The organism is Aliirhizobium wenxiniae, assembly GCF_014201355.1.
GTDB lineage: Bacteria > Pseudomonadota > Alphaproteobacteria > Rhizobiales > Rhizobiaceae > Neorhizobium > Neorhizobium wenxiniae.
In genome coordinates, this window is sequence record NZ_JACHEG010000001.1 from 561,034 (window position 1) to 616,639 (window position 55,606).

Consider the following 55,606-nt stretch of genomic DNA (forward strand, 5'->3'; position numbering starts at 1 on the left):
GTCGATCTTCAAGGGCAATCCGTCACTGGTTTATTTCGGCTATACGCATTGCCCCGAGGTCTGCCCGACGACGCTTTTTGAGGTCGCGGGATATCTGAACCAGCTTGGAGAGGAAGGTGCTCCGATCAAAAGCTACCTGTTCACGGTCGATCCGGAACGGGATACGCCCGAGATCATGAAAGGATATGTCACCGCATTTTCCGACCGGATCACAGGCGTGACCGGTACGCCCGAAGAGATGAAGCGGGTGATCGCAGGCTGGCGGGCATTTGCGGAAAAGGTGCCGAACAAGAGTGGCGGCTATTCCATGAGCCACACAATGGACCTTTTCCTGATCGGCGCCGATGGCCGACTGAAAGGCCTCATCCCCTATGGGGCGGACCAGGACGATGCGATCGAGAAAATCCGCAGCAGGCTTTTGTAGCAACTGCCGCGGAGTACGGAACCGGACGCCGGACATTATCCGGCGTCCCTTCGAGCATTAACCTGCTATGCGGAACGCGAACTGCGATAGACCGAAACGCCGAGTTCGCGGATCTTCTTGCGAAGCGTGTTACGGTTGAGACCAAGCAGATCCGCCGCCTTGATTTGATTGCCACGGGTTGCAGTCAGCGCAGCAAGGATCAGCGGATATTCCATTTCGGTCAGGACACGATCGTAAAGACCAGGCGGCGGCAGGTTGTCGCCGAACCCTGCGAAATAGGTCCGCATGTTTTCTTCCACCGCCTGGGCAATGGTCAGCGAGCCGCCGCGCGGACTTACCTTGTCGATCGGGCTGTCGGGCACGTCCGACCGCAATTCCGTATCGATGATCTCCCTCGTGATCACCTCTTGCGGATAAAGCGCCATCAGGCGGCGCACCAGGTTTTCCAGCTCGCGCACGTTGCCCGGCCAGGCATAGGCCTTCATCACGTCGAGCGCCTCGTTGTCGAAACGCTTGCCGTCGAGACCTTCCTTCTCCGCCATCTGCATGAAGTGGCGAACGAGGTCGGGAATATCCTCGGCACGATCGCGCAGCGGCGGCAGGCGCAGCGGCACGACGTTGAGGCGATAGTACAGGTCTTCGCGGAAAAGCCCCTGATTGATCAGGTGCTTCAGATCCTTATTGGTAGCCGCGACGATGCGCACGTCGGTGCGGATCGGAGTACGCCCGCCGACGGTCGTGTATTCGCCCTGCTGCAGCACGCGCAGAAGGCGCGTCTGTGCATCCATCGGCATGTCGCCGATTTCGTCGAGGAACAGCGTGCCGCCCTCGGCCTGTTCGAACCGGCCGGTCGAGCGGTTCTGCGCACCGGTAAAGGCGCCCTTCTCGTGACCGAACAGTTCCGATTCGATCAGATCGCGCGGAATGGCGGCCATGTTGATCGCCACGAACGGGCCGTTGCGGCGCTTGCCGTAATCGTGCAGCGCGCGGGCAACCAGTTCCTTGCCTGTACCGGACTCACCGGTGATCATCAGCGTCAGGTCCGTCTGCATCAGACGGGCGAGAACACGGTAGATTTCCTGCATCGCTGCAGAGCGACCGACCAGCGGCATGCCGTCCTGCATGTCGTCGTCGAGACGCGCGGGCTTGCGCTTGGGCTCAGCCAAGGCGCGGCCGATGATAGCGATCAGCTCGGTCAGGTCGAACGGCTTCGGCAGATAATCATAGGCACCCTTTTCCGATGCCCGGATCGCCGTCATGAACGTGTTCTGCGCGCTCATCACGAGCACGGGCAGATCGGGCCGCGCCTTCTTGATGCGCGGCAGAAGGTCGAAGGCGTTTTCGTCCGGCATGACGACGTCGGTCACGACGAGATCACCCTCTCCGGCCGAAACCCATCGCCACAGTGTGGCGGCATTCGACGTGATGCGTACCTCGTAACCGGCCCGGGTCAGGGCCTGGTTCAGGACGGTACGGATGGCCGCGTCGTCGTCGGCGACAAGGATCGTGGCAGTCATGTTTCGCTTCCTGTGGAGTTCAAGGCGCGGCCGTCACCGGCCTCTTCCTTGTGCATGGGCATCAGAACACGGAATATGGTCCGGCGCGCTTGGCTGTCGCATTCGACAATGCCGCCATGGCCGCCGATAATCTTGGCGACCAGCGCAAGGCCGAGGCCTGAACCGTTGGTCTTGGTGGTGATGAACGGATCGAAGAGATTGGGAACAAGGTCTGCCGGCACGCCGGGACCATTGTCGATAACGCAAAATTCCAGCGGCAGAGAAATCTTCTCACGCGTGCCAGCAACAGAAAGACGAATACCGGGACGATAGGCCGTCGTCAGCATGATCTCTGCGTCTGGCTGGCCGTCCACAGCCTCGGCCGCATTCTTGATCAGGTTGAGGAACACCTGCACCAACTGATCGCGATTGGCATAGACCGGCGGCAGCGACGGGTCGTACATTTCCGAAATCTTGATCTCGCGGGCAAAGCCGGCCTTGGCCACAGCCTTCACATGATCGAGCACGGAATGGATATTGAGCGGCACGCGGTCAACCGGGCGCTCGTCGGAAAACACCTCCATCCGGTCGACCAGCGATACGATCCGGTCGGTCTCGTCGCAGATCAGCCGCGTCAATGGACGGTCGTCATCCGGCACGACAGTTTCCAGCAGCTGCGCTGCACCACGGATGCCGGAGAGAGGGTTCTTGATCTCATGCGCCAGCATCGAGGCAAGCCCGGTCACGGAACGTGCGGCCGCCCGATGTGTCAACTGGCGATCGATCTTGTCAGCCATCGAGCGTTCCTGAAACACCACGACGACAGAGCCCGGTTCGCTAACGACCGGCGCAACGTAAAGATCGACCAGCTTTTCCTGGCCGAGTTTCGGCGAAGACAGGTCTACGCGATATTCATTCACCGGCGCTTTGCGCTCTCGCACCTGATCGATCAGCGCCAGAAGCGGGCTTCCGAATGGAATGAAACTCGAGATCTTGTATTTGGCCAGATGCGGTGCGCTTGCCCCGAAAAAGGCTTCTGCCTCCCAGTTGGCAAACGCAATCTTTCCCGCAGGATCAACCAGAATGACCGGATTCTGTACGGAATTGAGAACGGCCATTGCCAGCGCCTGCCCATGGGCAGCGTCCTGAACAGCGGATTTTGTCATGCAGCCTCCTTGCGGGCCGATAGTGATGCGCCGTTTTCGAAAACGGATGTAAGGCGGCGGATAACATCAGCAGGATCACGAGACATCATGATGGCGGCCTTGTCCTCTGCCGCGATGTCGCAATCCTGACGTTCGATATACCAGCCGAGATGTTTGCGGGCATGCCTGAGCCCGGCCTCGACGCCGTAGAACTCGAGCATCGCCTCATAATGTTCGATAACGATGGCGCAGATTTCATCGACCGCCGGTGCCGCATGGCCCGCAAGCCAGCCGACATGCCAGGGGCGCCCCTGCGCGCCGCGACCGACCATGACTGCATCCGCACCCGACCGACGAAGGATGTCCGTCGCATCTTCGGGCGTCTGCACGTCACCGTTGGCGATCAGCGGAATGGAGAGCACATCGCGCACGGCGTGAATGGCGTCCCAATCCGCCTTGCCTTCGTAGAACTGCATACGGGTACGTCCATGCACGGTGACAAGCTGAACACCCGCCTCCTGCGCCCTCTGCGCAATCAGTGGAGCGTTGAGACTGTCATGATCCCAACCCAGCCGCATCTTCACCGTGACCGGGACGGAAACGGCCTTCACCGTTGCCTCGATCATCGACAGCGCGTGATCCGGGTCCCGCATCAGGGCTGATCCGGAATAACCGCCGGTCACTTTCTTGGCGGGACATCCCATGTTGATATCGATGATGTCGGCGCCGTTATCGGCCGAGATCTTTGCCGCCTCTGCCATCCAATAGGCTTCGCGACCGGCCAATTGCACCATATGCGGCGTCATGCCGGCATTCTTCAGTCGCGCCCAGGATTCACCCTTGTTCATCGCAAGCTCGCGGCTCGCCACCATTTCGGTGACGACAAGGCCCGCTCCGAAGCGCCATGCAAGCTTACGGAAAGCAAGGTCGGTTACTCCCGACATCGGCGCGAGCACTGCCCTGTTGCGGATAGTGACCGATCCGATCTGAAATGGTCTGGCAAGGTCGCTGCAATGCAATTGATGATCTTTCAGGCAAGTCCGCATTATGCACTATTTTTATTCAGCTCTTGAGCGTTTGCCAAGAGCAATTCCGGAACTGCGTTATTTTTAAGCGACGTGCTGGAAATACGGCTTTTGAGGCTATAGTTCTCGCCCTGTCAATCCAAATCGATATTGAAGAAATCCACTACAGGACGGGAACAGCAACTCCATGACAATCGGCATCGTCATCGTCGCGGCAGGACGAGGGGAAAGAGTTGGCTCACCGGACGAGGGGCCGAAGCAATACCGTCCGATCGGCGGCCGGCCGGTTATCGCCCATACGCTCGACACCTTTCTTAGCTGGCAAAGACGTGGACCGATCGTGGTCGTCATACATCCGGACGACGAGGAACTGTATGCGGCCGCGACAGCCGGGCTTGCGGCGTCGGACATCACTCTCGCCTTCGGCGGAGATACAAGGCAACGCTCTGTTTATGAAGGCCTCAAGGCTCTCTCCGCCACCGAAGCAACCCATGTGATGATCCATGATGCAGCACGCCCCTTCGTCGATCACGCAATGCTCGATCGCATTGCTGAAGCATTCGACAACGGAGTCGATGCCGTCCTGCCGGCCGTCGCCGTCACCGACACATTGAAACGCAGCGGCAATGATGGCCTCGTACACGAAACGGTTCCGCGCTCAGGACTTTATGCCGCCCAGACGCCTCAAAGTTTCCTGCTCTCGGAAATCCGCTCTGCGCATGAAAAGGCTGCGGCGCTTCGCCGCGACGATTTTACCGATGACGCGGCAATCGCCGAATGGTCCGGACTGTCGGTTTCAATCGTCGAAGGCTCCGTCGATAATATCAAGCTTACCGTGAAACGAGACATGACCATGGCCGATGAAAGGCTCTCAGCAAACGCCCTCCTCCCCGACGTCCGAACAGGCAACGGCTATGACGTGCATCAGCTCGTACCGGGTGATGGCGTGACGCTTTGCGGCGTCTTCATTCCCCATGACCAGAAATTGTCCGGTCACTCGGATGCGGACGTAGCGCTGCACGCCCTGACCGACGCACTGCTCGCCACATGCGGCGCCGGCGATATCGGCGACCATTTCCCGCCCTCCGACATGCAGTGGAAAGGAGCACCTTCAAAGATCTTCCTCGACCACGCGGCAAAAATCGTGCGAGAAAAAGGCGGCACGATCATGAATGCCGACGTGTCGTTGATTGCCGAGGCACCGAAAGTCGGCCCTCACCGCGACAAGATGCGCGAGAACATGGCGGCAATTCTCGGTATTTCGCTCGACCGCTGCTCCGTAAAGGCAACGACCAACGAGAAGATCGGCTTTGTCGGCCGCCGCGAAGGAATAGCCGCCATCGCAACGGCCACCGTCGTTTATCGCGGATCGCAGGCATGAGCCTTTTTCCGATAGACATAGAAGATGACGCACGCCGGATCGTCTGGGCATTCGCCGAACGCGGATTGATGATCTCCACAGCCGAATCCTGTACCGGCGGCCTCATTGTCGGCGCGTTGACGGATATCAGCGGCTCCTCCGCCGTGGTCGACCGCGGCTTCATCACCTATACCAACGAAGCCAAGATGGATCTGCTGGGCGTCAATGCCGCGACGCTGAAGGCTTATGGCGCCGTATCGGAGCAGACTGCACTTCAGATGGTTCAGGGAGCCCTTTTCCGCTCGCGCGCCGATATTGCCATCGCCGTGACGGGTATCGCCGGACCTGGCGGCGGATCGGCGGAAAAACCTGTCGGCCTCGTACACATCGCGGCGCGCAGCCGCGCTGGTACGATCCTGCATCGGGAAATGCGCTACGGTGATATAGGCCGCAACGAAGTGCGCCTTGCAACCCTGCGCACGGCCTTTGAAATGCTGATCGAAGTGGCAGGCGTTTGAGCGGCTCTCAGGCTGCAGTGTAAATCTTGTCCGCGCGCGTCTCGAAAGCATCGGTGAACATGCGAAAAGCGCGATCGAACATCGAGCCCATCAGCGCGCCAAGAATCATGCTCTTGAACTCGTAGTCGATGTAGAAATGCACGACGCAGCCCTCACCGCCATCGGCCGGCGGCTCGAAACGCCAGCGGTTGTCGAGATACTTGAACGGTCCCTCGATATACTTGACGTCGATCGCCTGTTCGGCCGGATGGAGCAGCACCTGAGTTGTGAAGGTTTCCTTGATCGCCTTGTAGCCCACGGTCATGTCGGCCAGCAGCAGAGTCTTGCCGTCCCTCTCCTTGGAACTGCGGATGCTGAGCGCCTCGCAAAGCGGCAGGAATTCCGGATAGCGTTCGATATCCGCGACGAGGGCGTACATCTTTTCGGGGCTGTGCTTGACCGGGCGGCGAATTTCAAATTTTGGCATGACGTGGAGTTAAGCTGAGGCCTTTGGAAGATCAAGCCCCGACAAGGGAGAGAAGCTGCCGCATCTGCCTGCGGGAGGTCAGGATCAGTACGGGACAGTCAGGACTGAAACGCCGAACCCCGTCCACGATCCTTGGTGACGTTTGCCGCTCGAAATTCCAGATGAACGACAGGAACTCACGATCGGCCAACCTCTCCGGACATCCCGGCGCCATGTCAGGCCGCGTCCGCCCCGAATGGCGAATGCTTCGGGAGAAAACACCCCAGAGGCAAAGCCAGCGCGGCATCCGCACCCAGATGATTGCGCCGGCTCGTGGCATCCTCAACTCGAAACTAGATGAACCCGTGCCATCCATGATCCAGCGATCTCGGGACACCGCTTCCGAAATCAAGGCTCGCGTCGTCTCGCGATCCCGCTTCACCCAGCCCGGTAGCCAGTAAAAATCCCGATCCATCGAGATATAGGGCATCTGCAAATGATCGCTCAATCGCCGCGAAAGCGTCGACTTACCGCCTCCCGAACAGCCGATCACAAGCACGCGCTCGCAAGTGTGGAGCACTCCTGCTGCGTCCTCCAGATTGACAATATGCAACTGATTTCCCACCTGATATGTGTCCCTTGCAACGCACACCTTCGGTTTGACGATTTTCAAGTTAAAGAAATTTAATGTAGCTTGAGGGGAGTTGTAATATTCCCTCGTCGCAATCCTGCCTATATTGGTGCATTGCAACATTCTAAAATCTATCGATCCGAAAGACGCATACCCATGGACGATTTCGCACAGATGATAAAGCTGCTGGAATCAGCAAAGCAGCTTGCAGACATGAATGGCATGCCAGTGCTCGCCTATTTCATCGAAATGGCAAAAGGCGAAGCGCGAGGGCAAAAGGGCACGCTGCGTGAACGCAGGCATGGCCAGGACAAGCGCCCCAAGATCGAGGCCGCTGAATAACCAGTGAAAGAGGTTGCCGCCTTATTCGGCGGCAGCCAGTAGCTTCTTTTCACGCGCAGCCCGCAACCGGGCAAAGTCGTCACCAGCGTGATGCGACGAACGCGTGAGCGGGCTCGAAGCGACCATCAGGAAGCCCTTCGTATAGGCCACAGTCTCGTAAGACTTGAACTCTTCCGGCGTGACGAATTTCTCGACCTTGTGATGCTTGCGCGTCGGCTGCAGATACTGGCCGATGGTCAGGAAGTCGACATCTGCCGTTCTGAGGTCATCCATCAGCTGCAGCACTTCATTACGCTCTTCGCCCAGCCCGACCATGATGCCGGACTTGGTAAACATCGTCGGGTCGAGTTCCTTCACCCGCTGCAGAAGCCGGATCGAGTGGAAATACCGGGCGCCTGGGCGAACCGTGAGATAATTGCCGGGAACGGTTTCCATATTGTGGTTGAAGACGTCCGGCTTGGCGGCGACAACGCGCTCCAGCGCACCGGGCTTCTTCAAAAAGTCCGGCGTCAGGATTTCGATCGTCGTCAGCGGTGATGCGGCACGGATTGCCCAGATCACCTTTTCGAAATGTTCCGCACCACCATCGTCCAGATCGTCACGGTCGACGGAGGTAATGACGACGTGTTGCAGCCCCATTTCCTTTACGGCGCGTGCGACGCTTTCCGGTTCGGACATGTCGAGCGGGTTCGGCTTGCCTGTCGCGACATTGCAGAACGCGCAGGCGCGGGTACAGATTTCGCCCATAATCATGAAGGTAGCGTGCTTCTTGTCCCAGCACTCACCGATGTTGGGACAGCCCGCCTCTTCGCAGACCGTCACCAGCTTGTTTTCACGAACGATCGCGCGGGTTTCCTGGTAACCCTTCGACACCGGCGCCTTGACGCGGATCCAGTCCGGCTTGCGCATCACTTCGGTATCGGGCCGATGCGCCTTTTCCGGATGGCGGACGCGCTTCTCATCGGAGAGATTGGTCCTGTCGAGAATGGTGACCATGAAATCCTGCTTTCAGCTCCGCATTCATGTCGGAGCATGTTGTCCGTTCGGAAAGTCTCTATGCATGAACCGCGGCAAATGTTTGCGCGGCATGACGTGCCCGCCTGCTACATTAGCGCCTGACGATTTTGGCGACGAATAGCAAAAGGCTCGCGCCAAGGAAAGCCGTCACGAAATAGCCGAGCCGGCTGTCTTTTACCGGGATTTCGAATGTGTTCAGCACGGCAAGCGCGACCACCGATCCGACGATGCCGAGAATGATGTTCATGAAGATGCCGAAGCGTATGTCCATCATCTTGCCGGCAAGCCAACCAGCCAGCCCGCCGATGATGATCGCTCCGATCCAACCAACGCTTTCCATCATTCCTCCATGAAGGATTTGCACCTTAGTCCGGCGCTCCCCATCACAGATGGGAAGCGCCTGCTGTCCCTTTCAAGGGACATGGTTATCAAGCGTTCAGAACGCGACCATAGGCGTCGAGCACGCTTTCCTTCATCGATTCCGAAATGGTCGGATGCGGGAAGATCGTGTGCATCAGGTCTTCTTCGGTCGTCTCGAGGTTCATCGCGACGACAAAGCCCTGGATCAGTTCGGTGACTTCAGCACCGACCATGTGGGCGCCCAAGAGTTCGCCGGTCTTCTTGTCGAAGATCGTCTTGACCATGCCCTGGTCCTCGCCGAGCGCCACGGCCTTGCCGTTTGCGGCAAAGGAGAAGCGACCGACGCGGATGTCGCGACCCTGTTCCTTGGCCTTGGCTTCCGTTAGACCAACCGAGGCGACCTGCGGGTTGCAATAGGTGCAGCCCGGGATCTTGCTCTTGTCGGTCGGATGCACGTTCGGCAGGCCGGCGATCTTTTCGACGCAGACGACGGCTTCATGCTCGGCCTTGTGAGCGAGCAGCGGGCCACCGGCAACGTCGCCGATCGCGTAGATGCCAGGAACGTTGGTCTTGCCGTAACCGTCGATGACGATGAAGCCACGCTCGGTCTTCACGCCGGCAGCTTCAAGGCCGATGTTTTCGATATTGGCCTGAACGCCGACAGCCGAGATCATCCGGTCAGCGGTGATCTTCTCGGAAGAACCGTCCTTCTTTTCGATCGTCGCGGTGATCGAGTTTGCACCCTTCTCAACCTTGGCGACCTTGGCTTCAAGATGGATCTTGATGCCCTGCTTTTCGAACTGCTTCTTGGCGAAGGCGGAGATTTCCGCATCTTCGACCGGCATGACCTGGCTCATGATTTCGACGACGGTAACGTCGACGCCCATGGTGCGGTAGAAGGAGGCGAATTCGATGCCGATGGCGCCCGAGCCCATAACGAGCAGCGACTTCGGCAGCTCTTCCGGCTTCATCGCTTCGAAATAGGTCCAGATCAGCTTGCCATCCGGCTCGATGCCCGGCAGCGCGCGCGGACGCGCGCCGGTGGCGACGATGATGTGCTTGGCGGTGTAGGTGCCCTCGCCCAGCGTGTTCTTCGGAACCGGACCCTGCGGCTGGACGACCGGCTTGGTCGACTTGCCGACGACGATTTCGCCCGGCTTGGTGAGCTTGGCTTCGCCCCAGATAATGTCGACCTTGTTCTTCTTGAACAGGAAGCCGACGCCGTTGTTCATGCGAGCGGCAATGCCACGCGAACGGGCAACGATCGCCTTGACGTCGGGCTTGATCGAGCCTTCGAGCGTCAGGCCGTAATCCTTGGCATGGGTCGCGGTATGCAGCACGTCAGCGGTGCGAAGCAGCGCCTTGGTCGGGATGCAGCCCCAGTTGGAGCAAATGCCGGCAAGATGTTCGCGTTCGACGACCGCGACCTTCATGCCGAGCTGCGAGGCTCTGATCGCGGCGATATAACCACCAGGGCCGGAGCCGATTACAATAACGTCATAAGCGTTGGACATGAGCGCTTCCAATCCTCTTCTGTCGAGACCCCGGCGAACACCTTGGGTCTTCACGGGATGGAAGCGCCTGACGGTCAAACCGCCAGCTTGATCACTTCAGCTTCCGGTTCAGGTTGAACCAGCATCCCGTAGATTTCTTCCTTGAGCTGCCTGCGCTGCTTGCACATGTCGATGAGCATTGCATCGCCTGCGGGCTCGTTACGTCTCTCGGCCAGATGAACCCTCCGGCTCAGATCTTCATAACTCCGGCAAAGGCGGGCGAAATGCCCATCCGTTTCCTGGAGATGGCGCACAAGCGCCCTGAAATCCGGAAATTCTGCGACCAGTTCATGCAGCGTGCCAGACATGGAACAAATCCCTTTATTAGTGAGGAAGTGTCCACGCTAGGTCCGCCTAAAAATACCTCCGTTGATCCAAATCAAAGGCCAAGCATCATTCGAACGATCGGCTCCAGACCGCGACCAATTGCCCGAGTTTCCTCTGCATTCAGGTGCACGCCGTCAGCCGGACTGGTACGCGCAACCGAACCTGCATCGAAGAAACCGCAGCCGAGATCATCAGCAAGATCGCGATAGAGCGAGGCGAGCATCGACGATTCCTCGATCGCGCCCCGGAACATCGCCGAAAACACCGGATCAGCCGTTTCGCAGAGCGGTGGCGGCGATACGATGAGAATATCCGGCGCGTCATAGTCAAACGAATAATCGTGGTGGCGGATCAGCCCCACGAGCCTTTGCATGCCGGCGCGGGCCGCATGGGCGGTCCCGGCAATCGCCGGTTTCATATCGTTGGTGCCGAGCATGATGACGACGAGATCAAGCGGCTGATGGGTGTGAAGCACCGTTGGAAGGTTCTTCACGCCGTTGCGATCACAATCGGCCAGATGATCGTCATAGCCGGTGGTGCGACCGTTCAATCCTTCCGCGATCACGCTCACGCCAGACCCGAGGGCAGCCCCGAGGACGCTTGGCCAGCGATCCTCGAAAACGTGCCGTCCCGTTCCTTCGGGGGAGAACCCCCAGGTGAGACTGTCGCCGAAGCAGAGAACGGTCCTCATCCCGCCGTCCTTTTGCCGCTAGACCAGCATCGACATCGGGTTTTCGATGTAGCGCTTGAAGGCGGAAGCGAGTTCCGCACCGAGCGCGCCATCGATGACGCGGTGGTCGAAGGCGAAGGTCGCCGACATCACCGTACCAACTTCGATCTTGCCGCCACGAACGACCGGCTTCTCGACGCCGGCGCCGATCGACACGATCGAGGCCTGCGGCAGGTTGACGATCGAGGTGAACGAAGAGACGCCGAACATGCCGAGGTTGGACACGGAAGTCGTGCCGCCCTGGTATTCTTCCGGCTTCAGCTTCTTGTCGCGGGCACGCTTGGCCATGTCCTTCACCTCGTTGGAGATGACCGACAGAGCCTTGGTTTCAGCCTTGCGAACGATCGGCGTGATCAGGCCGTCCGGAATGGAAACGGCAACACCGACGTCGGAATGCTTGTGCAGCACGCGTGCCGTCGAGGTCCAGGAGGCGTTTGCCATCGGAACGTCGCGCAGCGCCAGAGCCATCGCCTTGATGATGAAGTCGTTGACGGAGAGTTTGAAGGCAGGAACCTCGCCCTTCTCTGTCTTCTTCACCGGCGCCGACTTGTTGATCTCTGCACGCAGAGCCATCAGCGCGTCGAGTTCGCAATCCATCGATACCGTGTAGGACGGAACCGTCTGGGTCGATTCCGTCAGGCGTGCAGCGATCGTCTTGCGCATGCCGTCATGCGGCAGAAGCTCGTAGGAGCCTTCAGCAAACAGCTTGAGCGTGCTTTCGTCCGACGGACCCTTTGCGACAGCAGGAGCCTGTGCGGCTGCCTGAGCAGCAGCGGGAGCAGCCTTGGCGCCGCCGGCTGCAGCCTTTTCGACGTCTGCCTTGACGACACGGCCATGCGGACCGGTGCCGGTGACGGCGGACAGATCGAGACCGGCTTCCTTGGCGAGACGACGGGCGAGCGGCGAGGAAAACACGCGCTTGCCATCGGCAACCGGAACAGGCGTCGATGGTGCCGGAGAAGCGTCGGTAACCGGCACTTTCGGAGCTTCCGAAGCGGTTTCAGCCTTTGCGGCTTCAGCCTTCGGCGCTTCCGCCTTCGGAGCGGAACCCGCACCGGCAGCAGCGGCGGCAAGATCTTCGCCTTCTTCGGCAATGATGGCGATCAGGGCGTTGACCTTGACCGCTTCAGTACCGGCAGGAACGACGATCTTGGCGATCGTGCCCTCGTCGACGGCTTCGACTTCCATCGTTGCCTTGTCGGTTTCGATCTCGGCGATCACGTCGCCGGACTTTACCTTATCGCCTTCCTTGACCAGCCATTTTGCGAGGTTGCCCTCTTCCATGGTCGGAGAAAGGGCTGGCATGGTGATGTTGATAGGCATCCTATCACCCTTCCCTTACTTGTAGCAGACGGTTTTGACCGCCTCGACGACTTCGCCGACAGTCGGCAGAGCCAGCTTTTCGAGGTTGGCGGCGTAGGGCATCGGAACGTCCTTGCCGGCAATCGTCAGAACCGGGGCATCGAGATAGTCGAAGGCCTGCTGCATGACGCGGGTGGCGATTTCGGTGCCGACCGAGTTCTGCGGGTAACCTTCCTCGACGGTGACGAGGCGACCGGTCTTCTTGACGGATTCGATAACGGTCGGCAGGTCCATCGGACGGATCGTGCGAAGATCGATCAGTTCGACATCGATGCCTTCCTTTTCGAGTTCGGCAACCGCCTTCACGGCATAGGTCATGCCGATACCGAAGGAGACGATCGTTGCGTCCTTGCCCTTGCGGTGGATGCGCGCCTTGCCGATCGGCAGAACGAAGTCATCCAGCTTCGGCACGTCGAAATGCTGACCGTAGAGGATTTCGTTTTCGAGGAAGACGACCGGGTTCGGATCGCGGATAGCAGCCTTCAAGAGACCCTTTGCGTCGGCAGCCGTGTACGGCATGACGACCTTGAGGCCTGGGATCTGGCTATACCACGAGGAAAAGTCCTGGCTGTGCTGTGCACCAACGCGGGCAGCAGCGCCGTTCGGACCGCGGAACACGATCGGAGCACCCATCTGGCCACCGGACATGTAAAGCGTCTTAGCAGCAGAGTTGATGATCTGGTCGATCGCCTGCATGGCGAAGTTGAACGTCATGAACTCGACGATCGGCTTCAGGCCGGACATGGCCGCACCGACACCGATACCGGCAAAGCCGTGTTCGGTGATCGGGGTATCGACAACGCGCTTGGCGCCGAATTCCTGCAGAAGGCCCTGGGTGATCTTGTAGGCGCCCTGATATTCGGCGACTTCTTCACCCATGACGAACACGTCGCCATCGCGGCGCATTTCTTCCGCCATCGCGTCGCGCAGAGCTTCGCGAACAGTGGTCGAAACCATCTCGGTGCCGGCCGGAATGTCCGGATCGGCAGCAACTTCGACCTTCGGCTGAGCCGGGACGGAAGCAGATTCGGGCTTCGCGTCTTCGGCAGCCGGAGCTTCAGCCTTCGGGGCTTCGGCAGCCGGAGCGGCAGAACCGATCGCATCGGCGCTTTCGCCTTCGGCGAGCAGGATCGCAATCTTGGTGTTGACCTTGACGTTTTCGGTGCCGGCTTCGACCAGCAGCTTGCCGATCACGCCTTCATCGACGGCTTCCACTTCCATGGTCGCCTTGTCGGTCTCGATCTCGGCAATGACATCGCCAGACTTGACGGTGTCGCCTTCCTTCTTGACCCATTTGGAAAGCGTGCCTTCCTCCATTGTCGGAGAAAGCGCAGGCATCAGGATATCGATAGGCATAGGTTCTTTCCTCCCCGCGCTTAGAGCAGGATATCGGTGTAGAGCTCGGATGCATCCGGCTCCGGATCGTTCTGGGCGAAGTCGGCGCTATCCGTGACGATGTCGCGGATATCCTTGTCGATCGCCTTCAGTTCGTCCTCAGACGCCCAGCCCTTTTCGAGCAGACGGTTGCGAACCTGTTCGATCGGATCCTGCTCCGAGCGCATCTTCTGCACTTCTTCCTTGGAGCGGTACTTTGCCGGGTCGGACATGGAGTGACCACGGTAACGATAGGTCAGCATTTCGAGAATGATCGGACCCTTGCCGGCGCGGCAATGGGCGAGCGCCTCGTCGGCGGCAGCCTTGACGGCGCGCACATCCATGCCGTCCACCTGGACGCCCGGAATGCCGAAGCCGACGCCGCGCATCGAATAGTTCGACTGTGCGGTTGCACGGGCAGTCGACGTACCCATGGCGTAACGGTTGTTCTCGACGATATAGATGATCGGCAGTTTCCACAGAGCAGCCATGTTGAAGCTCTCGTAGACCTGGCCCTGGTTGGCAGCACCGTCGCCGAAATAGGCAACCGAAACGCTGTCATTGTTGCGATAGGCGTTAGCGAAGGCGAGACCGGTGCCGAGCGAGACCTGCGCACCGACGATGCCGTGACCGCCGTAGAAATGCTTCTCCTTCGAGAACATGTGCATCGAGCCGCCCTTGCCCTTCGACAAGCCGCCGCGACGACCGGTAAGCTCGGCCATGACGCCACGCGGGCTCATGCCGCAAGCAAGCATGTGGCCGTGGTCGCGATAGGCGGTGATGACCTGATCACCCTCCTGCTGCGCCATCTGCATGCCGACGACGACAGCTTCCTGGCCGATATAGAGGTGGCAGAAACCGCCGATGAAGCCCATACCATAGAGCTGGCCGGCCTTCTCTTCGAAGCGACGGATCAGCAGCATCTCGCGATACGCATGCAGATCGTCGTCCTTGCCGAATTCCGGCGTATTCTTGCCGGTGAATTCCTTCGAGACTGTTTTGCTGGCAGATTTTGCCGCTGGCTTGCGGCCGGATGCAGACGCGGATTTGGTTTGCGCCATCGATCCCTCCCTATGTGCTGCATTGAAAGAACGGCATCAAGGCAAGCGAATGCACACCTCAACCCGCTCGGGTTTCTGCAACTAACATAGGGAAGAAAAGCCGCCCCAGCAATGACATATTTGCATGGCTCTCATTCCGCATAAGCCACTGAAATAAATCACGAAAAACAAGTTAACCGAAATTCGGTTAACTCAGAAATAATTGTTAAATATGACTATTTCGTCCGAGCGAGAGACATTTAGTTGATAACGCGCAATTTCATCGAGCATGTCTTTATCGAGTGAGCCATCACTCATCAGGTGAACCTGACGTTCCAATGCTTCGCGCTTGGCAGTGAGCGCCGCAAGCTCGCTGCTGCGTGCTATGCGCTGCTTTTCGAACTCCTCGGTCGCAATAAGACCGAGATCACCATGGATGGAATGATACCCGAAATAGGAAAGAAACGCGACTGTGATTGCAGGCAGGATGAAACGGCCAAACTTTCTTTGTTTGTGATGTCTTGTCCACATGCCTGTTCTAACGCCTTGAGCTTACACGGCGGGAGCGATTCATCGTCCCGGGGATACGAATGAAAATCGCAGAACTTGCTTAAGCATTCGTTTCGCTTGCCGCGGTGCAGCGCAGATATGAAAAAAGCCCGCGTCGTGGACGCGGGCTTTTCCAATGTCTTTCAGCTTTCGCAAGACCGGCCTTTTCGGCCGACCATTGCTTAGCCCTTCAGGATCGAGCGGCCGGCATAAACGGCCTGCGGGCCGAGCATTTCCTCGATACGGATCAGCTGGTTGTACTTGGCCAGACGGTCCGAACGCGACAGCGAACCGGTCTTGATCTGTCCGCAATTGGTAGCGACGGCGAGATCGGCAATCGTCGAATCTTCCGTTTCGCCCGAGCGGTGCGACATGACGGCGGTGTAGGCAGCCTTGTGAGCGGTCTCGACAGCGTCGAGCGTTTCCGTCAGCGAACCGATCTGGTTGACCTTCACCAGGATGGAGTTGGCAACGCCCATCTTGATGCCGTCGCGCAGACGTGCGGAGTTGGTGACGAACAGGTCGTCGCCGACCAGCTGAACCTTGGAACCGATCTTGTCGGTCAGGTACTTCCAGCCTTCCCAGTCGTCTTCAGCCATGCCGTCTTCGATCGAGATGATCGGGTACTTGCCGGCCAGCTCTGCGAGATAATCGGCCATGGCTTCCGGCTCGAGCGTACGGCCTTCGCCTTCCATCTCGTACTTGCCGTTCTTGAAGAACTCGGTCGAAGCGCAATCGAGGCCGAGGAACACATCGCCGCCCGGCTTGTAACCGGCCTTTTCGACGGACTTCATGATGAAGTCGAGAGCTTCCGGAGCGCTCTTCAGGCCCGGCGCAAAACCACCTTCATCACCAACGTTGGTGTTGTGACCCTGGGACGCCAGTTCCTTCTTCAGAACGTGGAAGATTTCCGCGCCGATCCGTACCGAATCCTTCAGCGTTTCAGCGCCGACAGGCATGATCATGAATTCCTGGAAGTCGATCGGGTTGTCGGCATGTGCGCCGCCATTGATGATGTTCATCATCGGAACCGGCAGGATGTGCGCGCCAGCGCCACCGACGTAACGGTAAAGCGGCAGGCCGGCCGATTCGGCGGCAGCCTTGGCAACGGCCAGCGACACGCCGAGGATGGCGTTTGCACCGAGACGCGACTTGTTCGGCGTGCCGTCGAGCGCGATCATCGTCTTGTCGATATGGATCTGGCTTTCGGCATCGAAGCCGCCGATGGCATCAAAGATTTCCGTGTTGACCGCTTCAACGGCCTTCTCGACACCCTTGCCGCCAAAGCGCTTGCCGCCATCGCGCAGCTCGACAGCTTCGTGGGCACCAGTCGATGCTCCCGACGGAACAGCGGCGCGGCCCATCGAGCCGTCTTCCAGATAGACGTCGACTTCGACGGTCGGGTTGCCACGGCTATCGAGGATCTCGCGAGCGATAATATCGGTAATAGCAGTCAAGGGTCTCTCCTCAGAGTTAAGTCCATGCGGTCATTGAAAATGTATCACGTTCAATGACACGCCAATTACAGTGCGCGCGCTTTCTGCGCTTTGACAACGCTCAAGCGTTTTTTTTGAAGTTCAGGCAGCCTTGGCCACAGCATCGAAAGCCATCAGCTTTTCCAGCAGCCGCGGCATGTCTTTCAGATGCACCATGTTCGGACCATCCGACGGAGCGTTGTCGGGATCCTCATGGGTTTCGATGAATACGCCGGCAACACCCACTGCGACGGCCGCACGCGCCAGCGTTTCGACGAATTCGCGCTGGCCACCGCTGGAGCCGCCCTGCCCGCCCGGCTGCTGCACCGAATGCGTGGCGTCAAAGATCACAGGCGAGCCGAGCGAGGCCATGATCGGCAGAGAACGCATGTCGGAGACGAGCGTGTTATAACCGAAGGAGGCGCCGCGTTCACACAGCATCACATTCGGATTGCCGCTTTCGGTGAATTTCGCCTGGACGTTTTTCATGTCCCAAGGGGCCAGGAACTGACCTTTCTTGACGTTGATCGCCCGGCCGGTCCTGGCGGCTGCGACCAGGAGATCGGTTTGGCGCGACAGGAATGCCGGGATTTGCAGGATATCGACGGTCGGCGCGACGAGCGAGCACTGCTCTTCCGTGTGAATGTCGGTCAGGACCGGAAAGCCGAATTCCTTCTTCAGGTCGGCGAAGATTTCCATCGCATTTTCAAGCCCGATACCGCGCTTGCCGGAAATCGACGTGCGGTTCGCCTTGTCGTAGGAAGACTTGTAGACCAGCCCGATGCCGAGTTTGCCGCAGAGTTCGCTGAGCGTACCGGCGATCATGAAGGCATGGTCGCGGCTTTCCATCTGGCAAGGTCCCGCAATCAGCGAAAGCCGGTCCGTATTGCAGAACACGACCTTCTTGTCGCCTTCACCGACTGACACTGCTGAATTGGGGGGAACTGCCATTTTCTTATTCCTCGAAGCCGAACAAAACGCCTTGGCCGGGCGACGGCGATACGAGAACGCGACCATCCCGGCGAATGAATGCGACGTCATTAGCAGCAAGGATGATCTCTGTCACGGCCAGATCAAGACTGCGAAAGATCACTGCCTCCGCCACCAACCCGGCAGCCACCCCCTCGACAGGAAGACCGAAGTCATGCGCAATCTGCTCGCGCCTGAGAACGCGCACTGCTCCCGTTTCAGTCTGGAACGCCAGTCCGCCTTCAACTTCGACACCCGGCGCTCGCAGCACATTGTCAAAAAAGGCAACCGAAGCATGCGGATCATCACTTGCCAAAACGACGTCCTTCAAACCGGCGACCGAATTGGCATGGACACGCAATTCAGCCATATCCTGCGGGAAAGATACCAGCCGCTGACAGGAGAAAGCAAAGAAATCGGCCGCGCTATCCATCGCGGCAAAAGCAAGCTGGAAACGAGCTTCGACCTCGTCACCGCCCGGGGACTTTACGGCTCTGCCGAATTCGAGAGGCTCACCGCCGGAAATTCCGGCCGCGACATAATGCCGATGATCGTTCGACGCGTCTTCGCTGGAGACCACGATGGCCGACAAGCCTTCACGTCCGCGGCGACCGCGATACTCCAGATCGCGCTCGACAAAGACATTGCCTTTCTTGGCATGGCCCCCTGCTTTGCGCCTATCCACAACAGCCAGTGGCTCCAGATAGGCACCGTCTTCAAAAAAAACACAGGCATTGGCCGTACCGAAGGGATGCGCGCCGTCAGGCGCGACAGTGAAACCCAAAGACGACAGCCGCTCACGTGCCTTGCCGAGATTCCCCACAGGCAAAACGAGATGATCGATATTCCTAGCAGTCACACATGTCCCCCAGACTTCTGATCCGCTGGGCCTAGATTGGGCAGACCGCCGGGGAGCGCAAGTAGATTCCGACTGAGAACGTCATTCGGCATCCAAGAAACTGATTATATTGTCACGAAAATTTAAGGACTTGCGGAACACATATGGAACATATAGTGTTCGTTCTGCATTTGTTTCAAATCTGAAGGTGCGCCTCACATGCTGACTCGCAAGCAACAGGAACTGCTTTTATTCATTCACGAACGGATGAAGGAGTCGGGCGTACCTCCGTCTTTCGATGAAATGAAGGACGCTCTCGACCTTGCGTCGAAGTCGGGCATCCATCGGCTCATCACGGCGCTTGAAGAGCGCGGTTTCATTCGCCGCCTCCCCAACAGGGCGCGCGCGCTTGAGGTCATCAAGCTTCCCGAAGCCTATGTTCCCACGCTGCAACCGAAACGCGGTTTTTCACCGAGCGTGATTGAGGGAAGCCTTGGCAAGAAGCCGGCAACGCCTGCTACCCCGCCTGTATCCGCCAATGACAGCGCGTCTGCAAGCGTGCCGGTCATGGGCCGCATCGCCGCCGGCGTACCGATCTCGGCAATCCAGAATAACACCCACGACATTTCGGTTCCTGTCGAGATGCTGGGATCCGGCGAGCATTATGCGCTTGAAGTCAAGGGCGACTCGATGATCGAAGCAGGAATTCTGGACGGCGACACCGTCATCATTCGTAACGGCAACACCGCCAATCCGGGCGATATCGTCGTTGCACTCGTGGATGATGAAGAGGCCACACTCAAGCGCTTCCGCCGCAAGGGTGGCTCGATTGCGCTGGAAGCGGCAAACCCGGCTTACGAGACACGAATTTTCCCGCCGGATCGGGTCAAGGTTCAAGGCAGGCTCGTCGGCCTCATTCGCCGTTATCACTGATACCGGAATAGTTGCCAAGATCAGTTGGCGCTTGTGATCGATTTTCCATTCCTGCCTGATCTGAGACAACAAACCCCTCCTCAAGACGGGCGCTCGATTTTGGTTTGGAAACCCATTCCGGCAGATGCGGGTCATAGAGATTGCGTCGCCAGTCATATTGGCGATGAATGCTCCATGGGCGAACCGCGCCAGCCATTGCTGTAGTGACGCCCCATTTTCCGGCTGCCGCCGCGGAAAGATCGATTTCGATTGACCCGGTTTTGCGCAAGCTGGCGCCGCTCAGCATCGGGGCACCAGACCGACAGGAATGGAAACGCGCACGCGGCGCGATAACAAGGCCGGCAACGTCGCAAGCCGCTCCGGCATAGCGGCCATCATCAACAACAACGACAAAGACACCTTCCGGTGACATGAATGAGCACCAGGCCTTGAGCTGACATGAAAATCTGACACTCCCTGCTTTCTTCATCAGCCGCTTCGCTTCGACCAGAACGGGTTCTGGAAGTCTTTCATCGGAAGAGGCTGGCATATTTTCTGGAATTTCACTTTCCAACATCTCCGGCATCGCCAGCACTGGAAGGCCTCGCGCATACGTCCACTGCCCATAGACGAATTCGGAGGGACGTTTCCTGTTGGCGGCAACACGTCCCGCATCTCGATAAGCAACGAGGTTCCCATCCTCAGCAATGAGAAGACTTGATTGGGCGTGTTGCACCCCCATCCAGAAAAGGACTGCAGCGGTAAAAAGGAAGGGCAGGCCCGAATAGCGAAGGCGTGTCCTGAGAAGCGTCAGCAGCAGGAAACCACAGACCCCAAACGGTAGAAACCAGGGATGCTGTTCTCCGACGACAATGTCCCCGCCCCATCCCGCGACATGCTTCGCGATCAAGATGACCCATTCGAGGCTCCAGGCCATGATCCCGATGAAGGGAGCTTCGAGGCCGAAGGGCATCAACAACATCGCAGCAAGGCCGGACGGCATGACGAGGAAGCTGATGATCGGCATGGCAGCCAGGTTCGCGGCAAGCCCGTAGGTCGCGACGCGATGGAAATGCTCGACGGAAAACATCGTCGTCGCAAGACTGCCGATCAGCGATGTCACGATAATGCCGGCGATAAAACGCCAGCCGACGGCAGCGCATGTCACCACAGGATGACCGATGGGAAATCGCTCCCGCTCTTCCGTTTGAGGACGTCGCGACCAGGCCGCATAACCGGCTACGAGCGCAACCGTGGCAGCAAACGACATCTGGAAACTTGGCCCCAGAATTTCCGACGGCGTCCAGATGAGGATGATCAGTGCAGACAAGGCTACATTTCGCAAACTTATCGAAGGCCGGTCCAAAAGCACGGCGACAAGTATCACCGCCATCATGATATAGGCGCGCTGGGCGGATACACCGAAGCCCGACACCAGATAATAGGCCGTAACCATCGCAAGTGCCCCACCAGCGGCAATCTTCTTGGTAGGCAGGGCCTGTGCGACGCCAAGGAAAAGAGCGAAGACGCTACGCAATCCCACGAAGAAAATCCCGGCGGCCAGCGCCATATTCAATCCGGAAATCGCAACAATATGAGCGAGACCTGAGACCCGTAGCGCCTCGACCGTATCTTCGGAAATTGCCCGCCTCTCATCGGTGACAATGGCGGCGGCGAATGCACCAGCATCACCCGGCGCAATCTCGCGAATACGATTACCGATCTGCCTGCGCAGATCGAAGAGCCAGCGTAAGGCGAGCTGCGGCCAGCCTGTCGCCACATCCGACCCTCCATTCCGCTGCGGAGCGCTATAGAAATACCCCACCGCACCGATGCCATCGAAATATGCCGAGAAAGCAAAGTCGTGCAGACCGGGCAAGGCCGGCCCGGAAGGCGGTGACAGCCTCGCGCGTCCGGAAATGGCAGCCCCGTTTTCAAACGGCTCATGCTGCGCCCTTGCCAGTAGCGAGACCCGGACGGGCGGCCGCCTCAGAATGGGGTTTGCTGTCTGCCGTACAGCCACAATATAACGCAGCCGCCCAGGACCGGCAGCCTCACTACGCTCGACGACGCCCATGACATCGGTTGTCACCGGTGAATCGAGAATGACCGTCGATTGCCGCCACGTTTCGATTTCTGCCAGCGCCATGCCACAGAAGCCCAGACACGCAAATGTGAGAAAGACACGCGCGCGACCATCTCTTGTTATCAACGCCAGAGGCGCCAGCACGGCAAGAGCAAGGAACGGCACCCATGCCGACGGCTCCACCGGGCTGAGGAACCACACCGCCGAACCGAAGCCAATGGCAACAGGCATGAACAGAAAGCCGTGGCCATGGCGGCGCTCCTCACCAAGCGAAATAGAAAGAAATGCTCCCACCTCCGCCAATGACGAACCAATGCGCTTTCCGTAAGAAACCGGCGCTATCTCTGCGGTATATCGATGGGATGTCGTTCCGACGGCCAAGCCATCAGGCGCCGATTGAAAATGCGTTGCCGACCCGGCAGCAGCAGAGCGCCGGCTCAACGTTTTGGTATCTATCTTCTCGAAACCTTCAGCCCGCATTGAACCAGCCTGCCCCGATCACAAAACACAACCTGAGCGTTCTTTTTAAGTGCGTCAACCTGACGCATATGGGCTTGCCACCAGAACCGATTTTCGGATTGCAACAAGGGGTTGGCCACAGGGTCAAATGTCGATGCTCAATATCGTATCGCGCTGCACAATTTGCCGTCAGAACAGCTTGGCATCTGCTAAAGGATCATATAGCTAAACGTGGAACGCTTAATGCTTATGGCGCTTTTGAGGCGTCATGCCGCCAACCGGTTGGAGGATCAGAATGACGGAAACAAGCGCAACTCTCGCTCTCGGTGACAAGAAGGTCGACCTGTCGGTCAAGTCCGGCACGATCGGTCCTGACGTGATCGACATCGGCGCGCTCTACAAACAGACCGGGGCCTTCACCTACGACCCCGGGTTTACCTCGACCGCTTCGTGTGAATCGAAAATCACCTATATCGACGGCGACGAAGGCGTGCTTCTTCATCGCGGCTATCCCATCGAGCAGCTTGCCGAACAGGGTGACTTCCTGGAAACCTGCTATCTGCTTCTTTACGGGGAACTGCCGACGGCAGCACAGAAGAAGGACTTCGATCATCGCGTAACGAACCACACGATGGTTCATGAGCAGATGAGCCGCTTCTTCACCGGCTTCCGCCGCGACGCGCATCCGATGGCCGTCATGTGTGGCTGTGTCGGCGCCCTTTCGGCCTTCTATCACGACTCGACCGATATCACCGATCCGCATCAGCGCATGGTCGCTTCGCTGCGCATGATCGCCAAGATGCCGACGATCGCCGCCATGGCCTACAAGTACCATATCGGCCAGCCGTTCGTATATCCGCAGAACAATCTCGACTATTCGTCGAACTTCCTGCGCATGTGCTTTGCTGTTCCTTGCGAAGAATACAAGGTGAACCCGGTTCTGGCCCGCGCCATGGATCGCATCTTCATCCTGCATGCCGACCACGAGCAGAACGCCTCGACCTCGACGGTTCGCCTTGCCGGTTCTTCCGGCGCCAACCCGTTTGCATGCATCGCCGCCGGCATTGCATGTCTGTGGGGTCCGGCTCACGGCGGCGCCAACGAAGCAGCGCTCAACATGCTTCAGGAAATCGGTTCGGTCGACAAGATCCCGGAATACATCGCCCGCGCCAAGGACAAGAACGATCCGTTCCGCCTGATGGGCTTCGGTCACCGCGTCTACAAGAACTACGACCCGCGCGCCAAGATCATGCAGAAGACCACGCATGAGGTTCTGGCCGAACTCGGTCACAAGGACGACCCGCTCCTGCAGGTTGCCATGGAACTCGAAAAGATCGCCCTCACGGACGAATACTTCATCGAGAAGAAGCTCTATCCGAATATCGACTTCTATTCGGGTATCACGCTGAAGGCGATGGGCTTCCCCACCACCATGTTCACCGTGCTCTTCGCGCTTGCCCGCACCGTCGGCTGGATCGCCCAGTGGGCAGAGATGATCGAAGATCCGCAGCAGCGTATCGGCCGCCCGCGCCAGCTCTACACGGGCGAAGCAAAGCGCGACTACGTGCCTGTTTCCAAGCGCTAAGCAGCACACGACCGAGACAAAAAACCGGCCAGAAATGGCCGGTTTTTTTATCACCTGATAAGGCTCGCCCCGGGCGGCTGCATCGAAGACAGCTGTAAAGATTACGGACGTTTCAGCAGATCAATAACTGCACTGGCCGCGGCCTCACCCGGCGGAACAGGAACCTGCAGCCGTTGCCAGGCGAGATCATAACCCTCCAGCATGGCCCTGCGCTGCGTCGTATCGTTGGACAGGCGCTCGACCCAACGGCAGAGGCTCGCCGGGCGAACCACCTCGTTGATATATTCCGGCACGATCGGATAGTCCGCGATCAGATTGGGCAACGCGCCCGTCCAGATCTTGATCTTGCCAGCGAGAAGCTTGATCAACCAGTCCGTCTTATAGGCAGAAACGACAGGCACGGTGGCAAGGCCGAGCTCCAGGATCACGGTGCCGGAAGCGGCCATCGCCGCATCGGCCTCGGCAAACGCCGTCCATTTCGCCTCGGCGCCCGAACTCACCTCGACGGAAACGGGTAGCTTGGCAGCTATCTCCCGAACCAACGCCTCACGGCGCGGAACGGTGGGCAACAGGAAACGGGTATTGCCGTTGCGCTCCGAAAACTCCCTGGCGGCTTCTCCGAAGACAGGCAGGAGGCTCTTGATCTCCGCCGTGCGTGAACCGGGCAGAAGCAGAATGGTCTTCTCCTGATCGGCGGCTTTCGTCGGGCGCGCCGCCCGGAGGCTGCGCACTTTGAGAAGATCCGGGTCGTTCGTCAGTCGATGACCGACAAAAATCGTCTCAGGCCCTTCAAGCCGTTTCATCGCCTCGGGTTCGAACGGCAGAACGGCGAGTACGCGATCCACATAAGCGAGCATCGCTTTGGCGCGATATTCCTTCCATGCCCACACGCTGGGGCAGACGTAATTCACGATCGGCAGTCGAGGCAGCGCCGCCCTAACCTTTCTTGCCACGCGATGGGTGAAGTCGGGACTGTCGATAATGATCAGCACATCCGGCTGCGCTGCGATAATCGCGCCTGCCGTCTGATTGATCCGCCTGATCAAGGCCGGCAAGCGCGACAGTACCTGCGTCAGCCCCATGATCGACAATTCGGAAAAGTCGAACAGGGAATGCAACCCCTGCGCCGCCAGCGCATCTCCGCCCACGCCCATCAGCTCGACCGGCCCGTCATGCACGGCCTTGAGGGCAGCGATCAGGTCTGCGCCAAGCAAATCGCCGGAGACCTCGCCTGCGATAACGGCAACCTTCAGGACACGTTTCATGAAAGCCCTCCGTTTTCAAGCGTCGGGTCGATCCCGCAAACGAAAATACCCGCCGCATCAGCCGCCGAGATCAGTGCCGCTTCCTCAAGCACAAGCGCCCTGCCGGCCTCTACGGCGATACCGGCCAGGCCTGCCCGCGCTGCATTTTCGACGGTTGACGGCCCGATCGTTGGAAGGTCGGCGCGCATGTCCTGCTGCGGCTTGCAAAGCTTGACCAGAACGCCACGCCGGCGCGCCGAAATTCTGCCGCCGATGCGCAGTTCCGCAACCCGCTGAAGCATGGCATCGGTGCCTTCGACGCCTTCCATGGCGACAACGCGGCCACCGACGGAAACGGCACCCTGCCCTATATCCAGATGACCGAGAGCAAGAGCGGCCTCGACCCCTCTGGAGATATCCCGCAAATCATCACCGGCCGGAGACACCCGTCCCAACGGTCCCAGGCGAGCAAGCAGGCCGGGCGCAATTTCGTGGGCGCCGATCACCGTGCAACCCATGCCCTCGATGAGCTTGATCACCATTTGCAGGACCGTGTCATCACCATGCGACATCAGCGTGCGCACGACGGACGGCATGCTGAGTATGGTCTTGAACGTCGGCCGGATATCGCGCCATTCAGGCCGGCGGGCAACGCCGCCGGACATGACGACGCGGCCGATATTCAAATCACGGAAGGACTTTTCAATCGCGGCAAGATTGCCGACGCCAACGGAGATGATTTCGAAACCATCGAAACGGTGATCGGCTTCATCCTTCAGAGCTACAATGAAGGGATCTTCCCCTTCGGCTCTGGCAGCCTGCGCCAGATAGAGCGGCAACAATCCACGGCCTGCGATAATAGCCAGGCGACCATCGGAATGACCTTCTCGCGCCATGCCGGACGTGCCGGGCATGGACCTCATCCCTTCCTGCGGAAGGGAGAGGAAATTGCACGATCACTGTCGGCCATGATGAAATCGATGATTTCCATCGCTTCCGCGCAATCGAGATAGGCATCGCGAACGGCAGCCGCATTCGCCCGAACATTGCCCTCACCTTCGAAGATATCCTTGTAGGCGCGGCGCACACGATGGATCGTCTGCTTGTCCATGCCGGCGCGCGTCATTCCGACCACGTTCAGCCCGCCAAGAACACCCGGGTTACCGTTCAGCATGCCATAGGGAATGACGTCATAGTTGACGGCCGAAAGACCGCCGATAAAGGCTTGGCGACCTATGCGCGAAAACTGATGAACAGCACAGCCGCCGCCCAGAATGGCGCGGTCCGCAACATGCACATGCCCTGCCAGCATCACATTGTTGGACATGATGATATCGCTGCCAAGCTGGCAGTCATGCGCAACATGGCTGTTAGCAAGGAACAGGCAGTTGTTACCGACAACTGTCTTGCCACCACCGCCAACCGTGCCGGTATTCATTGTGACGCCTTCGCGCATGACGCAGTTGGCGCCGACCGTCAGCGTGGAATTTTCTCCGGCCTCATGCAGGCTCTGAGATACGCCGCCGATAACAGCCATCGAGAAGACGCGGCAGCCCCTGCCGATCTCAGTCTTTCCGGTGACCACGACATGCGACGCCAGTTCAACATCGTCCTTGAGAACGACGCGAGGCCCGACATGGCTGAATGGTCCGACAACAACATTCTCACCGATGACCGCGCCATCCTCGACAACAGCCGTCGGATGAATGCGGGCGCTGGCTGCAATCGTGCTCATTCGCCTTCCTTACGGACGATCATCGCGCCGATATCCGCCTCTGCCACAAGTGCGCCCTCGACCTTGGCATCACAATGGAACTTCCAGATATTACCGCGCTGCTTCTGCTTCACGACATGGAATTCCACGCGATCACCCGGCACAACCGGCTTGCGGAAGCGGGCATTATCGATCGTCATGAAATAGACGAGATTGCCGCCCTCGCCTTCCTTACGCGCACAGATCGCACCGGCGGTCTGCGCCATAGCCTCGACCAGAAGCACTCCCGGCATAATCGGACGTTCAGGAAAATGTCCCTGAAATTGCGGCTCGTTCGCCGTCACGTTCTTGATACCGATAGCTGAATTGTCACCGTCGATGTCGATGATTTTGTCAACGAGCAGAAAAGGATAGCGATGAGGCAGAAGCTTCATGATTTCCTGAATGTCGGCCGCGCCGAGTTCCGGCTTGGTCTCATCAGTCATTGTTTTTATCTCCTCTGCGTTTTGCCCTATCATCCACCTGGCTCATCTTTTCAGCCATCTCGCGGAGAAAGTCTTTCATTGGTCGCGCCGGTATTCCACCATACCTGAGGCCGGGCGGAATATCTGCCACGACGCCACTCATTGCGGCGATCTGAACGCCATCTCCGATCGAGATATGACCATTTATGCCAGAAGCACCGCCGATCAAGACGCCGTTGCCGATCTTTGTCGAACCGGCGATTCCAGCCCCTGAAGCAATGCCGCAATGGCGTCCGATATGGACGTTATGGGCAATCTGGACCTGATTGTCGATTTTGGTGCCTTCACCGATGACGGTATCGTCCATGGCGCCGCGGTCGATCGTGGTGTTCGCACCGATCTCGACATTATCCTGGATGATCACGCGACCGATCTGCACGATTTTCAGCATGCCGCGCGGTCCGGGCGCAAAGCCAAATCCATCCTGACCGATACGAGCGCCATTATGGATGATGACATTATTGCCGATCAGCGCTGCAACCACGCTAGCGCCTGCAGCTATGCTGCAATTGCGCCCGATCTGCACGTCCGCGCCGACCACAGAACCCGCTCCGATACGAGTACCCGAACCGACATGGGCGCGCGCACCGACCACAGCCATCGGCTCAACCGTCACGCCTTCTTCCAGCCGCGCAGTCGGGTCGACATAGGCTGACGGCGACACCCCGTCGCCTTCCGATGTGACGGGGCTCGGGCGCATCGCAATCGGGTGCAGAAACGCACCGGCCATTGCAAAAGCCGAATGCGGAGTCTTCGTTTTCAGCACAGCGATATGCGAGGGAACAATGTTGGCAAGACCCGGATCGCACAGGATGGCCGAGGCCATGCATGTCTCGAGTTCCTGACGGTTCTTGCGCGACAGGATATAGCAGACCTGTCCCTCTTGAGCGCGTGCAACAGGCGCCACTGAACGGATCATGCGTTCGCCGGCAGTGTCGTCCAAAAGCTCTGCCCCAAGATGGACCGCAAGCTCACGAAGGCTCACGCCATGATGGGGCGGAAAGAAATTGTTTTGATCCATAAAGCTAAGCTCCAGAACAGATTTCCGGCCGCTTTCGCGGCCGGAAACGATCAGAACTGGTTCGCCATGCTGAAGCGGAATTCCTGGGTCTCGTCGAAATCTTCCTTGAGGACCGGGATCGCATAGTCCATCCGGATATTACCGAATGGCGAAGCCCACATAACGCCGACACCGACAGACGCACGCCACGACATGCCTGTACCTTCAATATCGGTGCCAGATGTCTTGACATCGTTACCGTAAAGCGTGCCGGCGTCTGCAAAGGCAGCCAGACGCAGACCGATATCCTCCGGAACAGCCGGCATCGGCATGGACGCATCGGCCGAAACCGTGAAGTAGGTCGTGCCGCCCAGTGCGTCGCCGTCGTCCTTCGTGCGCGGACCGATACCGTTATTGTCGAAGCCGCGAACCTGACGGCCACCCAGCGTGAATTGGTCGAAGACGTTCAGATTGTCGCCGGTAGCGAAAACATGACCCGCGCCGACGGCGATCGAACCGATAAGATCGGCCTCGGTCGACAGCGTATGGAAGTAACGAGCACGGCCGGAGATCTTGTAGAATTCCGAATCGCCGCCCAAGCCAGCGAACTCATGCGTGAAGGTCGCATAAATACCTTCGCGAGCCATGGTCTGGCTATCCAGCGTGTTGTAGGTCAGCGTCTGGGCGACCGACGACTGCGTATATTTGCCGTGGTCGACGAGATCCTGATAGATCGGAGACAGGTCAGCATAGTCGGAGCCACTGCTCTCGTACTCGATCTGCTTGTAGGTATAACGGAAAGTCGTCGCCAGATCTTCGGTGATCGGCGCAGTCACGCGCAGCGTGAAACCCGTTTCCGTATAATCGTAGTTATCATTCGATGACGTTTCACTGCGGAAGACGTCGAAACCAGCAGCCAGACGATAACCGAGGAAATACGGCTCTGTGAATGACAGCGTGTACGTACGCGAGTCGTTCAGTCCCCCGCCGGCAGCGATACGAACATACTGACCGCGACCGAGGAAGTTCTTTTCTTCAACCGAGGCTTCAAGAATGAACCCGTCGCCACCAGCGGAATAACCGGCGCCGATACCGAACGAGCCGGTCGACTGGTCTTCGACGTCCACGACGATAACGACGCGGTCTGCGGCACTGCCCTGCGTGGTCGAGATATTGACCGACGTAAAGTAGCCGAGAGCTTCGAGGCGGCGCTTTGCGCGCGAGATCATTTCCTGATTGAAGGCATCGCCTTCGCTGAAATCGAACTCGCGGCGAATGACGTAGTCACGGGTACGCGTATTACCGCGGATCTCGATACGCTCGACATAGGCGCGCTCGCCCTGATCGACCATGTAAGAAACGCCGATCGTATTCGTCTGAAGGTTACGGTCGCCGCGCGGGGTTACACGAGCGAAAGGATAGCCCTTCGACGCAACCTGCTTGGATATGGCTTCCATAGACTTCTGAATTTCACGGGCATCGTAAACAGCGCCGGACTTGGTCTCGACCAGCCCCTTAAGCTCGTCGCCACTAACGCCTTCGACGCTGGATTCGACATTGATATCGCCGAACTGGTAGCGAGCACCTTCTTCAACAGTGAAGTTGATCGTGTACTTGTTCGTCGTTGTATCGAGCTGCGCATCGGAGGAAATGATGCGGAAATCCGGATAACCGTGATTGTAGTAGAACTGGCGCAGCGCATCTTCGTCGGCGCGCAGCTTGTCCTGACTATATACGTCCTTGCGGGTAAGGAACGAGAGCGGACCGGATTCCTTGGTGGCAATAACGGCCTTCAGGCGACCGTCGCCGTAAGCCTGATTACCGACAAAATTGATATCGGCGATCTTCGTGCGGTCACCTTCGTTGATAACGAAAGCGATATTGACGCGACCCTGACCGACATTGACCGTCTGCGTCGTGATTTCGACGTCACTACGACCGATCTGCGAATAGGCAGTGCGAATGCGCTCGATATCGGCATTGACCATTGCCTGACTGTAAGGACCGAGCGGCTGCGTTTGCACAACGCCGGCCAGCTTGTCGTCCTTGATCTTGCGATTGCCGTTAAAGACGACCTGATTGACCAGCTCGTTTTCAGCCACAGTCACCACAAGCGAGCTGCCGGAAACGCTGATCTTCACATCAGAAAAATAACCGGTCGCGTAGAGACGCTTGACCGATTCGTCGATATCAGCGCCGGAAAAGGTAACACCGGGCTGGATCGTCAGGTTGGACCGAACGGCCTCCTCGCCGGCGCGCTGGGCGCCACGCACCTGAACGCTGCGGATGACAGCAGCTTCGGCACTCGCAGCACTGGCAAGCACCATGACGCCCGAACCCGACGCAACAACACTAGCAGACAGCGCAAACGCCGACACTGCGTTCAAAAACTTTGAACCAGCCTTCATTTTCAATTCTTACCTTTTCCCGTTGTCCCTCGGCGGGTGGAGCCCGACTCCGGCCACGTGTGTCGTTTTACCTTCTTTTGCCCTACAAGCAAGCTATCGCGTTAATTTCTATTTACTTCCTTTTGAAGCGTGGCTCTCGCGCCACGCAACATTGTAAACATGGTGAATAATTGGTTTATTCACCCGCAGCTCGCTTAGCCAATAAGGTTGGTGATATCGTTGAAGGTGGCAAACACCATCAGACTGAGTACCATCGCAAGACCGATACGGAATGCGATCTCCTGAGCTCCAGCACCCAAAGGCTTCCCCCTCACAGCTTCTATTGCGTAGAAAACCAAATGGCCGCCGTCAAGCACCGGAACAGGCATAAGGTTCAAAAGTCCAATGGAAACGGAAAGGACTGCGGCAAGTTGGATCACCGCGGCGAAGCCGAGCGTGGCCATCTGCCCCGAAGCCTGGGCAACGCGAACCGGGCCACCCAGCTGATCAGCCTTCATACGGCCGGTCACCAGATTGCCGATATAGCGGAATGTGCCGGTGATAATGTTGCCGGTCTCTTTCACGCCCTCGCCGACAGCCTCAAGCGGAGTGAACGTCTCCAGCCGGAAATTGCCGCGCTCCTCATTGGTGACGACACCGATCAGGCCGAGCTCCACCTTGTTGCCGAACTGATCGGTGATCTCGGTGCTCTTCGGCACCATCGGCAGATCGAGATCCTGACCATTCCGTTCAACCGTCACGACGATCGACGTATCGGGCCGCACACTGACGTAACGGCGGACATCTTCGAATGTGGAAACTTTACTACCGTCGAGCGCCACGAGCCGGTCGCCCGGCAGCACGCCGGCTTCCGCGGCTGCGCTGTCAGGGCGCACCTCTGCCACGACCGGATCGGCGATCATCTTGCCGTAGACGGAAAACAGCACGGCGAAAATGGCGATCGCAAGGATAAAGTTGGCGATAGGGCCTGCCGCAACGGTAGCGGCGCGTTTCCACAACTTTGCGCCCGCAAGCGTCCGAGCCCTGTCGGCCTCGCTCATGTGGGAAACGCTTGATGCATCGGGCAGGCTCGACGCATCCTCGTCACCAAAGAACTTCACATAACCGCCGAGCGGGATAGCCGAAAGCTTCCAGCGTGTACCATGACTATCGGTGAAGCCGATCAATTCAGGACCAAAGCCGACCGAAAATGCAGTCACCCGAATTCCGCTCCATCGCCCCACGAGATAGTGCCCCATCTCGTGAACGAACACGAGCAGAGAGAGGACGAGGATAAACGGGATAATGTAGCCCGTTATGAAACCGAAGATGGCCATCAGTGTTTCCGCTTCACGATATCGAGGCTGGTCGCCGCTTTAGAGACCGAAGATGAAGGCAGCGACCGAATTGCTAACATGGCCCTTCATGGCCGTGTCCACAAGCGTCAGCAGAAATACTGCAAAACAGGCAAAAACCAAGCCGTCCACACGGTCCATCACGCCACCGTGTCCGGGAATGAGATGGCTGCTGTCCTTCACACCGAAACGTCGCTTGATGAAAGATTCGAAAAGATCACCAATCTGGCTCGCGACAGACAGCAGGAAGGCAAGCGCCATCGTCCACAGTGAAAGCCGCGAAAATATGCCAAGCGTAAGCAAACCACTGGCGGCAACGCCGGCAACCGTTCCGCCGATCGCCCCGGACCATGTCTTGCCGGGGGAGATGCGCGGTGCAAGCTTCGGACCGCCAATAGCACGGCCGACAAAATAGGCCAGGATATCGGTCCCCCACACTACTGCGAAGATAAAAAGCGTGGCGACGAACCCCGCCTGATTATCACCGCGGATGGCAGCAAGAGAGATGCCGCTCAATCCGGCATAGACGATACCGCCCGGAAGCCACCAGGAGCAGCGCCCAAGGAGTGCCAGCAGCACGCCCGTAACGAGACCACCGCAAAGCAGCGGCATGGACAACTCGCCGTCTCCGATGATGAGATCGGCAGCGATAAGTAGAACGACCAGCCAGCCGAACGCATTGGCCTTGAAGCTCCGCTCCGAAAGGCCAGTGATCGTTGACCATTCATAATAGATCAGCGGTGCCATCACGGCAGCAACAAGATTGAACGCCCAGCCACCTATCCATGTTGCGGCAAGGACGATCACGGCCAGCACAATAGCGGACACGATGCGAAGTTTGAGCTCCTGCCCCATCAGCCGACCACCGCCGCGGGTCTTGCAGACAAACCGCCAAAACGCCTGTTGCGCGACGCATAAATCTTGAGCGCTTCGACAAAAAGATCCCGATTGAAATCCGGCCAATAATCGGGAAGGAAAACGAATTCCGAATACGCGGCCTGCCAGAGCAGGAAGTTCGAAAGCCTCTCCTCGCCGCTCGTGCGGATTATGAGATCGGGATCCGGTATGCCCGCCGTATCGAGATAATCACTGATCGTCTCGGGACTGATGGAGGCCGGATCAAGGAGGCCGGCCTTGACCTTCTGCGCGATCCTTGTGGTTGCACGCGCAATTTCGTCGCGAGACCCGTAATTGAATGCGATCACCACCGTAAGTGCCGTATTGTTACGAGTCGTTTCCTCCGCTTCCAGAAGAAGCGGCAGAATATCGCCACGCAGTTTGTCGCGCTCACCGATAACTTTGATCCGTACGTTTTCTCGATGAAGTTCGGCCAAGTCGCGTCGTATAAAACGACGAAGGAGGCCGAGCAGATCACTGACCTCGGCTTCCGGCCGGCTCCAGTTTTCCGACGAGAACGCAAACAGCGTCAAATACCGGACGCCGAGTTCACCAGCCGCCCGGACCGTTTCCTTGACGGCCTCGACACCCTTGCTGTGCCCCATCGTCCGGGCCAGGCCGCGCTTGTTGGCCCACCGACCGTTGCCATCCATGATAATGGCAACGTGCTCCGGAATGATCGCAATATCTGGCGTCAGCATGTCCTATGCATTTCCTTCAACGGCCGAGGGAGGGATAAAGATACCCAACCTAGACCTGCATGATTTCCTTTTCCTTATCCGCAAGCAAGCGGTCGACTTCAGAAATCGTGTCGTCTGTCATCTTCTGAACCTTTTCGGACTGCGAGCGGCTATCGTCCTGGCCGATTACGCCATCCTTTTCGGCTTTTTTCAGGCCTTCCATGCCATCGCGACGAACATGCCGGGCTGCGACCTTGGCTTTCTCCGCATAATCATGCGCAACTTTGACCAGCGACTTGCGGCGCTCTTCGTTAAGTTCAGGCAGCGGGATGCGAAGGTTCTGCCCATCGACGATTGGGTTGAGGCCAAGGTGCGATTCGCGAATGGCGCTTTCTACAGCCCGAACCATGGACTTGTCCCAGATAGAAACACCCAGCATGCGGGGCTCCGGCACGGTGATGTTCGCCACCTGGTTCAGCGGAACGCGCGAGCCGTAGGCCTCAACGGTAATCGGATCAAGAACGTTGGCCGACGCGCGACCGGTTCTCAGAGACGCGATATCGCTCTTGAAGGCATTGACTGCACCTTCCATGCGGCGCTTGATGTCGTTGAGATCGACTGATCCACTCATCGTTGGAACTCCATCTTGTTATCGTTGAACTTTCTGATCGGCAGAAAGATCGCGGTAATTTCTCAGTTGTCGGATACGATCGTCTTGAGGCCGCCGCCGGTCAAGATCTGCGTGAAGCCGCCCGGCTCATGGATCGAGAAGACGACGATCGGAATATGGTTTTCGCGGGCAAGCGCGACCGCGGCGACATCCATCACTGCGAGGCCCTTTTCCAGAACCTCACTATGCGTCAGCGCGTCGAAGCGGGTAGCATTCGGATCCTTTTTCGGGTCGGCAGAATAGATGCCATCCACCTGGGTGCCTTTGAAGATAGCTTCGGCACCAATTTCTGCGGCGCGCAACGCAGCTGCAGAATCGGTGGTGAAGAACGGATTGCCTGTGCCGCCGGCGAAAATCACCACCCGGCCCTGCGCCATGTGATGCAGCGCCTGTCGCTGCGAGAAGCTTTCGCAGATTTCCGGCATGGCGATGGCCGAAAGAACGACGGTATCGATATCGAGCTTGCGCAGCGACGTCGCAAGCGCCAGCGCGTTGATCACGGTGGCCAGCATGCCCATATGGTCGCCAGTCACCCGGTCGCCGCCCTTGGAGGCCACGGCCACGCCGCGGAAAATGTTGCCGCCGCCGACGACCACACCAACTTCGACACCCATGCGCCGTGCTTCGGCAACATCGGAAGCGATACGGTCGGCGACCGCGACGTCGATGCCAAACCCCTGGCTGCCCATGAGAGCCTCGCCGGAGGCCTTGAGGAGAACGCGTTTATATATGGGCTGAGACGACATGACGGCTCCTTTAAAAGCGAAACGGAAACGGAGAGATCAAACGGCTTGCGGATACACGAAGGGCACCGGCTTGTCACCGGTGCCCTCATAGTTTTCACTGGATTAGGCGAGGAAATCAGCCCTTTGCAGCAGCAGCAACTTCTGCAGCGAAGTCGGTTTCTTCCTTTTCGACGCCTTCGCCGAGCAGAAGACGAGCCATGCCGGTTACTTCGATCGGTGCGCCGACTTCCTTTTCGGCTTCCTTAATGGCAGCGCCGACGGTCAGGTCAGGATTGATGACGAAAGCCTGCGACAGAAGCGCGACTTCTTCGAAGAACTTGCGCATGCGGCCTTCAACCATCTTTTCGATGATGGCTTCCGGCTTGCCGGATTCGCGAGCCTGCTCGATGAAGACGTGGCGTTCGCGCTCGGCGACGGCAGCATCGACTTCTTCTGCGCGTACGGCGAGCGGAGCCGTTGCGGCGATGTGCATGGCAACCTGGCGGCCGATCGCGTTCAGTGCGTCCTTGTTACCGGTCGACTTGAGCGCAACCAGAACACCGAGCTTGCCGAGGCGATCAGCAGCAGCGTTGTGGATGTAGGTGGCAACGACGCCATCTTCCACTTCGAGTGCTGCCGAACGGCGCAGGTTCATGTTTTCGCCGATCGTGGCAACAGCGTCCTTGATCGTGTCGGTGACCGACTTGCCGGTTGCCGGGTAGATGGCGGCGCCGACAGCTTCGACGGAACCGTCAGTGGTGAGTGCAACGTCGGCAATGCCGCGAACGATTGCCTGGAAGGCATCGTTACGAGCAACGAAGTCGGTTTCGGAGTTGACTTCGACGACAACGGCCTTGGTGCCGGTCGATGCAACGCCGATCAGACCTTCGGCAGCCGTACGGCCAGACTTCTTGTCGGCCTTGGCGATACCCTTGGCGCGCAGCCAGTCGATTGCCGCTTCGATGTCGCCGTTGTTCTCGGTCAGCGCCTTCTTGCAGTCCATCATGCCTGCGCCGGACTTTTCGCGCAGTTCCTTCACCAGTGCAGCGGTGATCTCAGCCATTGTAAGCCTCTTGTCGGTTTAAATTGCGTAGCGCCGAAAAGCTCGGCGAACTCAAGGTTTTGGGAACGAATGTACCCGGAAGTGTGACAGGGTGATGAAGACACCGCCGGCCTGCCCTTCAACCACAACCCGATGGATCGCAGGCGAACAGGACTTTCAAACAAACCGAGGCCAGGGATCGTCTCTCTGGCCTCGGTCGAATTGAAAAAGCAGGAACGGATAAACCGTTCCAGCCCTGGCCTTAGGCTTCAGCTTCGCCTTCGAGAGCCGGCTCGACCGGAGCTTCTGCGGAAGCGCCGAGGTCACGGCCCGAAGCGCCCTGCTGGCGAGCGATGCCGTCGATGGCAGCGCGAGCGATCAGGTCGCAGTAGAGAGCGATGGCGCGCGAAGCGTCGTCGTTACCCGGGATCGGGAAGTCGATGAGGTCCGGATCGCAGTTCGAGTCGATGATGGCGACGACCGGGATGCCGAGGCGCTTGGCTTCGTCGATCGCGATCTTTTCCTTGTTGGTGTCGATGATGAACATCAGGTCCGGAACGCCGCCCATGTCGCGGATACCGCCGAGAGCCTTTTCCAGCTTTTCGCGTTCGCGCTCAAGGTTCAGACGTTCCTTCTTGGAATAGCCGGACTGTTCCGAGTTCAGGATCTCGTCGAGCTTGCGCAGACGGGCGATCGAATTCGAAATGGTCTTCCAGTTGGTCATCATGCCGCCGAGCCAGCGGGAGTTGACGTAGTACTGAGCCGAACGCTTGGCGGAATCAGCAACAAGCTCGGAAGCCTGACGCTTGGTGCCAACGAACAGAACACGGCCGCCACGGGCAACGGTGTCGGACACGACCTGCAGGGCGCGCGACAGCATCGGAACGGTCTGGGCCAGGTCGATGATGTGGATGTTGTTACGGTCGCCGAAGATGTACGGCTTCATCTTCGGGTTCCAGCGGTGCGTCTGGTGGCCGAAGTGGACGCCTGCTTCGAGGAGCTGACGCATAGAGAAATCGGGCAATGCCATGCCTAGTTATCCTTTTCCGGTTGAACCTCCGCAAGGCAAACAGCACCCTCTTCGAGAATGCCACCGGGCGGAAAAATCCGGATTTCTCCCGGATGATCCCATGCCTCACGTGTGGAATGTCGGTGCCCATACAGGCGATTGTGGAAAATTGCAAGCGCTGTGGTGCAGCTTTCACCGCACGACACAATTGAAACCGGTCAGGCCTTCGCCCCGAGCCTTTGACGGACCTGCTCGACACTCCCACGGATATAGATCGTATGCGGCTGCCCGGCGCCATTGACCGCAGCAAACGTAACGATCGTTACACCTTCCTCGAAGGGCATCACGTAAAGGATCTGCGCCGGGTTGATGTAGACTTCCTGATTGTGGGTGTTTTTAAATCCGATCAATGCCATGAATCACTCCTTATTGCGGCGCAACTACAGACACGAAACTAACAATGTGTCGAGTATTGTGACGCCTAGATTCGGCACTGCGACCGCGTGTTCCGGATCAAATGGCAAGATCGTTACTAACGCGGCACCGCAGGGCACGGATCCTGCTGTGTCTTCAGCAACTCCAGCTTCACCAGGCTGCCTTCCAGCGAAAAATCACCGTAATCCATGGTCAGATCACGGGTTATGCCGTTCTCGTAGAGCTTGAACGACATATTGTAGACGGGCATCGGATCGCCTGCGGCACCATCATTGAAATAGGCGATCGTCACTGGCCAGTAGGGGGTCTTGGCAAACTCGCCTGCGGCACCGGCTTCGGTATCGCCTTTTTCCGGCGTCTCCGCCTTGCCGATCACGGTTGAGGTCAGAAGTGCCTGATCGCCGTTTTCTGACCCATCGAAGACGCGCGTCTCAAAGATACGTTTGTTGTCCTTGGCCTGTTGAATGATGTCGAGCATATGACTGGTCGGGAACGCGCTTGCCGGCAGATCCACTTCTCTGCCATTTGCCCCCTGCAGCTCGACCTTCACCCCGCTCTCGCCTTCGCTCGCATCGCCGGTCACGCTCTTGTCGAGTTGCTCATCGGTGAAGGACTTGGTCTCGAAATGAAACTGCTTTGCGGAAAGATCTTCGAACGTCTTGGTCTGCTGGTCGCTGACACGCGTTTCCTCGCCCGTGCTGATCTTGGTAACGAGGCGGAAATTGGTCGTGAAGCCCGTGCAAGCAGAACCGTTGAATTCATAGACCATACGGCCGAACATGCCCTCGATACCGGAGCGCTCGGACGCGTCCTTGAGCTTGAGGTCGTAGACCGCCCTGTGAGGAATAAGCAGGCGTGCAGCACTATCGGCGCTGATCGGCGCAGCGGAGGCGACACCGGCACTGGTGACGAGGGACAGCGCGAGGCTCGTGCGCAGCATTCATATTCTCCTGTTGGACTCGGGCGCGGGTGTTATAAGAACGCCATCAGCCAAGGTTATGACCTTGATGAAGGATTTTTGTACGCTTGACAACAAACCGGAGACCGAAATGTCCGATGCCATCGAAAGCCGCCTGAAGGAACTTGGAATTACCCTCCCCGTGGCAGCGGCACCCGCCGCCAACTACGTGTCCTACGTCATCAGCGGCAACATGCTTTACATCTCCGGACAGTTGCCGACCGAAAATGGCAAGCTTGAGATCAAGGGTCTGGTCGGCAGTGACGTTGATGTGACAACGGCGAGCCGCGCAGCCGAACTTTGCGCCATCAACATCCTGTCGCAGGCAAAGGCAGCACTCGGCGGCGATCTCGGCAAGATCAAGCGCGTCGTAAAGCTGTCGAGCTTTGTCGCCTCCGCTCCCGGTTTCACCGATCAGCATATCGTCACCAACGGCGCGTCGAACCTGATCGCCAATGTTCTCGGCGAAGCCGGTAAGCATGCTCGCGCAGCCGTCGGCATGGCCGCGCTGCCGCTCAACGCCGCCGTGGAAATCGAAGCCGTCATAGAGATCGAAGCATGACATCGCAAAATTCTGGCGCATCCTGGCTCAAGGACCTGCCGGTCGCGCATCGCGGCTATCACGACATGAACAAGGCCGTCTGGGAGAACTCTCTCTCGGCCTTCGCCCGCGCTGCGGATGCCGGCTTTGCCATCGAGTGCGACCTGCAGCTCTCCGCAGACAGTATCCCAATGGTCTTCCACGACGACAAGCTTGAGCGCGTCTGCGGCATCAAGGGCGATGTGCGCGAACGCACCGCCTCTGAACTCGGCCTTCTGTCGATCGGCGGCACCGCCGACAGTATCCCGACCTTGAAGCAGATGCTCAAACTGGTCGACGGTCGCGTACCGCTGGTCATCGAATTGAAGGGTCGCAACGCCGAAGAGGATAGCGGCTTCGTCGACATCGTTCTTGAGGAGCTGGAAGGCTACAAGGGCAAGGTCGCATTGATGAGCTTCGACCATCACCTGATCCGCGACCTGAAGACGGTCGACGCCCCCTATCCGATCGGCCTCACCGCTGAGGGCAGCCAGCCGGAAGAGTTCTTCAAGCATGACGAAATGACCCAGCTAGGTCTCGATTTCATCTCCTATCACTGGTCCGACCTGCCTAACAGCTTCGTCACCGCCCAGAGACAGGCCGGCATTGTGTTAATCACCTGGACTGTCAGGGATGAAAACGCGCGCGAGGCTACCTATAAATATGCAGATCAGATGACGTTCGAAGGGTTTGACCCGCGCACGTCGCCCACTGCATAATTCAGGTACATGGCCGGTAATCTTTCAATCCGCATCGAACAATCCTTTGCCGCGATCAGCCCTGAAAGCTGGTCGCGGCTTGCGGGTGCTTCACGGGAAAGCTCCTCAGCAGCGGTCCCGTACAATCCGTTTCTGTCACATGCCTTCCTTTCGTCGCTGGAACAATCCGGATCAGCCACGGCCAAGACCGGATGGCATGGGCATCACCTGCTGCTCGAAACCGAAGAAGGCATGCTGATCGGCGCAATCCCCGCCTACCTGAAAAGCCATAGCCAGGGTGAATATGTCTTCGACCATGGCTGGGCGGACGCCTTCGAGCGGGCTGGCGGACGTTATTATCCGAAACTGCAATGCGCCATTCCCTTCACGCCTGCCACCGGCCCTCGCCTGCTGGTTGCTTCCGGTGATGACCGAGAGACGATGCAGGCGACACTTGCTGCCGGTCTCCAGGAAGTGACACGGCAACTTGGGATATCGTCGGCGCACGTAACCTTCGTGCCGGAAAACGAGGTCGAGGTCTTCGAGGAGGCCGACTACCTACACCGGACCGACCAGCAATTCCATTTCATCAATGAAGGTTATGCCGATCACGACGCGTTCCTCGAAACGCTGGCGTCGCGCAAACGCAAGGCGCTGAAGAAGGAACGTCGTGCTGCACTGGAAAACGGCATCTCGATCGACTGGCTGACCGGCTCCGACCTGACAGAGGATATCTGGGACCAGTTCTTCGCCTTCTACATGGATACCGGTGGCAGAAAATGGGGTCGACCGTACCTGACCCGCAGCTTCTACTCGATGATCAGCAGCCGCATGGCCGACGACATCCTGCTGGTCATGGCAAAACGCGACGGTCGTTACATCGCCGGCGCGATCAATTTCATTGGCGGCGATACGCTCTATGGCCGACACTGGGGCTGCATAGAGGATCATCCCTTCCTGCATTTCGAAGTCTGTTATCATCAGGCGATAGACTTCGCGCTTACCAGGGGATTGAAGCGCGTCGAAGCCGGCGCCCAGGGCGAACATAAACTCGCCCGCGGCTACCTTCCCGTCACCACCCATTCCATGCACTACATCGCTCATCCGGGCCTGCGCCGCGCGATCTCCGACTATCTCGATCGCGAACGGCAGGAGGTGGACGGCATGAACGAATACCTGTCCGAGCACAGCCCTTTCCGAAAAGGCGAGCGGCAGCAGGATGATTGATTGAAGCAATTCAGCAAAAGTGGGAACCGGTTTTGCGTTCGGAATTGCGTTGAAAGAAGCAGATAGGAGAGGACTTCCATGAGCTACGACGACAACAACATCTTCGCGAAGATCCTGCGCGGCGAAATCCCTTGCCATCGCGTTTACGAGGATGCCGACACTCTGGCCTTCATGGATGTCATGCCGCAATCTCCAGGTCACCTCCTGGTGATACCGAAGACGCCTTCGCGCAATATTCTCGACGCCGACCCGGCCACCCTGTCGAAGGTGATCCCGATCGTGCAGAAGCTTGCCAATGCGGCCAAGGAAGCCTTTGACGCCGATGGCATCACGGTGACGCAGTTCAACGAACCGGCCGCCGGCCAGACCGTCTACCACCTGCATTTCCATATCATCCCGCGCTACGAAGGCGCTGGCTTGAAGCCGCATAGCGGCCAGATGGAAGACCATGGCGTGCTGGCCGCCAACGCCAAGAAAGTCGTTGACGCGCTTGGCTTTTGATTAGCGTTCCAGCAGAAACAAACCGGCGACAAGGATGGCGATCGGCGCGATGACACCGACCGCCACCTTCTTGCCTGTCAGCAGAAAAACGCAAAAACCGATACCCGCGGCAGCGAGCCGAAGCCAGAGCGGCGAATCGGCCAATACCCCTGTCGGAAAGACGATCAGCTTGGCGGTGACTGCCATCACGAGCGCGGTTGCAACCGCCCTCACCCAGTTCAACGCCTCCGACTCCTCATTCAGCCTATTGCCGGCCAGAACGCCGAGCCAGCGCCAGAAATCCGTTGCGATAAAGCCGGCAACGACGATCAGGATATAGGTCCAGTATTCCTCCAGCATCATGCGGCCTCCTCAACGGCACGCCGACGCTGTCGTCTATATCGATCGATGAGATAGGCAACGGTTCCGCCACCAAGGCCGGCAATCAACACATCGAACTGCGGGGCGACGAGCGCCAGCAGCGGCCCTGCGGCGATGCCGATGATAAAGGCGAGCTTCACGACGAACTGCCTGGAACTCGCCCAGATCGACGAGATGAAATAGACTGGCGTCAGCATGAAGAGCGCACCCGCGACGACCGGCGGAAATTGCGAAACGATGCCATAGCTGATGCCGACGATCGCCGCATTGCCGCAGGTGAGTGTGAGGCCGAAACCGGCGAAAAAAGCGACCCGGTGCTGACGCGGCACGTCGCGCAGATGTGTCGAGGCGAAAACCCAGGAGGTAATCGCAATGAAATGCGACAAGAACAGAAGCAGCCAGACGGGTGTCTTCTGCGTCCGCATCTCCGGCACAATCGACGCTACCATCGGCATCATCCGGATGGCGGACAGGGTGACTGCAAGAAACGACGCAACGATATTGGCGCCGCCGATCATCGAGCCGACGAGGATCATCTGCGACGGCAAGGCCCAGACACCGAGTGTCATGATCACGGATTCCGCGCGGGTAAGCCCCGCCTGCAACGCAAAAGCGGCAAATCCGACATAGGACGTCATGAGGATGAGGGCGGGAAGCGACAGGACACCGCGCATGCCCGTCAGGAACCATTTCAAGTTGCCGGGCTCGTTGCGCCGCTCTGCAGACATAGGCATTCCATTTGCTGTTTATCAAACATGCCTACAAACACAAAGATGCCGGGACAAGCCCGGCATCTTTCATTCAATCGATATGAGAGCAATTACTTGCTCTTCGGCACACGCGGAACTGTGCTGCTCTTGCGTGGCTTAGGCGCTTCTTCGGCGATCACGTCGCCGTCGTCATCGGCCTTGGCTTTCGCTGCTGCACCTTTACCGCCATCCTTGCCCTTGGGCGAGGACTTCTTGGCTGCCTTGGGCTTGGCAACCTTGGCCTTTGCCTCTTCGGCTGCTTCCTTCACCTCGGCCTCAGGCTTGGGCTTCACCGGCACGGCTTCCGGAATGGAATCGAGCACCAGCTTGTCCTTGCCGTTGTCGTCCTTGCCGACCGTGACGCGGACCACACCACCCTTGCGCAGAGCCCCGAACAGGATCTCGTTGGCGAGCGGCTTCTTGATGTATTCCTGGATCACACGAGACAATGGACGCGCGCCCATCTTCTCGTCGTAACCCTTGTCGGCCAGCCAGGCGATCGCATCCTCATGCAGGTCGAACGTAACGTTGCGTTCGGACAGCTGGGTTTCCAGCTGCATGACAAACTTCTGCACGACCTGATGGATGACGGCCGTCGGCAGCGGCGCGAACGGGATCGTCGCGTCGAGACGGTTGCGGAATTCCGGCGTGAACAATTTGTTCAGCGCCTCCTCGTCTTCGCCTGTGCGCTTGGACGAACCGAAGCCGAAGGCGGCCTTGGCCATTTCCGAAGCGCCCGCATTGGTCGTCATGATCAGGATGACATTGCGGAAGTCGATCTTCTTGCCGTTGTGGTCGGTCAGCGAACCGTGGTCCATGACCTGCAGCAGGATATTGTAGATATCCGGATGCGCCTTCTCGATTTCGTCGAGAAGCAGCACGCTGTGCGGATGCTGATCGACCTGATCGGTCAGAAGACCGCCCTGATCGAAGCCGACATAACCGGGAGGTGCGCCGAGCAGTCTGGAGACCGTGTGGCGTTCCATATATTCCGACATGTCGAAGCGCAGCAGTTCCACGCCGAGCGAGGCTGCAAGCTGCTTGGCCACTTCCGTCTTGCCGACGCCCGTCGGGCCGGAGAAGACGTAGGAACCGATCGGCTTGTTCGGCTCGCGAAGGCCGGCACGCGCCAGCTTGATCGCGGTCGAAAGAGCTTCGATCGCCGCATCCTGGCCATAGACGACAGACCGCAATTCCTTTTCCAGATTGGCGAGAACAGCCTCGTCATCCTTGGAAACGGTTTTCGGCGGTATCCGCGCCATCGTCGCGATGGTTGCCTCGATCTCCTTCTCGGTGATCAGCTTGCGGCGCTTGGAGGCCGGCAGCAGCATCTGCGCCGCACCGGTCTCGTCGATCACGTCGATCGCCTTGTCCGGCAGTTTGCGGTCGGAGATGTAGCGGGCCGACAGTTCGACGGCCGACTTGATCGCCTCGTTGGTATAACGAAGCTTGTGGTAGTCCTCGAAATAGGGCTTCAGGCCCTTCATGATCTCGATCGCATCGACGATCGACGGCTCATTGACGTCGATCTTCTGGAAACGGCGGACCAGAGCCCGGTCCTTTTCGAAGAACTGGCGATATTCCTTGTAGGTGGTCGAACCGATGCAGCGGATCTGCCCAGAGGACAGAGCCGGCTTCAGCAGGTTGGACGCATCCATGGCGCCGCCCGATGTCGCACCGGCGCCGATCACCGTGTGGATCTCGTCGATGAAGAGAACCGCACCCGGAAAATCTTCCAGTTCTTTGACGACTTGCTTCAGACGCTCTTCGAAGTCACCGCGATAACGGGTGCCGGCAAGCAGCGTGCCCATATCGAGCGAGAAGATCGTCGCATCGGCGAGCGCTTCAGGCACCTTGCCTTCAACGATGCGCTTGGCGAGACCTTCGGCGATCGCGGTTTTGCCCACGCCCGGATCACCCACATAGAGCGGGTTGTTCTTGGAGCGACGGCACAGGACCTGGATCGTCCGATTGACTTCCAAATGGCGACCGATCAGCGGATCGATGCGCCCATCCTTGGCCTTGTCGTTCAGATTGACGCAGTAGGCCTTGAGCGCGTCCTGAGGCTTCTTGGCTGCACCTTCTTCCGACTCTCCGCCTCCACGCGATGGCTTGGCCTCGGAATCAGGCTCTTCGGAACCGCGAGGCGTGCGGGACTGGGAGGAACCCGGGCGCTTGCCGATACCGTGAGAGATATAATTGACCGCGTCGTAACGGGTCATCTCCTGCTCCTGCAGGAAGAATGCAGCATGACTTTCGCGCTCGGCGAAGATCGCCACAAGCACATTGGCACCAGTTACTTCTTCACGACCGGAAGACTGGACATGGATGACAGCCCGCTGGATGACACGCTGGAAGCCGGAGGTAGGCTTCGAGTCTTCGTCATAGCCGGTCACGAGGTTGGCAAGTTCATTGTCGACATAATCGGCAACGGTCTTGCGCAGGTTTTCAAGGTTGACGTTACAAGCGCCCATGACCGCCGCCGCATCCGCGTCATCAATCAACGCGAGAAGCAGATGTTCGAGCGTAGCATATTCGTGATGCCGCTCGTTGGCGAAGGTCAGTGCCTGATGCAGCGCCTTTTCAAGACTAGGCGAAAATGTGGGCACGTCGGGTTCCTCACTTCTTTTCCATGACACATTGTAGCGGATGCTGATGCTGTCTGGCAAAATCCATTACCTGGCTCACCTTCGTTTCCGCTACTTCGTAGGTATAAATGCCGCATTCACCCACTCCATGGTTATGAACGTGGAGCATTATGAGTGTGGCAGCCTCCCTGTCCTTCTGAAAGAACCGCTCCAATATGTGGATGACGAAATCCATCGGGGTGTAGTCGTCATTCAAGAGGAGTACGCGATACAGGTTCGGACGTTTCGTCTTGGGCTTGGTACGCGTGATGACCGAGGTTCCGCGGTTGGCGTTATCCCCGTCACCATCTTTTTCTTTTTCCATCGAGATCGGCAGTGCGATCATCATTCATCATCCCCAGGTGCCGACAACCAATTGAACATTGCGGTCTGCCGGACTCCAGTCTTACTAACTTAGTCCATTGGACACAGATTTTAAGCCCCCTTTGCGGCGGCGCAATCACTATTCCGCCAGAGAGCCGTCCAACCTGCAAAAATTAACACCCATCAGCCCATCGGATGCAAACGCCAAGCAACCGCACCTGACGATTGTCAGTGACGAAGACATTAAATGGCGGTGTGGGTTAATCTCACAGGGACGACCCGATAAGGCCGCTCCCTATTAATGGGATTGCGCTCGCCGCGTTACAAGAGGCGAACGAGCGATAACGGCGGACCTAAGGCAGAATCAAAAAGCGGGCCCAAGCGGCCCGCCTGAATGCTTTGGCACCAATACTCAGTCGAGATCGACGTCGAGGATGGCCATCGAGAAATTGTAGGAGCGCTCGTCGTCCTCGTCATCTACATAGACGACACCGAGAAACTCTTCACCCAGATAGACCTCTGCCGAATCGTCCTTGCGCGGCCGTGCCTTGACAACGATCTGCGGATTCAAAAGGCGCTTGAAGTAAGCGTCGATTTTCTTGATTTCGTCGGGCTTCACGACAATCTCCGTTTTCTATTCACGTTGCCGCGCTTGTTGCATGCGACCGCGGCAAAAGTAAAGCCGACAAGCCTTGGGCCTGCCGGCTTCGACGATTATCCACCGGCGTTTCCATGGCCGGCAGCACTCAGTCTTCCGACATCAGCAGCTGATCCATGACCCGCGCCGGCTCCGAACAGCCCGCCTCCCCGACCACCTTCGCCGGCACCCCGGCAACGGTCGATTTAGACGGAACCGGTTTCAGCACCACCGAACCGGCCGCGACACGCGAGCACGATCCGATCTCGATATTGCCAAGGATTTTCGCACCGGCGCCGATCAGCACGCCATTGCCGATCTTCGGATGGCGATCGGCACCTTCCTTGCCGGTTCCCCCAAGCGTCACACCATGCAGGATCGAGACATTGTCACCAATGACCGCAGTCTCGCCGACAACGAGGCCCGTGGCATGATCGAGGAAGATGCCTTTGCCGATCCGTGCCGCCGGATTGATGTCCGTCTGGAAGACACTGGAAGAACGGCTCTGAAGATAGAGAGCAAAATCACGACGCCCACGGGCATAGAGCCAGTTGGCAAGACGATGCGTCTGGATCGCGTGAAAGCCCTTGAAATAGAGCACCGGCTCCAGGAAACGCAGGCATGCCGGATCGCGATCGTAAAACGCCTGGATATCGACCCGGAGGATGGAACCCCATTCGGGCCAGTCATCCAGCATTTCCATGAATGTCTGACGCAGCAGAACCGCCTGCAGATCGGGATGATCGAGACGCTCACAGATCCGGTGAACGACACATTCCTCCAGCGAACGATGGTTCAGCACGGTGGAATAAAGAAACGCGGCAAGAAGCGGATCCTGCTCGATGGCAAGCCGCGCTTCCTGTTGCAACGTATCCCATATCGGATCGACGGTCGCGACCGGTTCTTTGATGCGAATGTCCACTCTTGAGGGCATGACCCACTCCATAGTCGCCTGCAGGCTTTGGAAGACCATTATATAGAACAGGATTACCGGAACGCCAACGCAGGTAAAATCGCATTCCGTTGATCATTACGATCAGAGAACCTGTTACCGACCGGCCAGTTGCTCGTAAAACTCGAGAACCGCCTTCTTGAACACCCTGTCTCCTACCGCAAGCATGTGATCACGGTTCGGGATATCGAGCGCCCGTGCATCCGGCATGAGGTCGGCCAATTCCTGGGCGGATCCGGCGATATCATCCTTGGTTCCAACGCCGATCAGCGTCGGGGCTTCGATCCGCCCCATGTCGGAACGCGCAACCAGATCGCGCGAGCCGCGGATACAGGCCGCAAGAGCCTGCTTGTCGCTCTTCGTCTGGTCCGCGAAAGCGCGGAACATCTTGCCGCGTTCATGTGTGATTGCCTCGACATCGGGCGCAAGCAAAGCGTCTGCAATCGGGTCCCAGTCACCTACGCCATCGGTCATGCCGATGCCGAGACCACCCAGAACCAGTGAACGAACCCGTTCCGGATGGGCGAGCGCGGCAAAAACAGAAATCCTTGCTCCCATCGAATATCCGAACAGATGAGCGTCCGGAATGCGTAGATGGTCAAGCAGCGCCACGGCATCATCGGCCATGACCCATGGGCGATAGGCTTCCGCGTCGAGCGGCTTGTCGCTTCCACCGTGACCGCGATTGTCGATGGCAATAACCCTGTAGCCGGCATCGCCAAGCGTCTTCAGCCAACCGGGATGCACCCAGTTGACCAGCGCGCTCGAAGCAAAGCCATGAATGAGAAGCACCGGATCGCCGGACGGTTCACCCTCGTCAAAATAACGAAGATTGATTCCGTCATGAATGAAGGACGAGAAGACGGGCGCATTCAAATTCATCGGACTATCCCTTGTTTCGGGCGACCTATAGTGGATCGAAGATCACCAATGAACCCGTTTGAGAAAAAAATGCGGGTGTTTCCCCCCTACACAATCGATGCGCAGGCGGATAATGTCCGGCGAAATCAAATGGCAGGGAGACGACCATGGCTGGCCACAGCATTCCTCACTTTCAAAACGATGGCGGATATCCGGTTATCCAGATCGGCGTGAAGGAATTCATGTGCACAGGTGCTTCCGTGCCCTTCGACCACCCGCACATCTTCATCGATCTCGGCGACGACAGCGAGAAGGTGTGTTCCTACTGCTCCACTCTCTATCGCTATAATCCGGGCCTGAAAGCCGAGCAGACCGATCCTCCGGGTTGCGTCTTCCACGTCAAGGCAGCGTAAGTTTAAACTTTCAGGCAGCAAGCCGATGCATCTGGACAGGATTGCGATTGTGGGGGCTGGCATAGCCGGCCTGGCTGCAGCGCTTAGCTTTTCCCGCTTGGGCATGGCTTGTGATATTTTTGAAGAAGCCGGCGACCTTGTGGAAGTCGGCGCAGGCCTGCAGATGTCGCCGAACGCATCAGCAATCCTTGGCGAACTGGGCGTACTGGCCGACCTCGAAAAAATCTGGACCGAGCCGCGCGAGATAGCCCTTGTCTCCGGCACGTCTCTGAAGAAGCTGGCATCCGTTCCGGCAGGTGATTTTGCCAGGGATCGCTGGAAAGCACCCTACGGCGTACTTCACCGTGCAACGCTGCAGGCGGCATTGCTTTCAGCGGTGGAGCGAGATCCGCTCTGCTCGATCCGGCTTGGCACACCCATAAGAGGCGGTTTGCCAAAAGCGGTTCGGGAAATCACCGGCAACACCTACCCGCTCGTGATCGGTGCCGACGGAGTGTGGTCCAATGCACGCGCGTCGGTAGAGGATTCTCCTCAGCCCGATTTCTCACGGAATATCGCGTGGCGCTTTACCATTCCGCTCGATGAAGCACCCGACTGGCTGGCGCGCGATTGCGTTACCGCGTTCATGGGGCCGTCGACACATCTCGTTGCTTATCCTTTGAGAGAAATGAGCGAGTTCAACATCGTTGCCATCGCGTCAGGCATAAGCCCCGGTGCGACATGGGAAGCGCAGGCGAACGAAGGCCAGAAAGCGATGCTGGTCAGACAGTTTGCTGGCTGGAATGCGGAAATCACCAAGCTGTTGAGCCGCTCGCCCCGACCGACATTCTGGCCGCTTCACGAAGTGACGTCGGGTCGCTGGCACAATGGCCGCGATCTGGTGCTGATCGGAGATGCAGCACACGCGATGATGCCATTCTCTGCACAGGGCGCTGCCATGGCAATCGAAGACGGGTTCGTGCTCGCCAACGAAGTGAAGAAGTCAAGCTCCCTGCCCGCCGCCCTGACGGGCTTTGAAGCCCAGAGAACCAGCCGCGCGGCAAGGGTCAAGGCTCGCGGTTCGTTCAACCGCTTCGCCTATCATGCTCGCGGTCCATTCCGTATCGGTCGCAATATCGTCCTGTCCCTGCGTCCGCCGCAATCTCTCGCGGCGGACCTGGATTGGCTTTACGGATACCGCGTCAGCTGATCAGACGGCAGCCGCGGCAAGGAAGCCCTGTTCAAGATCCTTCTGGAGGTCAGCAACATCTTCCAGGCCGATCTGCAGACGAATGACCGGGCCTTCGGCAGGCTGCTTGCGGATCGTGCGGTCAGAGAGATTGACCTGCAACGCCAGGCTTTCGAAACCGCCCCAGGAATAGCCAAGGCCGAAATAGGTCAATGCGTCGAGGAACGCATGCGCTTTCGCCTTGGCGTTTTCCGCGTCAGCTTTGAGCACGAAGGAGAAGATGCCGCTAGAGCCCTTGAAATCGCGCTTCCAGATCTCGTGACCCGGGAAACTCGGCAATGCCGGATGCAGCACACGCGCCACGTCGTCGCGACCTTCCAGCCACTGCGCGATAGAAAGCGCGCTTTTCTGATGATGTTCTAGACGGACACCCATGGTCCGCAGACCACGCAGGATCATGTAGGAATCATCCGGCGCGCCGCAGATACCCATGAGAATGCGCGCTTCCTCCAGTTGCGGCCACCACTTGGCATTGGCGGACACCGAACCCATCACAATGTCGGAATGGCCCGAAGGATATTTCGTTGTTGCGTGGATCGACACATCCACGCCGAAATCGAGCGGCCGGAAATAAAGCGGCGTAGCCCAGGTATTGTCCATGGTGACGACGCAACCGTGTTTGTGCGCCGCATCCGCGATAGCGCGAATGTCCTGCATTTCAAATGTATTTGAACCCGGCGCCTCAGTGTGCACCAGCTTCGTATTTGGTTTGATCAGAGCCTCGATACCGGCACCGATTTCCGGGTCGTAATACTCGATTTCCACACCAAGGCGCGTGAGCATCGTGTTGCAGAAATTTCGGCAGGGCGTGTAAACCGAATCGACGATCAAGGCGTGGTCTCCCGCCGACAGGTAGGCCAGAAACGGTACCGAAATAGCTGCCAGCCCTGACGGGACCAGGATCGTGCCTGCAGAACCTTCCAATTCGTCAAAAGCAGCACACAATGCGTCTGTGGTCGGTGTTGCACGGGTACCGTAAGAGTAAGGCTGACCTCGGCGCTCCATCGTCGCGGAATCAGGAAACAGCACGGTCGAGGCATGAACGACCGGGGGATTGACGAAGCCGTGGTAGGAGCGCGGATCATTTCCGATATGTGCAAGTCGCGTATTAGCGCCGGCAGCGCCGAGCATGGAAGATTTTCTGGTCATCTGGTGGGAAAACTCTCTAGGCGGGAAAGCTTTCTTGTCGCGCTGCAAAGCCTGGAGGTCAAGCCCGGTCGATACGCCGCAAAGTTGAGCATAGATCAGATGCCAAACATAAAGGCACTGAATTCAGCACATACTGCATAAGGCGTCGGCATTTGCTCAATCACTGAGCAAAAAACTAAATATTACCTTATTTCAAACGCAATTCCTGCTGGTGAGACTTGACCCCCACAGCATTTGCGAATGAGATAGGCGCGCTCGCCGCTGGAGGGTTGGCGAGCAACCGGCCGTATTCGAACAACGATCAAGGGGAGCGGCCCGGTGGCATCAGAAAATAAAACACAAACAAAGGTTGGGAAAATGAAAAAGACAATTCTGTCAGCCGCGATTGGCGCTGCAGCCCTGGGCTTGGCCTCGGCAGCATCGGCAGCCACGCTTGATGACGTTAAGGCAAAGGGTGTCGTCACCTGCGGCGTCAGCGCTGGCATTCCAGGGTTCTCGAATCCGGACGATAAGGGCGAGTGGACCGGTATCGACGTCGATTACTGCCGCGGTATCGCTGCCGCCGTTTTCGGCGACCCGACGAAGGCTAAGTTCGTTGCCCTGTCGAGCAAGGACCGTTTCCCTGCGCTGCAGTCCGGCGAAGTCGACGTCCTTACCCGCAACACCACCTGGACGATCAGCCGCGACACGTCGCTCGGCTTCAACTTCCGTACCGTCAACTACTATGACGGCCAGGGCTTCATCGTGAAGAAAAGCCTTAACGTGAAGTCGGCACTCGAGCTTTCCGGTGCTGCTGTCTGCGTCCAGACCGGCACGACCACCGAACTCAACCTCGCCGACTACTTCAAATCCAACAACCTTCAGTACAATCCGGTCGTCTTCGAAAAGGAAGCCGACGCTACGACAGCTTATGACTCCGGTCGTTGCGACGTCTACACGACCGACCAGTCCGGCCTCTATGCAATCCGCCTGAAGATGAAGAACCCGGACGAGAACATGGTTCTGCCGGAAGTCATCTCCAAGGAGCCGCTTGGCCCGGCCGTTCGCCAGGGTGATGACAAGTGGTTCGACATCGTGTCGTGGGTTCACTACGCCATGGTCAACGCCGAAGAACTCGGCATCACATCGAAGAATGTCGATGAGATGAAGACCAGCGGCGGCCCGGACGTAAAGCGCATGCTCGGCAGCGAAGAAGGCTCCAAGATCGGCACCGATCTCGGCCTTACCAACGATTGGGCTTACAACATCGTCAAGCTGGTCGGCAATTATGGAGAAGTCTTCGACCGCACCGTCGGCCCGAACACTCCGCTCAAGATCGAGCGCGGCCTGAACGCTCTGTGGACCAAGGGCGGTCTGCAATACGCCCCGCCGATCCGTTAATCGGACCGACAGTGGACATGGGCATGGAGGTGGAGAAATCCGCCTCCATGCATCTAAAATTCCCGCAAGGGCAAAAAGTCTCCAAAAAGGAGATAATAAACTAAGGGGATTCGTTTATGGCCGGCATGGCCCTCAATTCCGAAACGTCTGACACCAGAAAGCGGGCCTCGTCCCTGATAAACGACCCGAAAGTGCGCGGGATATTCTATCAGGTCCTGACATTGGCGCTTCTCGTCCTCTTCGTGTGGACCGTTACCCAAAACACGATCAACAATCTGCAGAAGGCAAACATTGCCTCCGGTTTCGGATTTCTTCAGGGCCGCGCCGGTTTCGACATCGGCCAGTCGCTGATCGCCTACACAAGTGACTCCACCTATGGCCGCGCGCTGCTCGTCGGCATTCTAAACACTTTGCAGGTGGCCGTTCTTGGCATCATTACGGCTTCCATCATCGGCTTTATCGTCGGCATCGCCCGCCTTTCGCAGAATTGGCTCATTGCCAAGCTCGCACAGGTCTATGTGGAATTTTTCCGCAACATCCCGCCGCTGCTCGTTATCCTGTTCTGGTACAAGGGCGTCATCGCCGTACTTCCCCAAGCGCGCGAATCCCTGAACTTGCCTTTTCAGAGCTATCTCAACAATCGCGGCCTGTTCGTGCCAAAGCCGATATTCGGAGATGGTGTTTGGGCAATCGCTGTAGCGTTTCTGATCGGTATAGTCGCTACGGTGTTTGTGGCGCGCTGGGCAAAGAAGCGACAAAGGCTCACCGGAAAGCCGTTTCATACCGTTTGGACGGGTTTGGCCCTGATCATCGGCTTGCCGATCTTGACTTTCATGGCACTTGGCGCACCGATCACCTTCGACTTCCCCGTCGCAGGTCGCTTCAACCTGACAGGTGGTTCGGTTCTTGGACCGGAATTCATCTCGCTCTACCTGGCGCTCTCCTTCTACACGGCTTCCTTCATTGCCGAGATCGTCCGCTCGGGCATCAAGGCTGTACCGAAGGGCCAGACCGAAGCAGCAAACGCGCTTGGGCTACGCTCGAACGCTATAACGCGACTGATAATCCTGCCGCAGGCGCTCAGGATCATCATCCCACCACTGACAAGCCAATATCTGAACCTCACCAAGAACTCGTCTTTGGCGGTCGCGTGCGGGTTTGCAGATATTTATGCAATCGGCGGAACGATGTTGAACCAGACCGGTCAGGCAGTTGAGATCGTGGCTCTTTTCCTTGTCATCTATTTGTCCATCTCGATCACCACAGCGATATTCATGAACTGGTTCAATGCCAAAATGGCCTTGGTGGAGAGATAATCATGGCAACGACCTCTTCAACTTTCGTGCGCCAGGACATGCTGGCGCAGCAACCGGCACCGCTCGGGATCAGCGGCCCGTCGCACTGGTTCAGGACTAGGCTGTTTGCAACGCCAAAGGATACGGTTCTGACGATCCTGGCGCTTGCGCTGCTAGTCTATGTCATTCCAGGCATGATCAATTGGCTGTTCATCGATGCCGTTTGGACCGGTTCGGACCGCACGGCCTGTGCGACCGTCATCCAGGGAGGCATTCTTCCGGACGGTCAATCCGGCGCATGTTGGGCTTTTGTAGAAGCAAAATTCCAGCAGTTCATGTTCGGCCGGTACCCGGCTGATGAACGCTGGCGGCCAATCCTCGTAGCGGTCCTTTTCGTGATCCTGCTCGTTCCGATGCTCATTCCGAAGGTCCCCCATAAGGGATGGAATGCGCTGGCGCTCTTCATCATCCTGCCGTTCATCTCGTTCTTCCTGCTGATCGGCGGCTTCGGCCTTTCACATGTCGAGACCCAGCTCTGGGGCGGATTGATGGTAACGTTGATCCTCTCTTTCTTCGGGATCACCGTATCTCTGCCGCTTGGCATTATCCTGGCGCTTGGACGGCGTTCGCAGATGCCTGTAATCAAGACGCTCTGCGTCGTCTTCATCGAGATAATCCGCGGCATCCCGCTCGTCACGGTTCTATTCATGGCCAGCGTCATGCTGCCGCTTTTCCTGCCTGATGGGTGGACATTCGACAAACTGCTTCGCGCCCTGATCGGCGTTTCGATCTTCGCCTCCGCCTACATGGCGGAAGTCATTCGCGGCGGCTTGCAGGCAATTCCGAAGGGACAGTTTGAAGGGGCGGACTCGTTGGGATTGACCTATTGGCAAAAGACGCGGCTGATCATTCTGCCGCAGGCAATCAAGTTGGTCATCCCAAGCATCGTCAACACTTTCATCGGCCTGTTCAAGGATACGTCGCTCGTCTCGATTATCGGCATGTTCGACCTTCTGGGGATCGTCACGCTCAACCAGTCGGATGCCAACTGGTCGACGCCGGTCACGCCGGTCACCGGTTACATTTTTGCCGGTTTCATATTCTGGCTTTTCTGCTTCGGCATGTCGCGATACTCCGCCTTTATGGAGCGACACCTCGACACCGGCCACAGGCACTAGCCACAACAAGAGTTAAAGGGGAAAACAATGGCTGAAGCCCTAACGAAAAAACTGACCGTTTCCTCGACCGAGGTTGCCGTCGAAATCATCGGCATGAACAAGTGGTATGGTGATTTCCACGTGCTGCGCGACATCAATCTGAAGGTGATGAAGGGCGAGCGCATCGTCATTGCCGGGCCTTCCGGCTCCGGCAAGTCGACGATGATCCGTTGCATCAACCGCTTGGAAGAACATCAGTCGGGCAATATCCTCGTCGACAATATCGAGCTTACCAACGATCTGAAGAAGATCGACGAGGTGCGCCGCGAAGTCGGCATGGTATTCCAGCACTTCAACCTCTTTCCGCACCTGACCATCCTGGAAAACTGCACGCTGGCACCGATCTGGGTTCGCAAGATGCCGAAGAAGGAAGCCGAAGAGATCGCGATGCACTATCTGAAGCGCGTCAAGATCCCGGAACAGGCCAACAAATACCCGGGCCAGCTCTCCGGCGGCCAGCAGCAGCGCGTGGCGATCGCCCGCTCGCTCTGCATGAAGCCGAAGATCATGCTGTTCGACGAGCCGACCTCGGCGCTCGACCCCGAAATGGTCAAGGAAGTGCTCGACACCATGGTCTCGCTTGCAGAGGAAGGCATGACCATGCTGTGCGTGACCCATGAAATGGGCTTTGCCCGCCAGGTCGCAAACCGCGTGATCTTCATGGACCAGGGCCAGATCGTCGAGCAGAACTCGCCGGCCGAGTTCTTCGACAATCCGCAGCACGAGCGCACCAAACTCTTCCTCAG

At 58.1% G+C, this 55,606-nt stretch carries 57 protein-coding genes (2 of these 57 running past the window's edge); 16 read left to right on the forward strand and 41 right to left on the reverse strand.

Annotated features, from left to right (window positions below):
- A protein-coding gene (locus HNQ72_RS02795) for an SCO family protein (RefSeq protein ID WP_244654271.1) crosses the window boundary here: on the forward strand, positions 1 to 424 show its 3' portion. The gene continues 164 nt to the left of window position 1, outside the view; only the last 424 of its 588 coding nucleotides appear in the window; its start codon lies beyond the left edge, outside the window; it ends in the stop codon at positions 422 to 424.
- Positions 425 to 489: 65 nt separating this feature from the next.
- Here HNQ72_RS02795 and ntrC read toward each other — a convergent pair whose 3' ends face one another.
- The 3 genes from ntrC to dusB are packed head-to-tail and all read right to left on the reverse strand — an operon-like array spanning position 490 to position 4,111.
- Entirely contained in the window at positions 490 to 1,941 is a 1,452-nt protein-coding gene (gene ntrC / locus HNQ72_RS02800; RefSeq protein WP_183989463.1) for a nitrogen regulation protein NR(I), read from the reverse strand.
- Positions 1,938 to 3,086 carry a two-component system sensor histidine kinase NtrB gene (locus tag HNQ72_RS02805; protein WP_183989464.1) on the reverse strand — a complete coding sequence of 383 codons (1,149 nt, stop codon included), beginning with the start codon at positions 3,084 to 3,086 and terminating at the stop codon, positions 1,938 to 1,940. Before HNQ72_RS02805 ends, ntrC begins: the two co-directional genes overlap by 4 nt.
- On the reverse strand, positions 3,083 to 4,111 hold the full coding sequence (gene dusB / locus HNQ72_RS02810) for a tRNA dihydrouridine synthase DusB (RefSeq protein ID WP_183989465.1): 1,029 nt from the start codon (positions 4,109 to 4,111) through the stop codon (positions 3,083 to 3,085). Before dusB ends, HNQ72_RS02805 begins: the two co-directional genes overlap by 4 nt.
- A gap of 166 nt (positions 4,112 to 4,277) precedes the next feature.
- Here dusB and HNQ72_RS02815 point away from each other — a divergent pair, with 166 nt between their 5' ends.
- Complete coding sequence (locus HNQ72_RS02815; RefSeq protein ID WP_183989466.1) at positions 4,278 to 5,471, forward strand: bifunctional 2-C-methyl-D-erythritol 4-phosphate cytidylyltransferase/2-C-methyl-D-erythritol 2,4-cyclodiphosphate synthase; 1,194 nt, start codon at positions 4,278 to 4,280, stop codon at positions 5,469 to 5,471.
- Positions 5,468 to 5,968, forward strand: a complete 501-nt coding sequence (locus HNQ72_RS02820; protein WP_183989467.1) for a CinA family protein — start codon at positions 5,468 to 5,470, stop codon at positions 5,966 to 5,968. Before HNQ72_RS02815 ends, HNQ72_RS02820 begins: the two co-directional genes overlap by 4 nt.
- A gap of 7 nt (positions 5,969 to 5,975) precedes the next feature.
- On the opposite strand, the gene HNQ72_RS02825 is transcribed toward HNQ72_RS02820, so the two are convergent.
- Together HNQ72_RS02825 and HNQ72_RS02830 are read right to left on the reverse strand one after the other, a co-directional pair.
- Positions 5,976 to 6,434: a type II toxin-antitoxin system RatA family toxin gene (locus tag HNQ72_RS02825; protein WP_183989468.1), complete on the reverse strand. Its 459-nt coding sequence runs from the start codon at positions 6,432 to 6,434 to the stop codon at positions 5,976 to 5,978.
- Positions 6,435 to 6,465: 31 nt separating this feature from the next.
- Positions 6,466 to 7,167 carry a P-loop NTPase family protein gene (locus tag HNQ72_RS02830; protein WP_246450197.1) on the reverse strand — a complete coding sequence of 234 codons (702 nt, stop codon included), beginning with the start codon at positions 7,165 to 7,167 and terminating at the stop codon, positions 6,466 to 6,468.
- 33 nt (positions 7,168 to 7,200) lie between these two features.
- Between HNQ72_RS02830 and HNQ72_RS02835 the strand changes: the two genes are divergently transcribed.
- Complete coding sequence (locus HNQ72_RS02835) at positions 7,201 to 7,386, forward strand: hypothetical protein (RefSeq protein ID WP_183989469.1); 186 nt, start codon at positions 7,201 to 7,203, stop codon at positions 7,384 to 7,386.
- Positions 7,387 to 7,407: 21 nt separating this feature from the next.
- Here HNQ72_RS02835 and lipA read toward each other — a convergent pair whose 3' ends face one another.
- The 12 genes from lipA to HNQ72_RS02895 form a co-directional block, all read right to left on the reverse strand.
- Positions 7,408 to 8,382 (reverse strand): lipoyl synthase, encoded by a 975-nt coding sequence (gene lipA, locus HNQ72_RS02840; protein ID WP_183989470.1) that lies wholly within the window; start codon positions 8,380 to 8,382, stop codon positions 7,408 to 7,410.
- Positions 8,383 to 8,494: 112 nt separating this feature from the next.
- A complete protein-coding gene (locus HNQ72_RS02845) occupies positions 8,495 to 8,743 on the reverse strand; it encodes a GlsB/YeaQ/YmgE family stress response membrane protein (RefSeq protein ID WP_183989471.1) in 249 nt (82 codons plus the stop codon).
- Between the two features lie 88 nt (positions 8,744 to 8,831).
- Positions 8,832 to 10,277, reverse strand: a complete 1,446-nt coding sequence (gene lpdA / locus HNQ72_RS02850) for a dihydrolipoyl dehydrogenase (RefSeq protein WP_183989472.1) — start codon at positions 10,275 to 10,277, stop codon at positions 8,832 to 8,834.
- Positions 10,278 to 10,351: 74 nt separating this feature from the next.
- Positions 10,352 to 10,624 (reverse strand): HP1242/YdcH family protein, encoded by a 273-nt coding sequence (locus HNQ72_RS02855; RefSeq protein ID WP_183989473.1) that lies wholly within the window; start codon positions 10,622 to 10,624, stop codon positions 10,352 to 10,354.
- Between the two features lie 71 nt (positions 10,625 to 10,695).
- The gene (locus tag HNQ72_RS02860; protein ID WP_183989474.1) at positions 10,696 to 11,334 is read right to left on the reverse strand and encodes an SGNH/GDSL hydrolase family protein; all 639 of its coding nucleotides are present in this window, start codon (positions 11,332 to 11,334) and stop codon (positions 10,696 to 10,698) included.
- An 18-nt stretch (positions 11,335 to 11,352) separates the two neighbouring features.
- A complete protein-coding gene (locus tag HNQ72_RS02865; protein ID WP_183989475.1) occupies positions 11,353 to 12,696 on the reverse strand; it encodes a pyruvate dehydrogenase complex dihydrolipoamide acetyltransferase in 1,344 nt (447 codons plus the stop codon).
- A gap of 15 nt (positions 12,697 to 12,711) precedes the next feature.
- Positions 12,712 to 14,091, reverse strand: a complete 1,380-nt coding sequence (locus HNQ72_RS02870; RefSeq protein WP_183989476.1) for a pyruvate dehydrogenase complex E1 component subunit beta — start codon at positions 14,089 to 14,091, stop codon at positions 12,712 to 12,714.
- A 20-nt stretch (positions 14,092 to 14,111) separates the two neighbouring features.
- On the reverse strand, positions 14,112 to 15,170 hold the full coding sequence (gene pdhA, locus HNQ72_RS02875) for a pyruvate dehydrogenase (acetyl-transferring) E1 component subunit alpha (protein ID WP_183989477.1): 1,059 nt from the start codon (positions 15,168 to 15,170) through the stop codon (positions 14,112 to 14,114).
- A gap of 192 nt (positions 15,171 to 15,362) precedes the next feature.
- The gene (locus tag HNQ72_RS02880; RefSeq protein ID WP_183989478.1) at positions 15,363 to 15,680 is read right to left on the reverse strand and encodes an FtsB family cell division protein; all 318 of its coding nucleotides are present in this window, start codon (positions 15,678 to 15,680) and stop codon (positions 15,363 to 15,365) included.
- A gap of 200 nt (positions 15,681 to 15,880) precedes the next feature.
- Positions 15,881 to 17,155 (reverse strand): phosphopyruvate hydratase, encoded by a 1,275-nt coding sequence (gene eno / locus HNQ72_RS02885; protein ID WP_183989479.1) that lies wholly within the window; start codon positions 17,153 to 17,155, stop codon positions 15,881 to 15,883.
- A gap of 120 nt (positions 17,156 to 17,275) precedes the next feature.
- Positions 17,276 to 18,124: a 3-deoxy-8-phosphooctulonate synthase gene (gene kdsA / locus HNQ72_RS02890; protein WP_183989480.1), complete on the reverse strand. Its 849-nt coding sequence runs from the start codon at positions 18,122 to 18,124 to the stop codon at positions 17,276 to 17,278.
- A 4-nt stretch (positions 18,125 to 18,128) separates the two neighbouring features.
- A complete protein-coding gene (locus HNQ72_RS02895; RefSeq protein ID WP_183989481.1) occupies positions 18,129 to 19,001 on the reverse strand; it encodes a VOC family protein in 873 nt (290 codons plus the stop codon).
- A gap of 198 nt (positions 19,002 to 19,199) precedes the next feature.
- Here HNQ72_RS02895 and lexA point away from each other — a divergent pair, with 198 nt between their 5' ends.
- Entirely contained in the window at positions 19,200 to 19,913 is a 714-nt protein-coding gene (gene lexA / locus HNQ72_RS02900) for a transcriptional repressor LexA (RefSeq protein ID WP_183989482.1), read from the forward strand.
- Here lexA and HNQ72_RS02905 read toward each other — a convergent pair.
- On the reverse strand, positions 19,894 to 22,209 hold the full coding sequence (locus HNQ72_RS02905) for a ComEC/Rec2 family competence protein (protein ID WP_183989483.1): 2,316 nt from the start codon (positions 22,207 to 22,209) through the stop codon (positions 19,894 to 19,896). The two genes, lexA and HNQ72_RS02905, sit on opposite strands and share 20 nt — an antisense overlap.
- Before the next feature lie 523 nt (positions 22,210 to 22,732).
- Here HNQ72_RS02905 and gltA point away from each other — a divergent pair.
- Positions 22,733 to 24,022 carry a citrate synthase gene (gltA, locus tag HNQ72_RS02910; RefSeq protein WP_183989484.1) on the forward strand — a complete coding sequence of 430 codons (1,290 nt, stop codon included), beginning with the start codon at positions 22,733 to 22,735 and terminating at the stop codon, positions 24,020 to 24,022.
- 101 nt (positions 24,023 to 24,123) lie between these two features.
- Here the strand turns inward: gltA and lpxB are convergent, their stop codons facing one another.
- The 15 genes from lpxB to HNQ72_RS02985 all read right to left on the reverse strand — a co-directional run bounded on the left by lpxB (position 24,124) and on the right by HNQ72_RS02985 (position 38,644).
- Positions 24,124 to 25,287, reverse strand: a complete 1,164-nt coding sequence (gene lpxB, locus HNQ72_RS02915; protein WP_183989485.1) for a lipid-A-disaccharide synthase — start codon at positions 25,285 to 25,287, stop codon at positions 24,124 to 24,126.
- A complete protein-coding gene (locus HNQ72_RS02920; protein WP_373289355.1) occupies positions 25,284 to 26,180 on the reverse strand; it encodes an LpxI family protein in 897 nt (298 codons plus the stop codon). The genes lpxB and HNQ72_RS02920 overlap by 4 nt, the downstream gene beginning before the upstream one ends.
- 5 nt (positions 26,181 to 26,185) lie before the next feature.
- A complete protein-coding gene (gene lpxA, locus HNQ72_RS02925; RefSeq protein ID WP_183989486.1) occupies positions 26,186 to 27,001 on the reverse strand; it encodes an acyl-ACP--UDP-N-acetylglucosamine O-acyltransferase in 816 nt (271 codons plus the stop codon).
- Positions 26,998 to 27,465, reverse strand: coding sequence for a 3-hydroxyacyl-ACP dehydratase FabZ (fabZ, locus tag HNQ72_RS02930; protein ID WP_148148064.1), 468 nt, complete (start codon positions 27,463 to 27,465; stop codon positions 26,998 to 27,000). Before fabZ ends, lpxA begins: the two co-directional genes overlap by 4 nt.
- Positions 27,458 to 28,525, reverse strand: coding sequence for a UDP-3-O-(3-hydroxymyristoyl)glucosamine N-acyltransferase (gene lpxD, locus HNQ72_RS02935; protein ID WP_183989487.1), 1,068 nt, complete (start codon positions 28,523 to 28,525; stop codon positions 27,458 to 27,460). The genes fabZ and lpxD overlap by 8 nt, the downstream gene beginning before the upstream one ends.
- A gap of 50 nt (positions 28,526 to 28,575) precedes the next feature.
- Positions 28,576 to 30,912 (reverse strand): outer membrane protein assembly factor BamA, encoded by a 2,337-nt coding sequence (bamA, locus tag HNQ72_RS02940; RefSeq protein ID WP_183989488.1) that lies wholly within the window; start codon positions 30,910 to 30,912, stop codon positions 28,576 to 28,578.
- 194 nt (positions 30,913 to 31,106) lie between these two features.
- Entirely contained in the window at positions 31,107 to 32,228 is a 1,122-nt protein-coding gene (gene rseP, locus HNQ72_RS02945) for an RIP metalloprotease RseP (protein ID WP_183989489.1), read from the reverse strand.
- Positions 32,229 to 32,267: 39 nt separating this feature from the next.
- Positions 32,268 to 33,101 carry a phosphatidate cytidylyltransferase gene (locus tag HNQ72_RS02950; protein ID WP_183989490.1) on the reverse strand — a complete coding sequence of 278 codons (834 nt, stop codon included), beginning with the start codon at positions 33,099 to 33,101 and terminating at the stop codon, positions 32,268 to 32,270.
- Positions 33,101 to 33,844, reverse strand: coding sequence for an isoprenyl transferase (locus tag HNQ72_RS02955; protein WP_183989491.1), 744 nt, complete (start codon positions 33,842 to 33,844; stop codon positions 33,101 to 33,103). The genes HNQ72_RS02950 and HNQ72_RS02955 overlap by 1 nt, the downstream gene beginning before the upstream one ends.
- 49 nt (positions 33,845 to 33,893) lie before the next feature.
- The gene (gene frr, locus HNQ72_RS02960) at positions 33,894 to 34,454 is read right to left on the reverse strand and encodes a ribosome recycling factor (RefSeq protein WP_148148058.1); all 561 of its coding nucleotides are present in this window, start codon (positions 34,452 to 34,454) and stop codon (positions 33,894 to 33,896) included.
- 62 nt (positions 34,455 to 34,516) lie between these two features.
- Positions 34,517 to 35,239 (reverse strand): UMP kinase, encoded by a 723-nt coding sequence (gene pyrH / locus HNQ72_RS02965; RefSeq protein ID WP_183989492.1) that lies wholly within the window; start codon positions 35,237 to 35,239, stop codon positions 34,517 to 34,519.
- A gap of 115 nt (positions 35,240 to 35,354) precedes the next feature.
- Positions 35,355 to 36,281 (reverse strand): translation elongation factor Ts, encoded by a 927-nt coding sequence (gene tsf / locus HNQ72_RS02970; RefSeq protein WP_148148056.1) that lies wholly within the window; start codon positions 36,279 to 36,281, stop codon positions 35,355 to 35,357.
- A 241-nt stretch (positions 36,282 to 36,522) separates the two neighbouring features.
- Positions 36,523 to 37,290 (reverse strand): 30S ribosomal protein S2, encoded by a 768-nt coding sequence (gene rpsB / locus HNQ72_RS02975; RefSeq protein ID WP_148148055.1) that lies wholly within the window; start codon positions 37,288 to 37,290, stop codon positions 36,523 to 36,525.
- Between the two features lie 197 nt (positions 37,291 to 37,487).
- The gene (locus HNQ72_RS02980; protein WP_148148054.1) at positions 37,488 to 37,685 is read right to left on the reverse strand and encodes a hypothetical protein; all 198 of its coding nucleotides are present in this window, start codon (positions 37,683 to 37,685) and stop codon (positions 37,488 to 37,490) included.
- 116 nt (positions 37,686 to 37,801) lie between these two features.
- Complete coding sequence (locus HNQ72_RS02985; protein ID WP_183989493.1) at positions 37,802 to 38,644, reverse strand: cell envelope integrity EipB family protein; 843 nt, start codon at positions 38,642 to 38,644, stop codon at positions 37,802 to 37,804.
- Between the two features lie 109 nt (positions 38,645 to 38,753).
- Here HNQ72_RS02985 and HNQ72_RS02990 point away from each other — a divergent pair, with 109 nt between their 5' ends.
- From HNQ72_RS02990 to HNQ72_RS03005, 4 genes are all read left to right on the forward strand, one after another.
- Positions 38,754 to 39,224, forward strand: coding sequence for a RidA family protein (locus HNQ72_RS02990; protein ID WP_183989494.1), 471 nt, complete (start codon positions 38,754 to 38,756; stop codon positions 39,222 to 39,224).
- Positions 39,221 to 39,961: a glycerophosphodiester phosphodiesterase gene (locus HNQ72_RS02995; protein ID WP_183989495.1), complete on the forward strand. Its 741-nt coding sequence runs from the start codon at positions 39,221 to 39,223 to the stop codon at positions 39,959 to 39,961. The genes HNQ72_RS02990 and HNQ72_RS02995 overlap by 4 nt, the downstream gene beginning before the upstream one ends.
- A gap of 9 nt (positions 39,962 to 39,970) precedes the next feature.
- The gene (locus HNQ72_RS03000; protein WP_183989496.1) at positions 39,971 to 41,167 is read left to right on the forward strand and encodes a GNAT family N-acetyltransferase; all 1,197 of its coding nucleotides are present in this window, start codon (positions 39,971 to 39,973) and stop codon (positions 41,165 to 41,167) included.
- A gap of 78 nt (positions 41,168 to 41,245) precedes the next feature.
- On the forward strand, positions 41,246 to 41,668 hold the full coding sequence (locus HNQ72_RS03005; protein ID WP_183989497.1) for an HIT family protein: 423 nt from the start codon (positions 41,246 to 41,248) through the stop codon (positions 41,666 to 41,668).
- Here the strand turns inward: HNQ72_RS03005 and HNQ72_RS03010 are convergent, their stop codons facing one another.
- The 7 genes from HNQ72_RS03010 to HNQ72_RS03040 form a co-directional block, all read right to left on the reverse strand.
- Complete coding sequence (locus tag HNQ72_RS03010; protein WP_183989498.1) at positions 41,669 to 42,010, reverse strand: AzlD domain-containing protein; 342 nt, start codon at positions 42,008 to 42,010, stop codon at positions 41,669 to 41,671.
- Positions 42,007 to 42,756: an AzlC family ABC transporter permease gene (locus HNQ72_RS03015; protein WP_183991251.1), complete on the reverse strand. Its 750-nt coding sequence runs from the start codon at positions 42,754 to 42,756 to the stop codon at positions 42,007 to 42,009. Before HNQ72_RS03015 ends, HNQ72_RS03010 begins: the two co-directional genes overlap by 4 nt.
- A 92-nt stretch (positions 42,757 to 42,848) precedes the next feature.
- Positions 42,849 to 45,386 carry an ATP-dependent Clp protease ATP-binding subunit ClpA gene (gene clpA, locus HNQ72_RS03020; protein ID WP_183989499.1) on the reverse strand — a complete coding sequence of 846 codons (2,538 nt, stop codon included), beginning with the start codon at positions 45,384 to 45,386 and terminating at the stop codon, positions 42,849 to 42,851.
- Between the two features lie 10 nt (positions 45,387 to 45,396).
- Positions 45,397 to 45,750 carry an ATP-dependent Clp protease adapter ClpS gene (clpS, locus tag HNQ72_RS03025; RefSeq protein ID WP_112503791.1) on the reverse strand — a complete coding sequence of 118 codons (354 nt, stop codon included), beginning with the start codon at positions 45,748 to 45,750 and terminating at the stop codon, positions 45,397 to 45,399.
- 390 nt (positions 45,751 to 46,140) lie between these two features.
- Positions 46,141 to 46,347, reverse strand: coding sequence for a DUF3126 family protein (locus tag HNQ72_RS03030; protein WP_112457769.1), 207 nt, complete (start codon positions 46,345 to 46,347; stop codon positions 46,141 to 46,143).
- 127 nt (positions 46,348 to 46,474) lie between these two features.
- Complete coding sequence (cysE, locus tag HNQ72_RS03035) at positions 46,475 to 47,299, reverse strand: serine O-acetyltransferase (RefSeq protein WP_183989500.1); 825 nt, start codon at positions 47,297 to 47,299, stop codon at positions 46,475 to 46,477.
- A gap of 114 nt (positions 47,300 to 47,413) precedes the next feature.
- Complete coding sequence (locus tag HNQ72_RS03040; RefSeq protein ID WP_183989501.1) at positions 47,414 to 48,199, reverse strand: alpha/beta fold hydrolase; 786 nt, start codon at positions 48,197 to 48,199, stop codon at positions 47,414 to 47,416.
- Positions 48,200 to 48,345: 146 nt separating this feature from the next.
- On the opposite strand from HNQ72_RS03040, the gene HNQ72_RS03045 reads away from it, so the two are divergent.
- Entirely contained in the window at positions 48,346 to 48,591 is a 246-nt protein-coding gene (locus HNQ72_RS03045; protein ID WP_119940344.1) for a zinc-finger domain-containing protein, read from the forward strand.
- A 25-nt stretch (positions 48,592 to 48,616) separates the two neighbouring features.
- Positions 48,617 to 49,780 (forward strand): FAD-dependent monooxygenase, encoded by a 1,164-nt coding sequence (locus HNQ72_RS03050; RefSeq protein ID WP_183989502.1) that lies wholly within the window; start codon positions 48,617 to 48,619, stop codon positions 49,778 to 49,780.
- On the opposite strand, the gene HNQ72_RS03055 is transcribed toward HNQ72_RS03050, so the two are convergent.
- On the reverse strand, positions 49,781 to 50,968 hold the full coding sequence (locus HNQ72_RS03055; RefSeq protein ID WP_183989503.1) for a cystathionine beta-lyase: 1,188 nt from the start codon (positions 50,966 to 50,968) through the stop codon (positions 49,781 to 49,783).
- Positions 50,969 to 51,325: 357 nt separating this feature from the next.
- On the opposite strand from HNQ72_RS03055, the gene HNQ72_RS03060 reads away from it, so the two are divergent.
- The 4 genes from HNQ72_RS03060 to HNQ72_RS03075 form a co-directional block, all read left to right on the forward strand.
- On the forward strand, positions 51,326 to 52,348 hold the full coding sequence (locus HNQ72_RS03060) for an amino acid ABC transporter substrate-binding protein (protein WP_183989504.1): 1,023 nt from the start codon (positions 51,326 to 51,328) through the stop codon (positions 52,346 to 52,348).
- 116 nt (positions 52,349 to 52,464) lie between these two features.
- Positions 52,465 to 53,664: an amino acid ABC transporter permease gene (locus HNQ72_RS03065; RefSeq protein WP_183989505.1), complete on the forward strand. Its 1,200-nt coding sequence runs from the start codon at positions 52,465 to 52,467 to the stop codon at positions 53,662 to 53,664.
- A 38-nt stretch (positions 53,665 to 53,702) separates the two neighbouring features.
- Entirely contained in the window at positions 53,703 to 54,821 is a 1,119-nt protein-coding gene (locus HNQ72_RS03070; protein ID WP_373289403.1) for an amino acid ABC transporter permease, read from the forward strand.
- 27 nt (positions 54,822 to 54,848) lie between these two features.
- A protein-coding gene (locus HNQ72_RS03075; RefSeq protein WP_183686040.1) for an amino acid ABC transporter ATP-binding protein crosses the window boundary here: on the forward strand, positions 54,849 to 55,606 show its 5' portion. 16 nt of this gene lie beyond the right edge of the window; the window shows 758 of its 774 coding nt (coding positions 1-758); the start codon lies at positions 54,849 to 54,851; its stop codon lies beyond the right edge, outside the window.

Bases quoted from the DNA above. Each gene is read 5' to 3' on its own strand.
- ntrC (WP_183989463.1), bottom strand. From the start codon at position 1,941: ATGACTGCCACGATCCTTGTCGCCGACGACGACGCGGCCATCCGTACC.
- HNQ72_RS02805 (WP_183989464.1), bottom strand. From the start codon at position 3,086: ATGACAAAATCCGCTGTTCAGGACGCTGCCCATGGGCAGGCGCTGGCA.
- dusB (WP_183989465.1), bottom strand. From the start codon at position 4,111: ATGCGGACTTGCCTGAAAGATCATCAATTGCATTGCAGCGACCTTGCC.
- HNQ72_RS02815 (WP_183989466.1), top strand. From the start codon at position 4,278: ATGACAATCGGCATCGTCATCGTCGCGGCAGGACGAGGGGAAAGAGTT.
- HNQ72_RS02820 (WP_183989467.1), top strand. From the start codon at position 5,468: ATGAGCCTTTTTCCGATAGACATAGAAGATGACGCACGCCGGATCGTC.
- HNQ72_RS02825 (WP_183989468.1), bottom strand. From the start codon at position 6,434: ATGCCAAAATTTGAAATTCGCCGCCCGGTCAAGCACAGCCCCGAAAAG.
- HNQ72_RS02830 (WP_246450197.1), bottom strand. From the start codon at position 7,167: ATGTTGCAATGCACCAATATAGGCAGGATTGCGACGAGGGAATATTAC.
- HNQ72_RS02835 (WP_183989469.1), top strand. From the start codon at position 7,201: ATGGACGATTTCGCACAGATGATAAAGCTGCTGGAATCAGCAAAGCAG.
- lipA (WP_183989470.1), bottom strand. From the start codon at position 8,382: ATGGTCACCATTCTCGACAGGACCAATCTCTCCGATGAGAAGCGCGTC.
- HNQ72_RS02845 (WP_183989471.1), bottom strand. From the start codon at position 8,743: ATGGAAAGCGTTGGTTGGATCGGAGCGATCATCATCGGCGGGCTGGCT.
- lpdA (WP_183989472.1), bottom strand. From the start codon at position 10,277: ATGTCCAACGCTTATGACGTTATTGTAATCGGCTCCGGCCCTGGTGGT.
- HNQ72_RS02855 (WP_183989473.1), bottom strand. From the start codon at position 10,624: ATGTCTGGCACGCTGCATGAACTGGTCGCAGAATTTCCGGATTTCAGG.
- HNQ72_RS02860 (WP_183989474.1), bottom strand. From the start codon at position 11,334: ATGAGGACCGTTCTCTGCTTCGGCGACAGTCTCACCTGGGGGTTCTCC.
- HNQ72_RS02865 (WP_183989475.1), bottom strand. From the start codon at position 12,696: ATGCCTATCAACATCACCATGCCAGCCCTTTCTCCGACCATGGAAGAG.
- HNQ72_RS02870 (WP_183989476.1), bottom strand. From the start codon at position 14,091: ATGCCTATCGATATCCTGATGCCTGCGCTTTCTCCGACAATGGAGGAA.
- pdhA (WP_183989477.1), bottom strand. From the start codon at position 15,170: ATGGCGCAAACCAAATCCGCGTCTGCATCCGGCCGCAAGCCAGCGGCA.
- HNQ72_RS02880 (WP_183989478.1), bottom strand. From the start codon at position 15,680: ATGTGGACAAGACATCACAAACAAAGAAAGTTTGGCCGTTTCATCCTG.
- kdsA (WP_183989480.1), bottom strand. From the start codon at position 18,124: ATGGCAGTTCCCCCCAATTCAGCAGTGTCAGTCGGTGAAGGCGACAAG.
- lexA (WP_183989482.1), top strand. From the start codon at position 19,200: ATGCTGACTCGCAAGCAACAGGAACTGCTTTTATTCATTCACGAACGG.
- HNQ72_RS02905 (WP_183989483.1), bottom strand. From the start codon at position 22,209: ATGCCTGTTGCCATTGGCTTCGGTTCGGCGGTGTGGTTCCTCAGCCCG.
- gltA (WP_183989484.1), top strand. From the start codon at position 22,733: ATGACGGAAACAAGCGCAACTCTCGCTCTCGGTGACAAGAAGGTCGAC.
- lpxB (WP_183989485.1), bottom strand. From the start codon at position 25,287: ATGAAACGTGTCCTGAAGGTTGCCGTTATCGCAGGCGAGGTCTCCGGC.
- HNQ72_RS02920 (WP_373289355.1), bottom strand. From the start codon at position 26,180: ATGCCCGGCACGTCCGGCATGGCGCGAGAAGGTCATTCCGATGGTCGC.
- lpxA (WP_183989486.1), bottom strand. From the start codon at position 27,001: ATGAGCACGATTGCAGCCAGCGCCCGCATTCATCCGACGGCTGTTGTC.
- fabZ (WP_148148064.1), bottom strand. From the start codon at position 27,465: ATGACTGATGAGACCAAGCCGGAACTCGGCGCGGCCGACATTCAGGAA.
- lpxD (WP_183989487.1), bottom strand. From the start codon at position 28,525: ATGGATCAAAACAATTTCTTTCCGCCCCATCATGGCGTGAGCCTTCGT.
- bamA (WP_183989488.1), bottom strand. From the start codon at position 30,912: ATGAAGGCTGGTTCAAAGTTTTTGAACGCAGTGTCGGCGTTTGCGCTG.
- rseP (WP_183989489.1), bottom strand. From the start codon at position 32,228: ATGGCCATCTTCGGTTTCATAACGGGCTACATTATCCCGTTTATCCTC.
- HNQ72_RS02950 (WP_183989490.1), bottom strand. From the start codon at position 33,101: ATGGGGCAGGAGCTCAAACTTCGCATCGTGTCCGCTATTGTGCTGGCC.
- HNQ72_RS02955 (WP_183989491.1), bottom strand. From the start codon at position 33,844: ATGCTGACGCCAGATATTGCGATCATTCCGGAGCACGTTGCCATTATC.
- frr (WP_148148058.1), bottom strand. From the start codon at position 34,454: ATGAGTGGATCAGTCGATCTCAACGACATCAAGCGCCGCATGGAAGGT.
- pyrH (WP_183989492.1), bottom strand. From the start codon at position 35,239: ATGTCGTCTCAGCCCATATATAAACGCGTTCTCCTCAAGGCCTCCGGC.
- tsf (WP_148148056.1), bottom strand. From the start codon at position 36,281: ATGGCTGAGATCACCGCTGCACTGGTGAAGGAACTGCGCGAAAAGTCC.
- rpsB (WP_148148055.1), bottom strand. From the start codon at position 37,290: ATGGCATTGCCCGATTTCTCTATGCGTCAGCTCCTCGAAGCAGGCGTC.
- HNQ72_RS02980 (WP_148148054.1), bottom strand. From the start codon at position 37,685: ATGGCATTGATCGGATTTAAAAACACCCACAATCAGGAAGTCTACATC.
- HNQ72_RS02985 (WP_183989493.1), bottom strand. From the start codon at position 38,644: ATGCTGCGCACGAGCCTCGCGCTGTCCCTCGTCACCAGTGCCGGTGTC.
- HNQ72_RS02990 (WP_183989494.1), top strand. From the start codon at position 38,754: ATGTCCGATGCCATCGAAAGCCGCCTGAAGGAACTTGGAATTACCCTC.
- HNQ72_RS02995 (WP_183989495.1), top strand. From the start codon at position 39,221: ATGACATCGCAAAATTCTGGCGCATCCTGGCTCAAGGACCTGCCGGTC.
- HNQ72_RS03000 (WP_183989496.1), top strand. From the start codon at position 39,971: ATGGCCGGTAATCTTTCAATCCGCATCGAACAATCCTTTGCCGCGATC.
- HNQ72_RS03005 (WP_183989497.1), top strand. From the start codon at position 41,246: ATGAGCTACGACGACAACAACATCTTCGCGAAGATCCTGCGCGGCGAA.
- HNQ72_RS03010 (WP_183989498.1), bottom strand. From the start codon at position 42,010: ATGATGCTGGAGGAATACTGGACCTATATCCTGATCGTCGTTGCCGGC.
- HNQ72_RS03015 (WP_183991251.1), bottom strand. From the start codon at position 42,756: ATGTCTGCAGAGCGGCGCAACGAGCCCGGCAACTTGAAATGGTTCCTG.
- clpS (WP_112503791.1), bottom strand. From the start codon at position 45,750: ATGATCGCACTGCCGATCTCGATGGAAAAAGAAAAAGATGGTGACGGG.
- cysE (WP_183989500.1), bottom strand. From the start codon at position 47,299: ATGCCCTCAAGAGTGGACATTCGCATCAAAGAACCGGTCGCGACCGTC.
- HNQ72_RS03040 (WP_183989501.1), bottom strand. From the start codon at position 48,199: ATGAATTTGAATGCGCCCGTCTTCTCGTCCTTCATTCATGACGGAATC.
- HNQ72_RS03045 (WP_119940344.1), top strand. From the start codon at position 48,346: ATGGCTGGCCACAGCATTCCTCACTTTCAAAACGATGGCGGATATCCG.
- HNQ72_RS03050 (WP_183989502.1), top strand. From the start codon at position 48,617: ATGCATCTGGACAGGATTGCGATTGTGGGGGCTGGCATAGCCGGCCTG.
- HNQ72_RS03055 (WP_183989503.1), bottom strand. From the start codon at position 50,968: ATGACCAGAAAATCTTCCATGCTCGGCGCTGCCGGCGCTAATACGCGA.
- HNQ72_RS03060 (WP_183989504.1), top strand. From the start codon at position 51,326: ATGAAAAAGACAATTCTGTCAGCCGCGATTGGCGCTGCAGCCCTGGGC.
- HNQ72_RS03065 (WP_183989505.1), top strand. From the start codon at position 52,465: ATGGCCGGCATGGCCCTCAATTCCGAAACGTCTGACACCAGAAAGCGG.
- HNQ72_RS03070 (WP_373289403.1), top strand. From the start codon at position 53,703: ATGCTGGCGCAGCAACCGGCACCGCTCGGGATCAGCGGCCCGTCGCAC.